The organism is Lyngbya sp. CCY1209, assembly GCF_055795065.1.
On record NZ_JAYFER010000640.1, the window covers coordinates 1 to 46220 of the forward strand.

General features: G+C 55.4%; 35 protein-coding genes and 2 tRNA genes. 21 read left to right on the top strand and 16 right to left on the bottom strand.

Going from position 1 to position 46220, the window contains the following annotated elements; genetic code table 11:
* Positions 1–145: 145 nt before the first annotated feature.
* The 3 genes from AC0QHF_RS25550 to AC0QHF_RS25560 all read right to left on the bottom strand — a co-directional run bounded on the left by AC0QHF_RS25550 (position 146) and on the right by AC0QHF_RS25560 (position 4392).
* A complete protein-coding gene (locus AC0QHF_RS25550; protein WP_324707094.1) occupies positions 146–1399 on the bottom strand; it encodes a cation:proton antiporter domain-containing protein in 1254 nt (417 codons plus the stop codon).
* A gap of 357 nt (positions 1400–1756) precedes the next feature.
* The gene (gene cmoA, locus AC0QHF_RS25555; RefSeq protein WP_324707095.1) at positions 1757–2515 is read right to left on the bottom strand and encodes a carboxy-S-adenosyl-L-methionine synthase CmoA; all 759 of its coding nucleotides are present in this window, start codon (positions 2513–2515) and stop codon (positions 1757–1759) included.
* Entirely contained in the window at positions 2512–4392 is a 1881-nt protein-coding gene (locus AC0QHF_RS25560) for a hybrid sensor histidine kinase/response regulator (protein WP_324707096.1), read from the bottom strand. Before AC0QHF_RS25560 ends, cmoA begins: the two co-directional genes overlap by 4 nt.
* 376 nt (positions 4393–4768) lie before the next feature.
* Here AC0QHF_RS25560 and AC0QHF_RS25565 point away from each other — a divergent pair, with 376 nt between their 5' ends.
* Positions 4769–6064: a CBS domain-containing protein gene (locus AC0QHF_RS25565; protein ID WP_324707097.1), complete on the top strand. Its 1296-nt coding sequence runs from the start codon at positions 4769–4771 to the stop codon at positions 6062–6064.
* 48 nt (positions 6065–6112) lie between these two features.
* On the opposite strand, the gene sbcD is transcribed toward AC0QHF_RS25565, so the two are convergent.
* Complete coding sequence (gene sbcD / locus AC0QHF_RS25570; protein WP_324707098.1) at positions 6113–7342, bottom strand: exonuclease subunit SbcD; 1230 nt, start codon at positions 7340–7342, stop codon at positions 6113–6115.
* A gap of 679 nt (positions 7343–8021) precedes the next feature.
* Positions 8022–9053, bottom strand: coding sequence for a pyruvate dehydrogenase (acetyl-transferring) E1 component subunit alpha (pdhA, locus tag AC0QHF_RS25575; protein ID WP_324707099.1), 1032 nt, complete (start codon positions 9051–9053; stop codon positions 8022–8024).
* 427 nt (positions 9054–9480) lie between these two features.
* Between pdhA and AC0QHF_RS25580 the strand changes: the two genes are divergently transcribed.
* Positions 9481–11805 carry an IMS domain-containing protein gene (locus AC0QHF_RS25580; RefSeq protein WP_324707100.1) on the top strand — a complete coding sequence of 775 codons (2325 nt, stop codon included), beginning with the start codon at positions 9481–9483 and terminating at the stop codon, positions 11803–11805.
* A 433-nt stretch (positions 11806–12238) separates the two neighbouring features.
* Entirely contained in the window at positions 12239–14143 is a 1905-nt protein-coding gene (locus AC0QHF_RS25585) for a DUF4912 domain-containing protein (RefSeq protein WP_324707101.1), read from the top strand.
* Positions 14144–14334: 191 nt separating this feature from the next.
* On the opposite strand, the gene AC0QHF_RS25590 is transcribed toward AC0QHF_RS25585, so the two are convergent.
* Positions 14335–14922 (bottom strand): Uma2 family endonuclease, encoded by a 588-nt coding sequence (locus tag AC0QHF_RS25590; RefSeq protein WP_324707102.1) that lies wholly within the window; start codon positions 14920–14922, stop codon positions 14335–14337.
* A gap of 150 nt (positions 14923–15072) precedes the next feature.
* Between AC0QHF_RS25590 and larE the strand changes: the two genes are divergently transcribed.
* Positions 15073–15900, top strand: a complete 828-nt coding sequence (gene larE, locus AC0QHF_RS25595) for an ATP-dependent sacrificial sulfur transferase LarE (RefSeq protein ID WP_324707103.1) — start codon at positions 15073–15075, stop codon at positions 15898–15900.
* Between the two features lie 261 nt (positions 15901–16161).
* On the opposite strand, the gene AC0QHF_RS25600 is transcribed toward larE, so the two are convergent.
* Together AC0QHF_RS25600 and AC0QHF_RS25605 are read right to left on the bottom strand one after the other, a co-directional pair.
* Positions 16162–16590: a hypothetical protein gene (locus tag AC0QHF_RS25600; protein WP_324707104.1), complete on the bottom strand. Its 429-nt coding sequence runs from the start codon at positions 16588–16590 to the stop codon at positions 16162–16164.
* A 16-nt stretch (positions 16591–16606) separates the two neighbouring features.
* The gene (locus AC0QHF_RS25605; protein WP_324707105.1) at positions 16607–17011 is read right to left on the bottom strand and encodes an NIL domain-containing protein; all 405 of its coding nucleotides are present in this window, start codon (positions 17009–17011) and stop codon (positions 16607–16609) included.
* A 157-nt stretch (positions 17012–17168) separates the two neighbouring features.
* On the opposite strand from AC0QHF_RS25605, the gene AC0QHF_RS25610 reads away from it, so the two are divergent.
* Positions 17169–17759: a thioredoxin family protein gene (locus AC0QHF_RS25610; protein WP_324707106.1), complete on the top strand. Its 591-nt coding sequence runs from the start codon at positions 17169–17171 to the stop codon at positions 17757–17759.
* A 347-nt stretch (positions 17760–18106) separates the two neighbouring features.
* A complete protein-coding gene (locus tag AC0QHF_RS25615) occupies positions 18107–18256 on the top strand; it encodes an isochorismate synthase (protein WP_324707107.1) in 150 nt (49 codons plus the stop codon).
* 245 nt (positions 18257–18501) lie between these two features.
* On the opposite strand, the gene AC0QHF_RS25620 is transcribed toward AC0QHF_RS25615, so the two are convergent.
* Positions 18502–19185, bottom strand: a complete 684-nt coding sequence (locus AC0QHF_RS25620; protein WP_324707108.1) for a diacylglycerol/polyprenol kinase family protein — start codon at positions 19183–19185, stop codon at positions 18502–18504.
* Positions 19186–19314: 129 nt separating this feature from the next.
* Positions 19315–19404, bottom strand: a tRNA-Ser gene (locus AC0QHF_RS25625).
* Positions 19405–19562: 158 nt separating this feature from the next.
* Here AC0QHF_RS25625 and AC0QHF_RS25630 point away from each other — a divergent pair.
* Together AC0QHF_RS25630 and AC0QHF_RS25635 are read left to right on the top strand one after the other, a co-directional pair.
* The gene (locus tag AC0QHF_RS25630; protein ID WP_324707109.1) at positions 19563–21275 is read left to right on the top strand and encodes a pentapeptide repeat-containing protein; all 1713 of its coding nucleotides are present in this window, start codon (positions 19563–19565) and stop codon (positions 21273–21275) included.
* Between the two features lie 89 nt (positions 21276–21364).
* Positions 21365–22669, top strand: a complete 1305-nt coding sequence (locus tag AC0QHF_RS25635) for an AAA-like domain-containing protein (RefSeq protein ID WP_473113744.1) — start codon at positions 21365–21367, stop codon at positions 22667–22669.
* Between the two features lie 4 nt (positions 22670–22673).
* Here the strand turns inward: AC0QHF_RS25635 and AC0QHF_RS25640 are convergent, their stop codons facing one another.
* Positions 22674–23120: a hypothetical protein gene (locus AC0QHF_RS25640; RefSeq protein WP_324707111.1), complete on the bottom strand. Its 447-nt coding sequence runs from the start codon at positions 23118–23120 to the stop codon at positions 22674–22676.
* Between the two features lie 391 nt (positions 23121–23511).
* Between AC0QHF_RS25640 and AC0QHF_RS25645 the strand changes: the two genes are divergently transcribed.
* From AC0QHF_RS25645 to AC0QHF_RS25660, 4 genes are all read left to right on the top strand, one after another.
* Positions 23512–24156 (top strand): DUF938 domain-containing protein, encoded by a 645-nt coding sequence (locus tag AC0QHF_RS25645; protein ID WP_324707112.1) that lies wholly within the window; start codon positions 23512–23514, stop codon positions 24154–24156.
* 51 nt (positions 24157–24207) lie between these two features.
* Complete coding sequence (locus AC0QHF_RS25650; protein WP_324707128.1) at positions 24208–24993, top strand: Uma2 family endonuclease; 786 nt, start codon at positions 24208–24210, stop codon at positions 24991–24993.
* Positions 24994–25217: 224 nt separating this feature from the next.
* Positions 25218–27431 carry a phosphoketolase family protein gene (locus AC0QHF_RS25655; RefSeq protein ID WP_324707113.1) on the top strand — a complete coding sequence of 738 codons (2214 nt, stop codon included), beginning with the start codon at positions 25218–25220 and terminating at the stop codon, positions 27429–27431.
* Between the two features lie 116 nt (positions 27432–27547).
* Positions 27548–27847 carry a DUF433 domain-containing protein gene (locus AC0QHF_RS25660; RefSeq protein WP_324707114.1) on the top strand — a complete coding sequence of 100 codons (300 nt, stop codon included), beginning with the start codon at positions 27548–27550 and terminating at the stop codon, positions 27845–27847.
* Positions 27848–28178: 331 nt separating this feature from the next.
* Here the strand turns inward: AC0QHF_RS25660 and AC0QHF_RS25665 are convergent, their stop codons facing one another.
* From AC0QHF_RS25665 to AC0QHF_RS25675, 3 genes are all read right to left on the bottom strand, one after another.
* The gene (locus tag AC0QHF_RS25665; protein ID WP_324707115.1) at positions 28179–28355 is read right to left on the bottom strand and encodes a hypothetical protein; all 177 of its coding nucleotides are present in this window, start codon (positions 28353–28355) and stop codon (positions 28179–28181) included.
* A 77-nt stretch (positions 28356–28432) separates the two neighbouring features.
* Positions 28433–30028 carry a serine/threonine-protein kinase gene (locus AC0QHF_RS25670; RefSeq protein WP_324707116.1) on the bottom strand — a complete coding sequence of 532 codons (1596 nt, stop codon included), beginning with the start codon at positions 30026–30028 and terminating at the stop codon, positions 28433–28435.
* Between the two features lie 138 nt (positions 30029–30166).
* Entirely contained in the window at positions 30167–30847 is a 681-nt protein-coding gene (locus AC0QHF_RS25675) for a lecithin retinol acyltransferase family protein (protein WP_324707117.1), read from the bottom strand.
* A 370-nt stretch (positions 30848–31217) separates the two neighbouring features.
* On the opposite strand from AC0QHF_RS25675, the gene AC0QHF_RS25680 reads away from it, so the two are divergent.
* The 8 genes from AC0QHF_RS25680 (at position 31218) to petH (ending at position 43760) form a co-directional block, all read left to right on the top strand.
* A complete protein-coding gene (locus tag AC0QHF_RS25680; RefSeq protein WP_324707118.1) occupies positions 31218–31616 on the top strand; it encodes a response regulator in 399 nt (132 codons plus the stop codon).
* A 31-nt stretch (positions 31617–31647) separates the two neighbouring features.
* Positions 31648–32010: a response regulator transcription factor gene (locus tag AC0QHF_RS25685; protein WP_324707119.1), complete on the top strand. Its 363-nt coding sequence runs from the start codon at positions 31648–31650 to the stop codon at positions 32008–32010.
* An 11-nt stretch (positions 32011–32021) separates the two neighbouring features.
* Complete coding sequence (locus tag AC0QHF_RS25690; protein ID WP_324707120.1) at positions 32022–32522, top strand: chemotaxis protein CheW; 501 nt, start codon at positions 32022–32024, stop codon at positions 32520–32522.
* A 126-nt stretch (positions 32523–32648) separates the two neighbouring features.
* Positions 32649–35276: a methyl-accepting chemotaxis protein gene (locus AC0QHF_RS25695; protein WP_324707121.1), complete on the top strand. Its 2628-nt coding sequence runs from the start codon at positions 32649–32651 to the stop codon at positions 35274–35276.
* A gap of 101 nt (positions 35277–35377) precedes the next feature.
* Positions 35378–38077, top strand: coding sequence for a hybrid sensor histidine kinase/response regulator (locus AC0QHF_RS25700; protein ID WP_324707122.1), 2700 nt, complete (start codon positions 35378–35380; stop codon positions 38075–38077).
* Between the two features lie 50 nt (positions 38078–38127).
* A complete protein-coding gene (locus AC0QHF_RS25705) occupies positions 38128–38670 on the top strand; it encodes a chemotaxis protein CheW (protein WP_324707123.1) in 543 nt (180 codons plus the stop codon).
* Between the two features lie 5 nt (positions 38671–38675).
* On the top strand, positions 38676–42218 hold the full coding sequence (locus AC0QHF_RS25710; protein ID WP_324707124.1) for a PAS domain S-box protein: 3543 nt from the start codon (positions 38676–38678) through the stop codon (positions 42216–42218).
* 336 nt (positions 42219–42554) lie between these two features.
* Entirely contained in the window at positions 42555–43760 is a 1206-nt protein-coding gene (gene petH, locus AC0QHF_RS25715; RefSeq protein ID WP_324707125.1) for a ferredoxin--NADP reductase, read from the top strand.
* 142 nt (positions 43761–43902) lie between these two features.
* On the opposite strand, the gene mazG is transcribed toward petH, so the two are convergent.
* Both mazG and AC0QHF_RS25725 read right to left on the bottom strand, forming a co-directional pair.
* Complete coding sequence (gene mazG, locus AC0QHF_RS25720) at positions 43903–44757, bottom strand: nucleoside triphosphate pyrophosphohydrolase (protein WP_324707126.1); 855 nt, start codon at positions 44755–44757, stop codon at positions 43903–43905.
* 81 nt (positions 44758–44838) lie between these two features.
* Entirely contained in the window at positions 44839–45480 is a 642-nt protein-coding gene (locus tag AC0QHF_RS25725) for a metal-binding protein (protein WP_324707127.1), read from the bottom strand.
* Between the two features lie 71 nt (positions 45481–45551).
* On the opposite strand from AC0QHF_RS25725, the gene AC0QHF_RS25730 reads away from it, so the two are divergent.
* A tRNA-Val gene (locus AC0QHF_RS25730) sits at positions 45552–45623 on the top strand.
* Positions 45624–46220: the final 597 nt, after the last annotated feature.

Here is a 46220-nt window from a genome sequence, read left to right on the forward strand (position 1 = left end):
AGGGGATCGGATCTGAATCCACAGGCAAGATGCCCGATGCTCCGTTTTGAATATTGCCTCGTTTGAGCTGAAACGGTTTACTACGAACTCGAATGATTTGATTTTGGGTCAAAAGCTTGGGGGTCAACAGTGTGTCACCAAGTCTTTAATGCCGGTTTTCTGACCTGCCCTTTTCCCGGAGTGACGGATAAAGTTTTGTAAATGGAATTGCCGTAAATCCGTGGACGACGATGGAGGCGCAGATCGCCAAACTCGCCACGTCCCAAGCCACCCCGACCCCCGCTTTTCGGAGCGCCAGCATGGCGTAAAAAATCGCCGCCACGCCGATGGGGCCGAACCACCCCATAAATAATAAATCGGCGCGGCGATCGCACTCGGGAAGCCAACGGCGGAGGGCGAAAATAGCCGGGAGGCGCCGCAGCAGCAAGAGGGCGATCGCGAAAATGACACCCCGCCACCCCAGATCCATCCACCCCCGCCAGGGAATGAATAATCCCAAAATGACGAAGACATAAACGGTGAAGAGGCGATCGACGGCCTCCTGCACTTCTTCTTCTTCGGCGCGATCGCGATTTCTCACCACCATGCTGAAGGTGCAGCCCGCCACAAATACCGCCAAAATACCGTCCCCCCCCATCAATTTCACCCCCGCCAACACCACCAAAGACAGGGCAACGGTGTAGGCGAGGAAGGATTGCTTGTCGATCAACTGCTTTCGTTCCGCCCACTTCAGCAGCCACCCGGCCAGATAACCCGCCGTCAGACCCAAAATCACCGCCCCCACCACTTCCCATAACAGGGTTCGGGACAGCCAGTGCCACACCGCCTCCCCGGGCGATCGCGTCAGGAATAAAATGGGCAACATCACGAAAGGATAGGCCAGACCGTCGTTGATGCCGGACTCCGCCGAGAGGATGTAACGGATGCGATCGGGCAAATTGCGTTCGGCCACCCGCCCCGTGACGATGGACGTCGCCACCACCGGGTCCGTGGGGCTGATGACGGCGCCGAGAAGCATCGACACCCAAAAGGGTAGCCCCAAAATCAGGTAAACTAACAGCGCACTAGCCAGCCACATCAGCGGCATCACCAACCCCAGGAGGACGGTTAGGGGCCGCCACTTTTGGCGGACAAATCCCGGTGGCAGCCTCAAGGCGATCCCCATCAGTTGGATGCCGATCGCGATCCGGGCACTCTGTTCGAGAATCCCCTCGGGTTGCCCCCAGTGGTGGAGGTCGATCGCGCCGAAAACAGCCGGACTCAGCACCACCCCCAACAACAAAGCCACCACGGGATCGGAGAGGAACAGGCGTTCTTTCAGGAAGCCGGACAGCAGCCCGAGGACGAGTACCAACCCCCCCAAAACCAGCAGGGCGAGGTTAACTTCTATGGAATTCAAGTGACGATCCCTCAAATAACCGGGCGATCGATTGTAGACAATATCGTTCCTCAGATAATCTATCTCTAGTCAGATCAGATCCGCTTGTTTGACCGCCCCCCCTCCCATCTCCCCAACCCTCCGTGGGGGCAACCTTATAGGGTTGCCCGGTTGCCGTGGGGGCAACCTTATAGGATTGCCGGGTTGCCGTGGGGGCAACCTTATAGGATTGCCGGGTTGCCGTGGGGGCAACCGTCTCCGGTTGCCGTGGGGGCAACCGTCTCCGGTTGCCGTGGGGGCAACCGTCTCCGGTTGCCGTGGGGGGGGAATTCGATTTCCGAGTATTGAACCGGATTTGATCTCCGACCCGATCGGTCGTCATTTTAAAGCAATAAACGAGACAAAATTGTGAAATTTCAACAAAACATCGATCGCTTCAAATCCGCTCTCCCGCAACATTTGCATTTGTTGATCTTCGGTGAGGGGAATCAACACATTTTCCAGGGCTTCTTTTTTGCGCTCTATCTCCGTTTTGGCGTAGCCATTTTTGGCTTTGAACGCCTCGTAGTGGCGGGTCATCGTCTCCTGAAACTGGGGGTGGGGCGATCGCACCTTTTCGCTCACAAATAACAACCCGCCGGGAACCAACCCTTCATAGACCGAATTTAAAACCTGTTGCCGTTGGGGGACGGGCAGAAATTGCAGGGTGTAATTCATCACCACGATGCCGCTATTTTCAAACCGGCAATTTTCCGCACTTTCGCACATCAATTCCACGGTGTGGAAAACTTCCAAAGGCGATAACTTTTCCCTCGCTTTTAGCAGCATGGCTTTGGAATTGTCGATACCGACCAGGGTGGCGGGTTGTTTTAAAAACCGCCCCAGCAGCTCCAAAAACGTCCCCGTCGAACAGCCGACATCGACGATTTTCGTCCCCGGTTGATAGTAAGATTTTGCCCACTGGACGGCGCAGGCGACCACCTCTTTGTAGAGGGGAACCGATCGCGAAACCATGTCGTCGAACACCCGCACTACATCTTCGTTGAAGGCGAAGGGTTTCGGCCAGGGGCCGCGCTCGAACAGCTCGTCTTTGTCGGAACTCAGATACAGTTCGGTATCCCAAAAATCGGTCATCATCCTTCGGTATTTTGCGCCGGTTTTCCGAACCCCAACTTTTCAATTTGATTGAGGAGTTGATTGGGGAGAATGGGCTTGTTGATGCAACCGTCAGCCCCCGCCGTCAGGGAGCGTTCCCGTTCCGCCTCCGTGGTGGTGAGGGCGATAATTTTCAGGGGGTCGGCCGTCGTCTCTTCCCGCAGATGGCGAATGATATCGTACCCATTTTGTCCGGGGAGATATAAATCGACCAGGATGGCATCGGGTTGCAGGAGTTCGATGGAGCGCAAGGCCGTCACCCCGTCCATCAACCACACCACTTGATAGCCGGCGGCGGTCAACAATTCGCAGATCAGGGTCGCCGTTTCTTCGTCATCTTCGATGACCACCAAGCGACCTTGGGGGCTTTCGGTATAATCCGTTTGCAGGGAGGTTTTGTAGGGATTTTTTTTGACCAGCGGTTGGGCGGGGATGTGGACGGTAAAGGTCGTGCCTTTGTTGACGACAGACGTAAACTCGATCGTGCCGCCGTGGAGCTCGACGAGTTGTTTGGTCAGGGCCAGACCCAAGCCCGTGCCGCCGTATTGGCGACGGTAGGGAGAGTCCAACTGCTGGAACTTTTCAAATAATAGGGGTTGCTGTTCTTCCGGAATGCCGATGCCGGTATCTTCGACTTGAAAAATGGCGGTCTTGTTTTCCACCCAAACGCGCAGGGTGACGCGGCCGTTTTCGGGGGTGAATTTGATGGCGTTGCTCAACAGATTCAGGAGGATTTGGCGGACGCGGCGGTGGTCGGCGATGAAGCGATCGCACTCCGGTCGGATTGGGATGTCGCCGGCGAGGTGGACGTTCCGCTGCTTGGCGCGATCGCGGAACGTGTGCAAGGTTTGATTGATCAATTTCGACAGGGAAAATTCGCTGATTTTGAGGACGGTTTTCCCGGCTTCGACCTGGGACAAATCGAGGATGTCGTTGATCAGGGCCAGCAGGTGTTCGCCGCTGTCGTGGATGGTTTGCAGGTAGTTGACCTGTTTCTCGACCGGGAGCGTCCGGGTGGTCCCGGACTGGCCGTACAACCGCAGCAGGGTGGACGAAATCCCGATCACGTGGGTGAGCGGCGTCCGCAGTTCGTGGCTCATGGTCGCCAAAAATTCGCTCTTGGCCCGGTTCGCGCACTGGGCGGCCAGCAGGGCGTCGTGGAGGGCTTGAGTCCGATCTTTGACCCGCTTTTCTAAGGTGTGTTTTTGTTGCTGCACTTGGGCGTAGAGTTGCGCCTGATAGATGGCGATGGAGAGATGTTCCGTAATTTTTTTGAGAAATTTTTGTTCGCTATTTTTCCACTCCCGAGGTTGGCCGCACTGGTGGGCGATCAGCAGGCCCCAAAGTTCGGCCTGGACGATGATCGGGGCGACCAATTTCGCCCGCACCTGCTTTTGTCGCAGCATCTCCAGCAGGCAGGGACAGGAGCGGTAGTAGGCTTCGACGTCGGCGATGCAGCGGATCGATCCCCGCCGGTAGTATTCTTGATATTCGGAGGTTTCAGAGAAACAGCGATCGATTTCCCGCCATTCCAACAGCGAAAGGATGGTGTCGGAGGATCGGGCTTCGTAAGTGATATTTCCCAGGAGCGGGGGGGGTTTTTCCGGCGACGGGGCGGCGGGGGGGTCGAAGAGTTCGGGGTCTTCTGCCCCGGAGGAGAGGTCTTCCAGGGGATCGGAGATCTTCGGGCGGGGGACTCCCAACTGATAAATCAACAGGCGATCGACCTGCAAAAATCCCCGCAATTGCTCGACTGCCGTCGATAAAATGACAGATAGCTCCAAACTCTGGCGAATTTGGGTCGTCACCTGATTCAAGAGGCGCTCTTGTTCAAGCTGTTCGTGTAGGGCATCATCCACAGGCTAAAGTTATCTCGCGATCGCACCAATTTGACGACAGAGTGTTTTGCGGGCGGGTGAGTCGGGCTATACTGTCAAGATACCACTAAAGTTCCCCATCTTCTACTTTGAGATTTGGGTTTCGGGGTCTGAACAACTGCGGTTTTCGGGGCGTGATCGACGTTCCGAATGTTTTTCAAGTCCGATGGACATCAAATCTTATCTTAAGATTTCGTGAAAAAGCCGGTAACTCATGGTTTTTTGAATCGGTCAGTGCATCTTCTCCATCTCCTGCGTCCGATCCTCCGAGCCGGCCGACCGCGATTCCCCTGCGAAGGGGCTTCGCGAAGGGCGGTGAAGTGGGGTCACACCCTATTTGAAGATTCCCTTTAACTTCATGAGCCAGTCACTTCAGCTTCCCCTCGATTCGACCCTAGAAGATCTGCCGTCTCACGACTACCGGGTTAGTCCGACCATATGGGGGGAGATCGTTGCCAAAAAACTCTATCAAAACCCCGACCTTCCCGGCGTTTTGGTGGTCGATGATTCCCAATTGCTGGGGATGATTTCCCGCGCCCAATTTGGGGAACACATGAATTGGCCCAACCGCGCCCAAATTTACAATCACAAGCCGATTCAAAAGCTCCTCGACGCGATCCGCATCCCCCCCCTGGTACTCTCCAAACAGACTCCCGTCCGGGAAGCCGCGGAATTGGCGACCAACCGCCCCCGCAATTTGACTTACGAACCCATCATTATTTCCGGGGGCGATCAGGAATTTCGTTTGCTCGATTTTCGAGTCCTCTGCCAAGCTCAAAATCAACTGCTCCGGGCTTCCCAAAGCGCGATCATGAAAATGAGTAAATCCCGGCGGAAACAGCTCGAATTTATCGGCAAAGAAAAGCGAAGACTTGACGATTTATCCAAACAACTCAAACTCGAACAAAACATCGCCAAAAAACTCTACCGCGATCGCTACCGACAAAAGGAAAGCGCCGTCGGCCGGCACTATCAAGACCTGTTGCAACTCTATCAGGAACTCGTCCGGGAGTGCCAGCTCGTCTCCGGGGAAACTCACCGGGCCTGCCACTCAATTTTTCTCGGTGCCCATTCGATTTCCGAATATTCGGAACAGTTGGAAGCGGTGATTCGGGGCATCACCCGAGATTGGGAAATCATCACTTCCGCTTCCGCCGTCATCGGCGAAATCGTCCAAAAGGTTCGATATTTGTCGGTTCAGGCTTCCGTTTTGAACTACCAATCCGGCGAAACCAACCCAACCGTCCTCGGTCAAATTAACTTTGAGATGAATCGCCTGGTCAAACAAACGTTGGATGTCAGCCAACAAATTGCGAAAGTGGCGAGCCAGTTCAAACTGCACCTTCAAACCCTCCAAGAGATGGGGCGGCAACAGACCCAAGTCGCCCGCAAAATCACCCTCGACAGCCAGCGGGGCGAAACGGCGATCGCGGAACTCGACCGGCTGCTCGAACGCCAAGATGCCACCCTCGTCGAGCTGCTCAAAAAGCAGTCCACATCCGACGAAGCCGCCGTCAAAGATCTGTTGAATCAGGACATGACCGGGATCGATACCCGATTCCAAACTCCGGAGCGCAGGAGACCCAATTCCGGTTCCGAACACCTGATCGAACTGATCGAAAAATCCCTCAAAAATCTACCCCACAAAAACTAGATCCCTACACCTTATACCCCTGTGCAGCGCCATGATACTTTTGACTTTTTAATCGGCGCGATCGCCCGCCAGTAACCCCGCCGCCGCCTCCATCAGGTCGGCCTGCAACCCCTGCAAATCCTCCCGACTTTCCAAATAGGTTTTCAACGCCTCCAGGGGGTCGATCGCGCTTCCCGCCTCCAACTCCGGCACCCGGGGGCGGGCGAGTTGGCTGACCAATTCGGGTTGGATGGTGTAGGTGTGGGCCTCGCCGAGGGCCCGGTGCAGTTGTGCCGTGTCGATCGCCTCCAACTGTTCCGACCGCAACTGATACAACAGCCGCACCACCGCATCTTTAATGTCTACTTTGGCGATCGCTTTTAAAAGGGCCGCGAGGGGGTCGTCCGCTTTGGAAACGTCGGCCCGGATCGTCCGAAACGGCCGCACTTTCAGGGGGCAAAATTCCCAGGTCGTCTGTTTCCGAACCAGATTCACCAATACGAATCCCTTCTCTTCTTTCTCCTCGGAAAAATCCACCCGCTCGATACTCCCGGGATACACCACCGGCGGATCGTTGCCGGGGTTGAGATTTTGGTGCTTGTGGACATGACCCAACGCCACATAATCGAATTGGGGGCGGATCAGCACCGACAGGGGGACGTTGAACCCTTTGCCCACCGCCAAAAACCGTTCGGCCCCCAAACGGGCGCGATCGAGCATCAGGTGGGCCAGCAGCACCGTCGGAACCTCCAGGTCGAGGCGGCGAATTTCCGCCTCCAGGGCGACCAGCAACCGGTCGATCAGCAGCTCGTTCACCGCTTCCAGGGACAGTCCCTCGGTTTCCGGGCGGGTGAGGAGGGTGGAACGGGTCAGCCAGGGGAGGGTGATGACCTGCACCGGGCCGCCCCGGGTTTCGATGCGGTGGGTTTCGAGGCGGTCGCCCACCACGAACCCGGGGACTCCCAAGGTGCGGTAGATGCCCAGGCTCGCCCCCCCCTGCCCCTGGGAATATTGGTCGTGGTTGCCCACGAGCAGCACCGTGGGGATTTCCGCGTCCACCAGGCGCCGGAACTGTCCGGCGAAGGCCTGTTTGACGAAGGGGGGCGGGGTGGCGTCGGGGAAGGCGTCGCCCCCGAAGAGCACCAAGTCCACGGGTTCGGCGATCGCGCGATCGATGCACCGCCCCAGGGTGGCGACGAAATCTTCGAGGCGGCTGTTGAGGCCGGTTTCAGGGTTGGTCTGGCCGTGGGAGAAGCCGCTCCCCAGATGGATGTCGGACAGGTGGAGAATTTTGATCATGGGGATGGAATTCGCGACGGTTGCAACCCGGTTTCCCTCGGGGTGGATGGAGAAGTTGATACCCGGATGTTCATCGCTAACTTCTCCACCCCCATCGATCATATCAGATTGTCGGTGCGATTCGTTCAGGAGTTCAATCGGGCTGAAATGCCCAAAATGACCTCCTGATGGGGGTTTCTTTGACGGTGAGAGTGTCAAGCCCATGCCGGATTATACTTCGTTTTTTCCTTGGTTTCCAAGGCCTTTCGCAACTCCTGAGCCGCCTGATCAGCCAAATCTCTCGGGTCGGGTTTGTACTCGTCTGGCTCGGGTCGGCGACGCTCTTCTCGAACCGGTGAAACGGCCCGAGCTTGTCGCTTCGTTTTGTACTCCTTTCGCTCGGGTTGGCTGGGACTTTCTCGGGTGTCTCTGACGGCGATGTCTCGCGAATTGAGCGCGGACTCACCCGCCTTGTTTTTGCGACGGCGATCGCTTCCGTAAATTTACCGAGAATTTACAAAACCCCGACTTTTTAATTGGAGGTTTAAAATTGACTCTCTTGTCGTCTCTTCGATCCGTAATTTTCGGGTTGATACGAGTCGGAGCGGCTCCCCACTTCCGGATATCCGACTGATTTCGACAAAATCGACCCGATTTCCGACAAGGAAACCGGGTCGGTCGCCCCCTCGAACGGGTCGAATTAATCGTCGGCGTAGACGTAGCGATACAGTTCGCCCGGGTCGGGTTCGGGGCTGTTTTGGGCGAACTCCACGGCCTCGTCTATGGTGTTTTGAACCCGTTTGTCGATCGCCTTCAACTCCTCAGAATCAGCCAAATTGTGTTCCGTCAAATAGGCGGCGAACTTCTTGATCGGGTCGCGGGCGAACCAGAACTCCTTCTCCTCGCGATCGCGCAATTCGTCTGGGTCGGCCAGGGAGTGGCCCCGGAAGCGGTAGGTGAGGGCCTCGATCAGGGTCGGACCTTCTCCGGCCCGGGCGCGGGCGATCGCCTCTTGCGCCACTTCCCGCACCGCCAGCACGTCCATGCCATCGACCTCGTACCCCGGCATTCCGAAGGCCGGACCCTTCTTGTAAATTTCCGGGTCCGACGTCGCCCGTTCGTGGGCCATCCCGATCGCCCACTTGTTATTTTCGACCACGAACAAGATCGGCAACTTCCACAGCGTCGCCATGTTCAAACATTCGTAGAACTGGCCGTTATTGCAGGCGCCGTCCCCGAAAAAGCAGGCCGTCACCGTGTCGGCGCTCTCGTCCCCCATCACTTCCCGGCGGTACTTGCTCTGAAAGGCCGCCCCCGTCGCCACGGGGATGCCTTCGGCCACGAAGGCGAACCCCCCCAACAGGTTGTGCTCGGCGGAGAACAGGTGCATCGAGCCGCCCCGACCCTTGGAGCAACCCGTCGCCTTGCCGAACAATTCCGCGAGCACCTCCTTGGCCGGCACCCCCGCACTCAGGGCGTGGACGTGATCCCGGTAGGTGCTGCAGACGAAATCGCGATCGCGGCGCATGGAGCGGATCACCCCCGTAGACACCGCCTCCTGTCCGTTGTAGAGGTGGACGAACCCGAACATTTTGCCCCGGTAATACATTTCGGCGCATTTATCTTCAAACAGGCGCCCCAACACCATGTCTTCGTACAGCATCAATCCTTCTTCGCGATCGATAACCGTCGCATCCGCTTGAAAACTGGGTAACGTGCGTTCCTTAACCATTGCCTTACCTCTGTGAAACTGTGCGCCGTGCGTTCTGAATCGCCGACCGCCACATCATCAATAATTAGAGACTATTTTATGCTCTCCGGGCCCCCTCCCAAAGGCGCGGGAATTGCGGGTTCAAACCGCCGCCGTCGAGGGCGGGGGGACATCGCCCGAACCGCGCCATCCCGACCCAAAACGTGGCTGGCCCCGGGGCGGGACTTTGAGATCCCTAATTTTTGGTAAACTGTTCGGAGGGCACCGAACGGCTCCTCACTCCCGACCCCTCTGGCGACTGGCACTAGGGACCGAGTTGAGTTGGGTCCCTCATCCCGGCGACAGGACATCTCGGGGGAGAGAGTGTTAAGTTTAACACCGACTTGGTAACAACCTTCGTTAATATAAGATAGCTACATCAGTCGCTCGCCGTTGGGGAAGGAGCATCGTGCGTATTCCACTCGATTACTACCGAATTTTAGGCTTACCAATTCAAGCGACTGCCGAGCAGTTGAAGCAGGCACATCGCGATCGCACCCAACAACTTCCCCGGCGGGAATATTCCGACGTGGCGATCGATGCCCGCAAGCAGTTGATCGACGAAGCCTACACCATCCTGTCCGACCCGGACCGTCGCGGGGCCTACGACATGGGCTTCCTGGCGAAAACCTACGACCCGGACTCCGAACTGCCAACCCCGGCGGGCGACGGGAACCCGGAAGTGGGCATCTCCCAACCGGAAGCCGATTCCCACAGCCCCAGCATCGAGATCGACGACCGGCAATTTGTCGGCGCCCTGCTGATCTTGCAGGAGTTGGGCGAATACGAACAGGTCCTCACCCTCACCCGTCCCTTCCTGGGAACCGGCAACATCGGCCTCAAAGACGGCCGCTTCGGCGACCCCGACCTGATCTTGCCCGACGTCATCCTCACCGTGGCCCTGGCCCACCTGGAACTCGGCCGGGAGCAGTGGCAGCAGGGGCAGTACGAAAACGCCGCCGCCTCCCTGGAAGCCGGACAGGACGTCCTGCTGCGGGAAAGCCTGTTCGCCCAACTGCGGGGGGAAATGCAAGCCGACCTCTACAAGCTGCGCCCCTACCGGATTCTGGAGCTACTGCAACTCCCCGAAAGCAAGGGGGAGGAACGTCGCCGCGGGCTGCAACTGCTGCGGGAAATGCTCCACGAACGCGGCGGCATCGACGGCCACGGGGACGATCGCTCCGGCCTGAGCGTTGAAGATTTTCTCCGCTTCATCCAGCAACTCCGCAGTTCCCTCACCACCACGGAACAGCAAACCCTGTTTGAAACCGAAGCCCGCCGCCCCTCCGCCGTCGCCACCTATCTGGCGGTTTACGCGCTGCTGGCCCAGGGATTCGCCCGCGCCCAGCCGGCCCTGATCCGCAAGGCCAAGTTGATGCTGATGCAGTTGGGCCGCCGCCAGGACGTCCACCTGGAAAAGGCGGTCTGCTCCCTGCTACTGGGGCAGACGGAAGAGGCGAGTCGGGCGCTGGAGTTGAGCCAGGAGCGGGAACCGATCGCCTTCATCCGTCAGAATTCCCTCGATTCCCCGGATCTGCTGCCCGGTTTGTGTCTTTACTCGGAGCGGTGGTTGCAGGATGAGGTGTTTCCCCACTTCCGCGACTTGCAAAATCAGCCCGTTTCTTTGAAGGATTATTTCGCCAACAAGCACGTCCAATCCTATCTGGAAGCGCTGCCCTCCGAGGTGGGAACCTCCAACGAGTGGGTGGTCGTCCAACCCCGCCGCCGCGGCGCAACTCAGACCGGAACCCCCGCCCTTTCGACACGGCAACCGGCCAACGGCGACACTTCCGCGACAGCTCAGACTGATGTCCGCACCGGCCAACCCCAAGGGGGGGCGACGGCGACCCTGACCGCGACGGGTCGGGGAACGGCTGGGAAATCGAGCCTGGCGGGGACTTCCCCGCCCCCGGTGAAGGTGCCGTCCGTCGAGTCGAATTCTGCGTCCACCACCCTCCAAAAACCGGGAGTTTCCCCGGACAACCACCGCCGTCCCCTCTCGACGCCCCCTTCGGAACCGAATCCGCAAACCGTCGTCGCGTCGAGTCCCCCCCCCGCCCCGACGGTGCCCCCCGCGAATTCCACGGCTTCGGGGGGAGGTCGCAACCATAATTCGAGGCGGACTTCCCAGAACAACGACTCGATTAAAGTCAAACGCTTGCTCCTCGTCGGGCTGATCGGGCTGTTTGGAATTTGGTTACTGTGGACGATTTTGAGCCTCCTGTTCGGTTGGATCGGCAACGCCCTGGACGGGTTGGCCGGTCCCCGACTGCGGGGCGAACAACCCCTGGTGGAGTTGGAGCAGCCGCCCGTCCCCATTCCGGAAGTCGAACCGGAAAATCCCCTGGCCGGGGAGTTGAATGAAGGGCTCGCTCAACAGGTCCTCCGCACGTGGTTCGGCGCGAAGGCGGCGGCCCTCGGTCCGGAGTATCAGATGGAGGCGTTGCGGGAGATTTTGGTCGATCCGGCGTTGAGCCGCTGGGTGACGACCTCGGAAACCCTGCAACTGGAAAATGCTTACCGGCGCTATGAGCACGATGTGAGAATCCAGGCGATCGAAGTGGATCAGGACAATCCCAATCAGGCCATCGTCGATGCCCAAGTGCGGGAAGCCACTCAATTCTATGAGGGGGGGGAAGTGATCAATTCTGGGGACGATACCCTGCAAGTTCAGTATCAATTGGTTCGGGATCAAGGCCCCTGGCGCATCCGCGATTGGCAAGTGATCCGTTAAAACGTTCATCCCCCGTTTGAATTGACGATGCCGGGCGATCATCGCCCGGGATTTTTTGATGGACTGGGGGAAGCGGAGGGAGCTCCCTGGAGCTCCAGGGAGTCCAGAAACGGGTGGAACATCCGCACCGCTTGGGAATCAATTCCCAAGCTAACAATAAAAATCATCGGTCGATGATTGAGGAGTTTGTGCGGATCTGAGTGTAAATTTGCCTCCCCTGCCTCCCCTTTCGATCCCAAAATGTCATAATTTGATGACAAATTGATCCCAAAATCCTTATAAAACGGTATATGTACTCATGAAATCCGGATTTCCCCCTTGACCCATCTGGATATTTTCTGCAATATGTTGAGTAAATCAGCGATCCCCCCGATCCCAAAGAAAATCTACAGGGTCATCACCTGTTATTTGCACGAATGGAGATCACCCACCCATGGCACAAGAACGACCACCCTTGGAAGAAATGACTTTGCGACAGTTACGCAAGGTGGCGAGTGAATACGGTATTTCTCGCTACAGCCGAATGCGTAAAGAGCAGCTTTTAGCTGCAGTTCAAGAGATCGAGCGTAACAGATTTTCATCATTCCCCAATCAAACCCGTACCTTGGAGGGACAAACAGAAGTGCAAGGATCAAAGTTTACAGTAGGTCAAGAGGAGCAGGACGCGGATTCCCTGTCCTCAATTGATGAAAACCTGGTGGAACTTCCCGGCGCCTACAGTGAAAGTCGCATCGTCTTGATGGCCCGAGATCCGGAATGGGCTTACGCTTACTGGGATATCTCCAACCAACAGAAAGAACAATTTCGGCGTCTGGGCGGACAGCAACTGGCGCTGCGGATCTACGACGTCACCGACCTGAACTTGAGCCTTCAGGCTCCCCACAGCGTCCAGGAATATCCCTGCGACGAGTTAGCCCGAGAATGGTATTTGCCAATACCCGTGAGCGATCGCGACTATGCCATCGAAATCGGCTACCGCTGCGCTGACGGACGCTGGTTGGCCCTGGCGCGATCGCAAGCCGTGCGGATTCCCCCCATCTATCCCTCGGAGTGGATTGACGACCAATTCATCACCGTGTCCTGGAGTGAAGATCTCGAGGGCAAAACCTTCGCCGAACTCTCGCCCCCCGGACCGTCTTACCGCGATCGCGTCTACGACGATCTCTTCAACCTCGCCAAAGAAGCGGAAGCCCAGCGCATAGCCGGTTCTCTGTTCGGCTCCATGCATCAGGTTTCCAGCCACCAACACGCCGTCAGTTCCTACCTCTTTCCCTCCGGCGTCGGGAAGTGGGCTTCCGGTGTGGGTTACTCCTTATCCGGCGTCGGGATGTCCGGCATCGGCATGGGTTATTCCATGTCCGGTGTCGGCGTCACCGAATCCGGCGCGGCTCTGGGCTACTCCTTATCCGGCGTCGGGATGTCCGGTGTGGGACTCGGAGTCACCGAATCCGGCGCGGCTCTGGGTTACTCCTTATCCGGCGTCGGGATGTCCGGCATCGGCATGGGTTATTCCATGTCCGGTGTCGGAGTCACCGAATCCGGCGCGGCTCTGGGTTACTCCTTATCCGGCATCGGGATGTCCGGTGTGGGACTCGGAGTCACCGAATCCGGCGCGGCTTTGGGTTACTCCTTATCCGGCGTCGGGATGTCCGGCATCGGCATGAGCGAAACCCTCGGTTATTCCTTATCCGGCGTCGGGATGTCCGGTGTGGGACTCGGAGTCACTGAATCCGGCGCGGCTCTGGGTTACTCCTTATCCGGCGTCGGGATGTCCGGCATCGGACTGGGAGTGACTGAATCCGGCGCGGCTTTGGGTTATTCCATGTCCGGTGTCGGAATGTCTGGTGTCGGGATGGGTTATTCCATGTCCGGTGCCGGCGTGACTGAATCCGGGGCGGCTTTGGGTTATTCCATGTCCGGTGTCGGGATGTCTGGCGTGGGAATGGGTTATTCCATGTCCGGTGCCGGTTTGAGTCTGTCGGGAGCCGCCTTGGGTTACTCGATGTCGGGTATCGGAATGTCGGGTATCGGGATGGCGGCATCGATGCCTCCCATTCGTCCCCGGAAGTTCTGGTTGGTTGCCGATGCCGAGTTGATCATTTACGGTGCAACCGAGCCGGATGCGACCGTTACGATTGGCGGACGCCCCATCAAACTCAATCCGGACGGGACATTCCGATTCCAAATGTACTTCCCCGATGGTCAATTTGACTATCCGATTATGGCAGTGGCTGCAGATGGTGAACAAACTCGTTCCATCCATCTCAAGTTCAATCGCGAAACGCCGGAACGTCACACCAATACCCGCGAGGAAGCTGTTTTAGAGTGGCTGGGTTAACTTTCGGGTTCGGGGGGCAATCAGTGTCGCGATCGCTCAATTCTCAAGTTTAAGACACATCAATAATGGCCGAGTTGGGTTCGATCCCTCCTCGGCTTTTTCTTGATAGGGAGTCGGGAGTCGGATCGATGGTTCTTCAAACTAACGTGGGCTGAGTTCGATTCAATTCAGTTTGTCGTATTATCAATCATCTAACGTCTCGCCGCCAAAATTTGATCCGCCCTCAATTCCAACTTAGGGAAAAGGCGAGAGACCATCATTTCTTCCCCTCGAAACGAGACGGCATCGTAGAACCCTTCAACCAACGTGCAGATGGTGACGAGTTCTTGCAGGGGATCGACGATCCAATATTCTTCGATATCGCGGACGGCGTATTCTGATCGCTTGCCGCGGTAATCGGCGGTTCGAGTCGATTCGCTCACCACTTCCACGACCAAAATGGGGGCGGGTTCGTCGAGTTCGATGACGGCTTCCCGGGCGGCGAGGTTTTCCCACTGTTCGATCGCCAATACGGTGACGTCGGGGATGCGGGAGGTGTCCCAGCGACCCCCCCGAGGCGATCGCACTCCGATTCGCATATCTTTAGAAGTCCAGGGCAAACTTCTGTTCCGGGCTTCCGCTTTAAATTCATCGTTCAAAAATTCGGCGATCGCACCGTGTCGTCCCGTTCCCAGACTCATGGGGATCAATTCTCCTTCCACCAATTCATAGCGGGTGTCGGTGCCGTCCTCATATTTGAGGTATTCCGCAAAGCTCAACTTTCGAGTCGCAACACTCATGACGATCGCGCTCCCAGGATTTGTCCTTAAATTATAGGGCGGAACTCGGGGGCCTTTCGTTCGACTTGAGAGCGATCGCCCCAAATCCTTAAACTATAAAAATAGGGAAAGCATCCACTTTTCCGGTCAGAAGTCATATTTCACGAACCCATGGCGATCCAAAAATTAGAACGACTCAAATCCCTATTTGCCGAAATGGACAGGGCGCTCATCGCCTATTCCGGGGGCGTAGACAGCACCCTGGTAGCCCGCATCGCCCACGACGTCCTCGGCGATCGCGCTTTGGCCGTCACCGCCATTTCCCCTTCCCTCCTGCCGGAGGATTTGGAAGACGCCCGCATCCAGGCGGCGACCATCGGCATTGCCCACGAGGAAATTAACACCCAGGAAATGGCGAATCCCAACTACACCGCCAACCCGGTGAACCGCTGCTATTTCTGTAAGAGCGAACTCCACGATACCCTCAAACCTCTGGCGAAAGAGCGGGGTTATCCCTACGTCGTGGACGGGGTGAACGCCGACGACTTGCGGGATTACCGCCCGGGGGTGAAGGCAGCCCGGGAGCGGGGGGTGCGATCGCCCCTGGCCGAAGTGGGCGTCAGCAAAGCCGAAGTCCGGGAAATCTCCAAACACTTGGGTTTGGTCTGGTGGGACAAACCCGCCCAACCCTGCCTGAGTTCCCGCTTCCCCTACGGCGAAGAAATCACGATCGCCAAATTGCAGCGGGTGGGGAGGGCCGAAGTCTACCTGAGACGGTTGGGGTGGACTAACCTGCGGGTTCGTTCCGAGGCAGATACCGCCCGCATCGAACTGCCCCCCGACCAAATTCAGACTTTCGTGTTAAAAACCGACCTCCCGTCCGTGGTGGCAACCTTTCAGGAGTTGGGATTCGTTTACGTCACGTTGGACTTGGAGGGATATCGCAGCGGCAAATTGAACCAAGTTCTGAAGCCGGAAGTTCTGGCGACTCAAAATTAGGGTGTAGGGTGTAGGGTGTAGGGTGTAGGGGGAGCTTGGAAGAAAATCTTACCGGCGTTGTTCCCGGAGCTTCCCTCCGCTCCCACCCCCCCAAATAAAAGCACCCCACCGAGTTGAGTGCTTCGTGGGGCAAGGACAGTTAAACGCTTGAGTTAAATTCTCAGGGCAAGTGTGACAGTTTTCGGCCGGAGCTGTGACAATCTTTGGACCGTCCACGGTCGATAGAGCGATCGCCCCTTATTAATTGTCAATTGTCAATTCTCAACGATCAATTATCAATAAACCCGCGAGGTGATGGAGGCCCGAGCCCAACGCCAATCCCGACATGGAAACGGTACAGAGCACGAAAAACGCCTTCCAGCTTTTAACGTTTCGGGTTTGGAGTTCCATGCGGGTGAGGGCGGTGGCCGAGAGGGCCATGAGGGTGGTGGTGAAGATTTCCAGCCAGGTTGCCAGGACGACGATCAAAAAGGCGCCGAAAATAATGGAGAGAAAAAAACCGAGATTCGACTTGAACCAGGCGTTGAGCGGCTGTTTCAACCGGTAGAGGGGAATGGTATACAACAGTGCCAGGGAGACGACGCCCAGTTCGAGTGCGCCCCAAATGTGAATCTGCAAGTGAAGCTCGTACAAAGCCCACCCGAAAACCATATAAGTCAACAGCAGCAAGCCGATCGAGAGGGAAAGCATCGTCGTGGGGCGGGTATCAGAGGTTGGTCGAGATGGCCTGGACGGGGCAGGTGGGGATGCACTGTTCGCAGACGATACAGCGCGATCGCGTAAATGTCAGGTAGAAGGTTTCGGGGTTCAGGGTCAGGGCTTCGGTGGGACAGATGCCGGTACACAACCCGCAGTCCACGCAGTTGTCTTCGTCGATGAGGATTTCTCGGCTGGCGAGGGAAACGGTGACGTTTTGGGATTGCATCCATTCGATCGCCGCTTCGAGTTGGTCGATATCTCCCGACAATTCGACCACCAGGGTCCCCATCTGGTTGGGGGCGACTTGGGCCCGGATGATGTTGGCCGCCACGTTGAAGTCTTTCGCCAACCGGTAGGTGATCGGCATCTGAACCGAACGTTTGGGAAATGTCAGGGTGACTCGTTTTTTCATGGTCAATGTGCGAGACTCACTCTCGATCTTAATATCAGATCTGGTTTTTGACCGGACGAACTCTATTGAATCGGTGTGGGGAAAGTGAAAAGTTTTCTCCCGAGAGAATTCGTTAAACTGAATTCACTGATAATTCTTTGCTATTCATTGCGATTCCATGAGTACCAATCCATCGAATTCCCCCTCGACTTCCGCGACGCTCGGAACCCGCCTGAGAAATTTTACGATCGCTCTCGTGGCGGTCGTCCTGGGCGTGTCGGTGTTTTTGGGATTCCGGAGCGAAGCGACATCGACTTCTTTAGCCGAACTGGCGGCGGAGTCCACCCCCATCGAGGTGGCGTTGGACAACGGCAAGCCGACCCTGATGGAATTTTACGCCAACTGGTGTACGACCTGTCAGGCGATGGCGGAGGATATGGGCGAAATGCGGGACACTTACGGCGATCGCGTCAATTTCGTGATGCTGAATGTGGACAACAGCAAGTGGCTCCCGGAAATCCTCCAATATCGCGTGGACGGGATTCCCCATTTCGTGTTTTTGGATGAAAATGCCGAAACGGTCGGGGAGGCGATCGGCGAAGTTCCCAAGGGGATTTTGGCGACCGATTTGGACGCTTTGATCGCGGGGACGCCGCTGCCGAAAGTGGCCCGGGGCGCCGAGGTTTCCCCGTTTAAAGCTCCCGTCGCGCCGTCTTCGGATGCCGGAACCGATCCCCGCGCCCACGGCGCCCAGGTGAAGTCCCAGTGAAATTCCGAGCGATCGCGATCGCCTCAACTCGACTCCGACACCCATCCTCCGGGTCGGGTGTCGGTTTTTTCGTTACGGAACTTATCAAATCTTTAAAAAACGCAATTTTGAAACCAGTCGGTCGGGGACTTTTTTGATGGGCAATTGTGCGGATTGATGCGGTCAAGTTTGCGCTTGGAGGCGGTTTCAGCGTCGCTCCAACACTTTAACAATTATAACATAATTTTAATCCCTGTATCAATAATCGTCGATTGCAAATAAATATTGCAACTTCTCGCCAAACCTTGATATTTCACTTAATATGTAAAGTGTAGAAGAACAGATTACCTGACAGAGGTGGAGCAGTTATGAATATCTTTGAAAGTTTATCAAACATGATGGCTTACCTGACCGAGGGTGTCGCCCGGATTTTTAGCCCCAGCGACGATGCCTATCCGATGGTCGGGATCAACCCCTTTGAAGGCACTCCCTATAAAGGATCGCCCTGGGACGAATAAGGTAAAAGCAGCGTGAATTGTACCGTTAATAATCAAGGATGGACAGACCCTCCAATCAAAGCCGGTTTTGGTTGGAGGGTTTGTTTTTGGGCGATCGCAAAAGGTCGGGAGTCGGGAGTCGGGAGTCGGGAGGAAAGAGAATAAGTGCTTGCTTCTAACTTTTTATTCCTCACTCGTTCCCCATTGGGGAATCTAAAATCTAAAATCCCCCCTCCCGGTGCGCCGTTGCGGAGCGAGATCGGATATCAGATCTGATTGAGAAAAAAGGCCAGGGCGGCGCTGCCGAGGGGGACGGTCAAGTTGTCGATGCCCAGTTTGGAGATGGTTTCCAACAGGGTGGCGGCCACCGCCACGGCGATCGCGATCCCCCAGGTTTGCCAAGTGTTGCCGTTGACGGACAGCAGGATCGAACTGGAGACGACAAAACTGGTCAGGGCCATCGTCAGGGAGCCTTCCCAGCTTTTTTGATTTCCCCACAATTCGTATCGGTGGGAACCCCAACGCTGGCCGACGGTGGCGGCGAGGCCGTCCCCCCAGGTCATCACCAAAATTCCCAAAGCGGCGTATTCGGGGCGGGCGATCGGCCAGAACCAACCGATGAGCAGACCGATGCTGACGGCGTAGAAAAATGTACCCAGGCTCTGGCGGCCGACGCTGTTGATGCTCGGGAGGATGGGAACGGCGAGGGAAATCAGAGCGATCGCGCCGGAAATGACTCCGGCGGCGATGCCGATCCAGGCGGGAATTTGCAGCCACCAGGCCAGCAAAATCACGTTTCCCGTGCCGATGTGGACGACCTTCCGGGAGACTTCGGCATCGACGGCGAACAGGCGGTTGAGTCCCTCCGCCAGGGCCAGAATCGCGCCCAACCACAGGCCAACCAGGGCGATCTGGAGCCAAACCGTGGGATTTTCACTCAAAACAGACATGGGAATCCTTAACGAATGGGACGCCGAACGGGTGCGGGGTTGACCGTTGCGGCTCACAGAATTATAGATCGCCGAATGCCGAGGACACCGCGATCGCTGCGCCGATCGCCCGAAAGCTCGATTTGAGAACGGAGAGGGAGGGATTCGAACCCTCGGAGAGGCTAAACACCCCTCAACAGATTAGCAATCTGCCGCTTTCGACCACTCAGCCACCTCTCCTGGTGACATCAGCTTATTCTAACAGATACAAATCGGGAAGTCTAGATCCGACATCCAAAAATTTTCAACTGCGGTCTGGCCGAGATTTTCGGAGATGCGATCGCCCGTAGAGGTTAAGATGCAGGGTAGATGCTGTTGCCGACCCGGGGAAATGTGCGATGGAAGCCGAGGAGTTACTGGACCGCTATCAGCGAGGGGAGCGTCACTTTCAATCCGTCGATCTCGGGGGGGCGAACTTGAGCGGCGTGAACCTGAAACAGATCGATCTCAGCGGGGCGGACCTCGGGGGGGCGAATCTGAGCTGGGCCGTCCTCACCGAAGCCCAGTTGACGGGAGCCAATTTGACCCGGGCTGACCTGCAAAATGCCCTCCTTACCAGCGCCCACCTCGATCGCGCCAAGCTGAACGGGGCCAATTTTTCCCGAGCCGATTTGCGGTTCGCGTCCGTCCAAAATGCCCGACTCAACTGGGCGATCCTGGAAGGAATCCAGGCCCACCGCATCAATTTAACCGCCAGCCGCCTCGACCGCGCCAAGCTCAAGGGGGCGATTCTCGACAAGGCCGAACTCGGTTTTGCCCAACTCCCGGAAGCGGACTTGAGCAAAACCAATTGGGTGGCGGCGAACCTGCGGGAGGCGAACCTGCGGGAGGCGAATTTGCGGGAGGCGAATTTGCGGGAGGCGAATTTGACGGCGGCGAATCTGACCGAAGCCGATCTCGGCGGTGCGATGTTGCGGTCGGCGGTGCTGGTGGAGGCGGACCTGCATCGGAGCCGGTTGGGGGGGGCAGATCTGACCCGGGCTACCTTGGACCGCGCCGACCTGAGCCGCGCCGACCTCGCCGATGCCTATTTGCTTAAGGCCAGTTTCCGGCAGACCGACTTGTTGCGGGCGAATTTGCAGGGGGTGTATTTGCTGTGGGGAAATTTCGTCGGGGCGAATTTGCAGGGGGCCGATTTGCGGCGGGCCGACCTGAGCGGCGCCTATTTGCAAGAGAGTTCCCTGGCGGCGGCGGACCTGCGGGAGGCGCTGTTGGTGGACGCCCACCTGATTCGGACGACGTTGGAGGGGGCGAATTTGACGGGGTGCTGCATTTGCAATTGGCGTCCCCGGGAGGTGGATTTGTCGGGGGTGGTTTGCGAGTACCTGTTCGCGGGGTTTGATTTCGCGACCAAGCAACCGAGCGATCGCACCTCGGCGGTGGAAGCGTTGGGGTTGGAGGCGACGTCCGACGGCCGCACTTTATTGACGGTGGAATTTTTTGAGGCGATCGACTGGGAGGCCCTGGTGTACGCGGTGGCGGCGGTGGAGGGGGAAAGCCGCGATTTGACTTTGACCATCTGGGGATTTGAAACTTTGCCCGACCGCGGCCGCCTGCAACTGCAGGCGAATCACTGGGTGAATGCCGAATGGGTGGGCGATCAAATTTTGGGGCGATATCCGGAAATGGTGGCGCGGGTGGGCGAGAACCGGGCGGCGATCGCACAATTGCTCGGCTTGCATGATCTTTCGGACTCGGCCGGCGATCCGTCGCGATCGCCCCATTTGGAATTGTCGCAACTCTCGGAGCGGCAAAAAAATCTCTACTGGGAGATCTCCCGCCAGATTCAATCTATCCTCAATTCCCAGTCGCCGAGCGAATTTGTTGACCCCGTGCAGCGCCTGTTGAGTTATTTAGAAAAACAGGGGATTTCGACCCGGGAAATTCGCCACCGGGCGATCGTGGAACAAATTGTCGGGCGCGCCAAGCGGGAGCCGAAATTTCGGGAACAGCTCCGGGATTGGGAAAAACAAACCGGAATTGCAGGAAACCGGTCGCCGATGCAACAACTTTTGCGGTTCGCGATCGCGCTTTTATCTACAGAATCCTAGGGGAGTTGTGTGTCGGACGGCAATTGGTTATCATCGATCCAGTTGCCCGCATTTTTACGCCTTCAACAGAGATTACATCTCCCAGTTTGATGACTCAAAATATCGAAACAATAATTCATCACTTAATCGATCAGGTTCGAGCTCGAACCGGTCAAAATTTGACGGACATTCAAATCAAACTCCTGACAGAAATTCTCGGCGACCCTAACAAAACCTACGAACAAATTGCCCAGGATGCTTTCTATTCAGCCAGCTACATCAAGCGCTTTGTCGCCCCCCAACTGTGGAAACTGCTCTCCGAAGCCTGGGGGGAAAAAATTACCAAAGCCAATTTTATCGGCAAGTTAGACCGAGAAATTGAGAGTTCGATGCCACCCCGGAGCATCCTGGAACTGCCCTACGATGCCGTCCCCCTCAATTCGCCCTATTATATCGATCGCCCTCCCATCGAAACGGACTGTTATCGGGAAATCCTGAGCGACCACGCTTTGATTCGGATTACCGCCCCCAGGCATATGGGAAAAACGTCATTAATTTCCCGCATTGTCGCCCACGGAAAAGCCCACAATTATTATGGCGTTTGGCTGACTTTAAATCTCGCCGAGAGCGAATTATTTTTGAACCCGCCCCGTTTTTTTCGCTGGTTCTGCGCCAACCTCACCCGGCAGTTGCCGATTCCGTCCCAGTTGGATGACTATTGGGATGAGGATATCGGATATTTGATGAGTTGTACGTTCTATATGCGATCGCACGTCCTCGAAACTATCGATGCCCCTATCATTCTCGTCCTCGACGAAGTGAACGTGCTGTTCGATTACCTGAATTTGGCCCGCGATTTTTTTTCGATGTTGCGAGCTTGGCACGAAGAAAGCAAGGATGCGGAAATTTGGCAAAAATTGCGCTTGGTGATCAGCAACTCGACGGAAGTTTATGTCAACTTGGATGCCAACTGCTCCCCCTTCAATGTCGGAATGTCCGTCGTCCTCCCCCCTTTCAACGTCTCCCAAATTGACGACTTATCCCGGCGACACGGACTGAATTTGTCGGCGAATGAAATTGACGCGATCGCCCTCAAGTTGGGGGGGTTTCCCGCCCTGATTCGCCAGCTCTTTTACGAAATGGTTCGCCGGGAACTCTCCCGGTCAGCCGCCTTTAAAGATGCGGCGACGGAGAACGGAATTTTTAGCCGGGACTTGCAAGAAAAACTGGATAATTTGCAGCAGAATCCGGAGTTGGCGGAAACGTACCGAAATATCCTGCGCGATCGCGTTCCCCCCCTGTTGGAACAAAAGCAAATTTTTCAGCTCAAAAGTTTGGGGTTGATTCACTGGGACGGCCGGGCCGCGCGGGTCAGTTGCGACCTCTACCGACAATATTTTGGCGATCGCCTCTGAGGCTTCACGCGACGCGGAACACCGGCGTCTGGTAACATTTGACGCGATCGCCGGCGGTCCAATCTGGACTCAGACTGACGGTGGCATCCAATTTGATCCGGTTGAAATGGCACAGTCTCTCGACTTCTTCCGGTTCCAGATAAAAGACCTTGGATAAAGATACGACGGGAATTGTGAAGTTAAACTCCCGCTCAATTTTTGTCGATCCACGGGCGGCAATTTCGTCAAATTTATATTCTAAAAAGTTCAGTTTTTTGTAAATTGGGATCGGCGAAAACTGGTCGAAAATTATATCCCATGCCGAGGGGGCAATATTCAGTCTGAGTCGGGGAGTAACCCGCAGCCAATTTTTGGTTTCTGTTTCGGAAAAAATCACGGTATAAGAACCGGAAATTCGCATCCGATCTCGGATGGCTTCAGCCCGAAACAGGTTCAAGGTAATTTGAGCCATAGCGATAGACCCTCTAATACAGAAATGAGCGAACTGACTTCATTATTAAAAGAATCCCAAATTTTAGCAATGAGATAAAGTAGATAATCTCATCGTTGAAGTCGGCCGAAAATGTTTAGATTTCCTTTACAATGCCGGATCGACGGGGCAAAAATCCGACGGAGGCGAACCAATGCACATTTTTCTGCTTTTGTCAAGATGATAAGCAGGATAAGTTTGACTTCCGGGATAGATATAAAATAATTGCCGAGGCGATCGCGACGGTCCGCACCGATTCCCAGGTCCTTCCCGTCTCCCAACCAGCATACCCGAGAGATGCCACCCATTGGCGGCCGATCACCGAGTCCCGAAATCTGCGATCGACAACGAAAATTGAAGCGAAATTCGACTTATGACATTTGCCCGAGATTCCCGACAACACGCCCCCGCCACCGAACGCAACCGCCAACCCATTTTGGAAGTGCTCGATCGCGTCCTCCCGAGTACCGGAACCGTCCTGGAAGTCGCCAGCGGAACGGGACAACACGCCGTCTTTTTTGCCCCCCGCCTCAAACCCCGCCGCTGGCTGCCCTCGGACCCCCAACCGCTATTGCGAGACAGCATTCACGCATGGCAAAATCACGCCCCTGCGGACAACCTCTGTCCCCCCCTGGCGTTGGACGTGCAAGCCGATTCTTGGCCGGTGGAAGGGAGCGCGAGCCCCCCGGAACTCGCCCAATTTCCCATCACCGCCGTCGTCGCCATCAACCTGATTCACATTTCCCCCTGGTCCGCCTGCGAGGGGTTGATGGCCGGGTGCGATCGCATTCTCCCCCCCGGCGGCATTCTCTACCTTTACGGCCCCTACAAAATGGGCGGACAAAACACGGCGCCGAGCAACGAATCTTTCGATCGATACTTGCAAAGTTCCGATCCCCGTTGGGGCGTCCGGGATCTCGATGATGTTGTCAAATTGGCGAATTCCCACCATCTCAAATTGTTGGAAACCGTGGCGATGCCCGCCAATAATTTTTCCGTCGTTTTCGAGCGCTTCTGAATGAAGCATATTGGAATCGATTATAATAAAAATACTGCGCCGGAGGCCGCCATGACCCTTTCCCGAGACTTGGAAACCCCGCCACCTCAACCCGAACTCACCGAACCGGAGTGGGAAGCGATCGCATTTCCGCCGGGAGACTTGGAAAGCGAGGAACCGCCCTTGGAAAGTTATCTGCACTTACAACAATTATTGCTGCTGCTCAAATGCCTGGACTGGCTGTGGCAAGATCGCGACGATTATTTTGTCGCCGGGAATCTGACGATTTACTACAGTCCCGAACAGGTGAAAACGAAAGATTTTCGCGGGCCGGATTTCTTCCTGGTGCTGGATACGGAGCGGAAGCCCCGCAAAAGTTGGGTGGTGTGGGAAGAAGGGGGAATCTATCCCCACGTCATTATCGAACTGTTGTCGGACTCGACGGCGAGCCGCGATCGCAACGAAAAAAAGACAATTTACCAGAATATTTTTCGCACCCCGGAATATTTTTGGTTTTCCCCGGACAGTTTGGAATTGAAAGGGTTTTGTTTGTTGAACGGAAACTACGAACCGCTGCAACCGAACGATCGCGGACACCTGTGGAGCCATCAATTACAATTATTTCTGGGAATTCACGACAAGAAACTGAGATATTTTACCCCCGAAGGGGAATTGGTTCCGACGCCGGAAGAGGCGGCACGGGCCGAAAAATTGCAGCGAGAAACAGCCGAACGTCGGATATTGGAAAATGAAGAAGTGATTCGGACGACGCAGGCACAACTGGAAACTGAGCGGCAGCAAAAAGAACGGTTGGCGGCGAGGTTGCGGGAACTGGGAATCGATCCGGACGCCATGTAAATGCGGGTTTTCCGGAGATCCGGCAGGATGGCGAAATCGTCGCTTTCCGCGAAATTGACATTGACAAAAGTGACGGGATGTGATAGCCAAAAAACAGGCAACTGTTCAGGCAAACGGCAGGGGTGCGATCGCGATCTTTAATAGGGGCCCGGCAGTTCAGACCCCATTTTTCGGTAAAATAAATCCTTAACCATCAAAACCGGAAAAATAACCAGGTATAAAGCATGACTGCAACCACGCCGAAACCCGTCTCGTCGATTCCCGAATTCTGTCAGGGCATCCAGTATTTTGGCGAAACATTCCCCAGGTTGGAAACCTACGGTCAAACTCCGGCGATCGCGGAAGGAAAAACCGCCATTTCCGACCCCCGCGACCCCGCCGGCGTCTACCAGACCTTGCTCTACGCCGACGCCCTGCGCTACCTGATCCTGCAAGTCACCGGCAGCAAAGCCTCCGGACACCCCGGCGGTTTTGCCAGCCAAGCCGAAGCCTACGCCGCCCTGGTGATGCTGGGCTACAAAAACATCATCACCGAAGTCGGGCACCACGCCCCCGGTTTTTACAGCGCCGTCTTCCTCGATCGCTCCCTGGAGGACATGGAAATCTACACCGTCCAACAATTGCGCGATCGCTTCCGGGAAATGCACGGGCTCCTCGGCCACCTCTCCGGCTACATCCCCGGACTGCTCAACCCCGCCGGCCCCCTCGGCCAGGGCCAGCACTTCGCGATGTCCGCCGCCCTCCTGCACCGGGACAAACTCTTCCCCTTCACCCTCGGCGACGGCGGCATGGGCGAACCCTACCCCATGAGCAGCATGGCCCACTTCAACACCGCCTACCCCGACGTCACCAACTTCCTCCCCGTCCTGGTGTGGAACGGCTACAGCCAGGAACACCACAGCATGGTTTCCACCAAAACCAACGAGGAAATGATCGCCTATTGGAAAGGCAACGGCTTCGCCGAAGTCATCCTGGTGGACGCCAAAGACTTCGACGACCAAAACCAACCGGGCGATTACGTCGATAGCACGGCTTTCTCCCTGGACCGGCGGATGGCTTTCACCCAGGCCGTTTTGGAAGCCGCGGACAAAGCCGCCAAATCCGCCCTCGGCGGCACCCTGACGGTGTTCATCATCAAACAACTCAAGGGCGCCGGAGTCCACGCCCGGGGCGCCAAATCCCACAACCTCTATGCCGGAGATACCCTGGATAATCCCAACATTATCAAAACCCTCCAAGAACGGGCTCTCCCCATCCAAGCCTGGGAATTGGTCCGCAAAAACCTGGAACGGGCCGGCGGCGGGCCGGCTTCCAAAACCGTCGTCACCGAATTTGAGTATGCGATCGCCGATCTGGGGACTTTGCCTTTAGAAGAGTATACCGTCGGCGGCGATCCGAAAGTGGCGACCACCGCAATGGGTGAACTGGTCGCCCACGTCGGCCAGAAGGACCCCCACTTCGTCGTCACCAACGCCGACGGCAACGCCGCCTCCGGCATCAACAACATCAACCAAGCCCTGAAAATCATCCACCCCACCCCCGACGACCTCTACTTCCAGGGACCCCACGGGCAGGTTTACGAACCCCTCAGCGAGGATGCCTGCGCGGGACTGGCGGCAGGGTTGGCATTGATGGGCGCACGGACGCTGTGGTGTTCCTACGAATCCTTCGCCATCAACGGCCTGCCGATTTGGCAAACCGTCACCCAGGCGATGGCCGAACTGCGCCGCCCCACCCCCTCGACGATTACCCTGTTCACCGCCGGAGCCCTGGAACAGGGCCGCAACGGCTGGACCCACCAGCGACCGGAAATCGAGGCCTATTTCGCGGCGATGATGCGGAACGGCAACGTTTTCCCGGTGTTCCCCCCCGACGCCAACAGCATCCAAGTTTGTTACGAGTGGGCGCTGACGACCAAAAATAAGGGGATTACAATTACTGCCAGTAAGTCCCCCCTGCCCATCCGCACCACCTTTGAACAGACGCGCCAAGGGTTGCGGGACGGTGCCGTTATTTTGGAAGAGGTTTCCGGCGATAAAACGGTGGTGTTTGCCGTGCTTGGAGACATGACATTGATCCCGGTTTTTGAAGCGGCGGCTTACCTGGAAACTGAGGGCATCGGCACTCGGATTGTGTCCGTTATTAACCCCCGCCGCCTGTATCGTCCGAGCGATGTTGCTTGGAATACCTGCTCGGAAGCGGACGGCGATTTTATGAGTGATGAAGCCTTCGATAAATTGTTCGGCGGCGACGCCCTGATCGGGGTGACGGGCGGCGCCAGTTTAATGCTCGAACCGATCATGTTGCGGAGTTCTGTCAAGCGGGATACCTTCGCCTGGAAGCGGGGCGAAACGGCCTCCAGCGCGGGTCAGGTGATGGCGTTCAACGGTTTGACTGCCGAGGCTTTGACTAAGCGTGCGATCGAATTGGTTCACTAGGGTTTAAACCGGGCTGGTGGCGCCAAAGCGCAACAACGGGCGATCGTCTTGTTGTTGGGCTTTAGCCCCGGCCGGGTGCTAGAATTGGGAGGATGCGATCGCACTCAATCAAACCCATGTCGCAAACTTTAGTTGATATTGGCAGTTTGATCACCAGCAATCCGGACATCCAAGGGGGGCGTCCGATTATCTCGGGAACCGGAACTTCCGTTCAGCGAATCGTCGCCCTCTACAAGCAAGGTTACGGGGCTGATGAAATTGTCGCCGACAAGGATTATTTAACATTGGCGCAGGTTGATGCGGCGTTGGCTTACTACTACGCCAATCAGCGAGTTATTGACGGAGTCCGGGGGGGATTCTCCGCCCATTGCCCAGGTAAAATCCCCCTAAATCCCCCTTTGAAAGGGGGACTTTGAGAGCCATTCTCCCCCCTTCTGCAAGAACTTTGAGAGCCATTCTCCCCCCTTCTGCAAGAACTTTCAAACCCATTCTCCCCCCTTTCAAAGGGGGGCTGGGGGGGATGGAGTCCGGGGGGGATTTTCCGCCCATTGCCCAGGTAAAATCCCCCTAAATCCCCCTTTGAAAGGGGGACTTTGAGAGCCCTTCTCGCCCCTTTCAAAGGGAGACTTTGAGAGCCCTTCTCCCCCCTTCTGCAAGAACTTTGAAACCCATTCTCCCCCCTTTCAAAGGGGGGCTGGGGGGGATGGGGCTGGGGGGGATTCTTCTATCCTTATCCCGGCGGGTTGTTTAACTCAAACCCAGCCAAGCGAGCAGTCCCTGTCCGGTGAAATATTCGATCGCCAATGTGATGACAAATCCCACCATCGCCGCCCGACCGTTCAGGCGTTCGGCATAATAATTAAATCCGAATTTCGGTTCTTCCAAATTGGGAGTCGTCGTCGGTTGAGGGACTTCTGTGGTCATGGGATAGTGATTCCTTACTCTACGGTGCTCAGTCTCAATTTTAACGGTTTTCGTCCGCGATCGCGACCCGTTACCCCCTACAACAGGCCGCACTCTCGCAACCGTTCCGTCATCATCTCCAAATGCTGCCACCACTTGCCACCCCCCATCACCCAACTGCGGGTGGGGAGGTGGCCGGCGGGGGCTCGGAGGCGGTAGTCGAAACCCGTCGTCGGGTTGTGGGGAATGTAGGTCAGCCAACCGACGCGATCGCAAAATTTTCCGTAATCTTCCCCGACTTCCCCAAAAATCTCGGCTTGGACGCTGAATCCGAACCGACCTCGACTGTATTTCACCCACAGGCCATCGATCGTCTCTAAATCCGGCCCGGGTAATTGTTTCAGGTCGGTGGGGTGCAGGTAGGGCCGTCCCCCCCTTCCCAGGGCCCGACACAGCACCACCCAGGTTTCCCGGTCCGCCTCCCGCCACCTATGACTCGCCAAAAGTTGCCGCAGATCCCGATAATCGACCCCCCGTTCCGATGCCAGGATGTCATTTTTGGGAAGTTGGCCACCACCCGGAATCAGTTTCCCCAATATCCCCGACAAACTGTTATTTTGCCTAGGGGTAGACATTTTCGATTTGGGTTTGGGTTTGGGTTTGGGTGCGATCGCTTCTAAAACTGCTTGTGCCGAGGGATAGCGGCCGCGGATCTGATTGTTGACCAACCCGTCGAGAATCGTTCCCAAGTGGGGGCTGACGGCGCGATCGGCGGTTAAAAAATCCCGCCAAACCCATTTTTCCCGCACCGGATCGTACAATTGCCAGGGGGAAATTCCGGTGAGTAAATACAGGCAAGTTGCCCCCAAACTGTAGAGGTCACTGGCTGGAAAAACTCGCCCCCGCGTTTGTTCCGGCGCCATAAATTCCGGACTGCCGACGACGGTTCCGGTGTTGCTGAGGGCGGTGGCCGTCAGCAGTTTTGCCACCCCAAAATCGATCAAAACGATCGCGCCAGATTGGGTAGATTTTGACTTCGATTTGGAAACGCTTTTCGGCTGCGGCGGGGGCGGTGAGGGAATCCGGGGGCGATCGCGAATTCCGGCGCTGGTGCGGGTTTCCCCGGCTGTGTCCGGACTGTTAAAACGGGCGGGGGGAGGCGGGATCGGGGGGGCGAGAGAGTGGCGGATCAGGTTGGCGGGTTTGATATCCCGGTGGATGATATTGCGATCGTGGATAAACTGGAGCACCGGCAGTAATTCTCGCAATAATTGCCAAATTTGTTCTTCATCAAATACCCCGTCCCGTTGGAATTCCTGCCATAGGGTTTTTCCGGGGATATATTCCTGGACTAAAAATAACAGTTGATGTTCATCGAAGTGGGCGAGGAGTTTGGGGATTTGCGGGTGTTCCCCCAAACAGTCCAGACGCACCGCCTCTTGGTGAAATAATTTGACGGCGCGATCGTAGCTTTCATCCCGTTCGGGGAAATCGAACTCTTTGATCACGCAATTCGGACGGGACGGAATTTGTTCGTCGATCGCCAAAAATGTCCGACCGAACCCCCCCTGACCGATGGGTTGTACCGGGCGATAGCGATTTTGCAGTCGCAACGAAAAACCGCAACTCTGGCAGTATTTGGCAGTGTCAGAATTGTGAGGTTGCAGGCATCGGGGGTTGATACAGTAACTCATCTGCCAAGCGCCGGTCAAACCGTCATCATCAGTTTATCATGAAAATCATTCAATATTCAAGACATAAAAGCATTGATTTCCGCTCAAATTTCATCGGTGGGGGCTACCTTACAGGGTTGCCTCCCAAACCGATCGCGTCTAAATTTCCAAATCGCTGCGGTTGCGAACTAAATCTTCTGTCAAAGTCGCCAACTTTTTCAAATCCCCTTCCAGTTCCCGCGCCCGCTGCTTGTAGATCAGTTTCCGGTTCAGGGCTGACCGCGCCAAATCTTCTCGGTTTCGCCTCATCGCCTCCGCCGCCACCCGATGCCAATCTTTCATCTCATTTAAGGCGTCTTGATACTGGGGTTGGATGTCATCCCAGGCGGTTTTGATATCGGCTAAAGCGCCGTTCAAAAGACCCGATAAATTTTGCGATCGCGCCTCTCCCAACGCCTGGGCGATCGGTTCATTTAACGTATCGACATTGATTTGGCTGAGGACGGGGATAAAATTGCGAATTTGGCGGCTGTCGCTGACCCCCGTGATGCACCAAGTTGCGAAGTGTTCGCAGTTGTTAAATAATAGGTTATATTTGCGTTCTCCCAGCCGACTTTCAGCCCGCCGGATCGTCGTATCGGCAATGTAGCGGAATGGATAGGATCGGATGTAAATTCTTTGGCCCCGGCCGAAGGTTTCCAGGCTAGTCCGTTCGATCGTCTCGCTGGGCTTGCGGTAGTGGATGGCTGTACCGTCGCCGCAGTCGATGCCGTGGTGCTCGTACACCCCATCCATATTCCAGAATTCCCGATATGCATAAATTTGATCGCCTCGCGCCATACTCCTCTCCTGGCAGGTCGGGTTCCTTTAGTTTAACCCCAAGTGTCCGGGATGGCATTAAAAAAATGGGGTGTGCATCGATCGCCAACTTGGAAGACTGTACAGTTTCGGGCAATTGTCATATAATTGAATTGGGACTTTCGTATCAAAAATTTAAAAAGTTGACGTCACGTTTATTTTTTTGAACTTCATGGCCACCGAATCTCAATTCCCAATCGCTGGCGATGCCCGTTTGAGCTGACCGAAGAGCCGGACAAGCCGAGATAGACCCGACAGACCATCGGTTGATCATCAAAAATGTCGAGGCGAGAGATCGGGGTGCCGATCGCCCGTTTTTCACTGTATTACCGAAAAATGGAGGAGAACCATCATGCCCTCTGATACACCACCCAGGCGGACGATTCTGGCAGTGGATGATAGTGTTTCCATGCAAGAGATCGTCAAACAGACCCTCAGAAGCACCTACAAGGTCATGGTCGCCAACAATACGGTCGAAGCGTTGGCGTTCTTACACCACGAGTCCATCGACTTGCTGTTGTTGGACGTATCGATGCCGGGGGTCAATGGTTTAGAATTGTGTCGAATTATCCGGCGATCGCCCCACTTGCGCGATTTGCCGATTATCATGTTGACAGCACGAGATTCGATGTACGACAAAATCGAAGGACGTTTAGCGGGTGCAACGGAATATTTGACCAAGCCTTTCGATGCCACACACCTGAAAGAAGTGGTTCAAAAAATACTCGCCGTGACGGCAGAAGTCCGGTGAATTTCACCCTAAAATTAGGAGAACGGAAACCATGAGTACGGTCTTAGTTGTTGATGATGTAGAAACCGAATTGGCACTAATCAGCGGTATTTTAAAAGAGTCGGGATTCCAAGTCCGCCAAGCCAGCGACGGGGACGAAGCGATCGCCCAAATTCAAGACCAGCCGCCGGATCTGGTCGTTTTGGACGTGATCATGCCCCGCATGAACGGATTTGAAGTGATCCGGGAGTTGAGAAGCAATCCCAAAACCGAACATTTACCCGTGGTTTTTTGCACCCAAAAAGATACCGCAATTGACCGCACCTGGGGAACGGAATTGGGGGCCGATGCCTACCTAGGAAAACCCTTTGAATCCCAACAGTTGATCGAAATGATTCGGCGTCTGTTGGTGTGACCCATTCGGAAATGATTTCCCCAACGCCCAACCCGCGATCGGTTCCTTCAGAAGCCAGACGGAAATATCTCAGTTTCCGCCAAGATCGCAGCCGATTTGCGATCGCCCTGACCTCCGTCCGGGAAGTCCTATTTTTGAGCAAACAGCAAATTACACCCGTCCCCAATACTCAACCCTTTTTGCTGGGATTGACGAACCTGCGGGGGGAGATTTTATCCGTGGCAGATTTCGGCATTTTCCTGGGCTTAAAACCCGTAGATTCCACCCAGGAAGAGAGTCGAATTTTGGTGGTGGAAGCCCCCGATCCCCGAGATTTGACCCTCCCCATGATGCGGGTAGGTTTGGCGATATCCCGCGTCGAAGGAGTGGTTTCTCTCAACCCCGATAAAATCAGTTCAGCCGCAGATGCCAGCGCCGAAATCGTCCCCTTTTTACAGGGTTTGTACAATCACCAGGGTGATCTATTAACCATCGTCGATATCGAGGCGATCGCCCACTGTCCCCGCTGGTAAAAATGAAGGTTCCGAATGGGAGGGTAACTGACAATCGAACGTCGATCATCAATTGCCTTTCCCCGACTCCCGACTCCCGACTCCCGACTCCCGCTTCTTCTTGGCTGTCAACGAGAAAAATTGGATATGGAAGAAAACTTAACTCAGTGGTTGTCCGGACCATTCATCCCCCACGGCCACTGCTACCTGTGGAAAACGCCCCTCGTCGCGTTGCACGTCATATCGGACGGTTTGATCGCCCTCGCCTACTTTTCCATTCCCCTGTTATTGATTTATTTCGTTTGGAAACGGAAAGACCTGTCCTTCGGCGGAATTCTACTGCTATTCGGGGCATTTATTATCTCCTGCGGCCTGACGCACCTGATGTCAATTTGGACGCTGTGGCATCCCGATTACTGGGTTTCCGGTACGATAAAAGCCAGTTGTGCCCTCATTTCCGTCTATACCGCCTTCGAGATGGTGCCATTTATACCCCGGGCGATCGCCTTCACCAGCCCCGAAGAACTCGAAGCCGTCAATCAAACCTTACAACAGCAAATTCAAGAGCGAAAAAACGCCGAAGAAAAAATCGAAGCCGAACGCCAACGGCTGTTTTCATTACTCGACGCCCTCCCCGCTTTTATCTCCCTGCAAGCCCCCGATTATTCGGTTCGATTTTTAAACAAAACCGCCCGGGAAGAATTCGGAGAAAGCGCCGATACGCCTGACGGCACGCTGCGCGATCGCAAATGCCACGAAGTCCTCGCCGCCAGTCCCCAACCCTGCCCCGAATGCCAGACCTTCGAGGTATTCAAAACCCAACAACCGGCGGTGTGGCAGTGGGAAAACCCCAAAAATCGGCGCACCTATGACATTTACGCCTATCCCTTCACCGACATCGACGGACAGCAGTTGGTGATCGAAATGGGGATCGACGTGAGCGATCGCATCGCCGCAGAAACCCAACGGCGGGAAGCCCTGTTGGAAGTGGAGCGATCGCAACGCCTCCTCCGCACCGTCATCGACACCACCCCCGATTTAATCTTCGTCAAAGACCGCAACTTCCGCTATCTTTTAGCCAACCAAAGTTTTGCCACCGCCCTCAATACCACCCCCGAAGAAATGGTCGGGAAAGACGATCTCGAAGTCGGTTTTCCCAAACCGCTGATTTTCGGAGATCCCGAACAGGAAATTGTCGGATTTCGCCCAGATGATGAAACCGTCTTGCGGCAGGGGCAATCCCTCCGCAACTCCGACGATTATGCCACCTTCGCCGACGGTTCGGAACATATTTTCGACACCCAAAAACTGCCCCTGCGGGACGAAAACGGGGACATCTTTGCCGTCTTGGGATTTTCCCGGGACGTGACCGCCGCCAAAGCCGCCGAAAAAAACCTCAAAGAAGAGCGACAACGACTCTTCAGCATCCTCGACGGTATCCCCGCCTTTCTGTACCTACAGGCGCCGGACTATTCCGTGCGATTTGCCAACCGCCAATTTCGGGAACAGTTCGGCGAGGCCGGCGATCGCCCCTGCTACGAAGTCGTAGCCGATCGCGACCAACCCTGTGAAACCTGCCCCACCTTCCGGGTATTTGAAACCCAACAATCCCAAAATTGGGAATGGCACGACGAAAGGAGCGGCAAAACCCATCAAATTTACGACTACCCCTTCACCGACACCGACGGAACTTTACTCGTCGTCGAAATGGGGATCGATATCAGCGATCGCAAACAGGCCGAAGAAAACCTCGAAAAAATCGCCGCCGAACGGAAGGCCGAAGCCGAATCCCTCACCGAACAAGTCCTCAAACTCCTCGGCGAAATCAAAGGTGCCGCCCAAGGCGATCTCACCGTCAAAGCCGAAGTCACCAACGACGTCCTCGGCGCCGTCGCCGACTCCTTCAACTACCTCGTCAGCGAACTGCGGAAAGTCGTCAACGGCATCCAGCAACTCGCCCAACAAGTCACCCAAACCGCCGGAGAATCCATCGCCAGCACCGACGAACTGGCCCGCCGCGCCCGCACCCAAGCCCAACAACTCGAAGAGGCCCTGCGGAAAGTCGAGCGGATGGTCAACTCCATCAAAGATGTCTCCGACGCAGCCCAACGGGCCGAACAGGTCGCCCGGGAATCCGCCCAAACCGCCGAAGCCGGGGGGGTGGCCGTCGATCGCGCCGTGGAAGGCATCGACGAACTGCGCCGCACCATCGCCGACACCGCCAAAATGATGAAACGCCTGGGGGAATCCTCCCAGCAAATCGGCAAAATCGTCACCTCCATCTCCCAAATCGCCGCCCAAACCAACCTCCTGGCCCTCAACGCCACCATCGAAGCGGCCCGGGCGGGGGAACAGGGGCTCGGCTTCGCCGTCGTCGCCGAGGAAGTCCGCAAACTGGCCGAACGTTCCAGCGGTGCCACGGAGGAAATTTCCGAAATTGTCGGCACCATCCAAACCGAAATCGGCCGGGTGATGCAGGCGATGGAAACCGGCACCCAGGAAGTCGTCGAAGGCACCGAACTCGCCGCCCAGGCCAAAACCCACCTGGTGGACATCATCCGCGTCAGCCGCGAGATGAATGCCCTGATTGAAAATATCACCCGGGCCAGCAATAAACAGGTCGCCTTCGCCGAGGAAATTTCGAGTACCATGACGGAGGTGAACCAAATCGCCGACACCACCGCCCACAACGCCGAAGACGTGACCACCACCCTCAACGGGCTCTCCGTTGCGGTCGGCAAATTGCAGAAATCTGTCGCCAAGTTTCAAAGTTAATTAGAATGGGGAAATAAATTGATAATTATCAATTATCAATTATCAATTATCAATTATTTCCCCCCGACTCCCGACTCCCGACTCCCGACTCCCCATAAAAAATGGATGACTTCAGCCACCTAATCGGAACCTTTATTGCCGAAAGCCGAGATTTTCTCCAGTCGATGGAGGAAAATTTGTTGGCGATGGAGGAAGATGAGACACTCGAAGATCGAGAAAAGCGGGTGCAGCAGTTGTTTCGGGCGGCACACTCGATTAAGGGGGCGGCTTTGATGTTCGGGTTGGAAACCGTTGCCGATGTCGCCCATACTTTGGAGGATTGTTTTGGGATTTTGCGCGATCGCGCCGACCTCACTTCCCTGAATCCGGATACGATCACCGACTTGTTGAACGGGGTCGATCGCCTCAAAGAGTTGGTGGAAAAAACGAGCCGCAATGAACCCATCGCGGCCGCTGAAATCGCCAGTATTTCACCGATAAAAACTCGCCTGCAAGAGCGATATGGGAGCAACCAACCGCCCGAACGAAGCCAAAGCGATTCACCCATTTCCGCCGATATTATTCGCACCATTTTCGATACGGAACTGCCCCCCCTCCTCGATCGCCTGGAAGCGGAACTGTCTCAAGTCACGGCCGAAACCCAGGCGAAAACCCTCGCCCAACTCAACGAAATTTACTATCAACTTTCGGGGATGGGGGCGATGTTGGAATTGCCGGAATTTTCCCGACTAGCCGAACCCCTGCGGGAACTGATCGACTCCCCGGAACTTTCCCCGGAATCCTTGCAAAAACGGGGGTGGGCGATCGCCGAGTCCCTGGGAACCGCCCGGGACCGGGTGTTGGAGGGCAAACCCATCACCGGGGCAATTGCACCCGCAGAAACACCGCCCGAACCGGTGCTGGAAAAAACGGCCCCGCCCCCGACCCAAAATTGGCAGCGTCCCACCATCCGCGTGGATTTGGAACACCTGACGGAATTGGTGAATTTGGTGGGGGAATTGGTCATCCACCGCACCCATTTGGAAGTGCAACAGGCCCAAGTGCGATCGGAAGCCAAACGCATCCGCCGCAACCTGTTCGAGTTGAATCAATTCGGGGGAGAATTGCGGGATGAGTACGATCGCCTCAGTATTCATCCCCAGGTCAAATCGCGATCGCGCAGCCACCTATCGCGCCCCACCTTCGACCCCCTCGAACTCGACCGCTACACCGAATTCCACAGCACCGCCCAATCGGTAATCGAAACCACGGATGCGATCGCCCGATCCAGCGCCCGCATCGACGAACTCTCCATCGGACTCGATGCCAACACCGAACAGATCCGCCGCATCACCGACCAACTGCGATCGCGGGTTTACAATTTGCGGGTGGTTCCCTTCAGCCGCTGCGTCGATCACCTGCCCCGGGCGCTGCGGGATCTCTGCCGCGCCCACGATAAAGATGTCAACCTCCTGCTGTTGGGACGGGAAACCAAAATCGACGAAAGCCTCGTCGATGCCCTCCGCGATCCCCTCGTGCAACTCCTCCGCAACGCCTTCGACCACGGCATCGAACCCCCCGAGGAACGTCGCAAAACCGGCAAACCCGCCAGCGGCCAGATCGAAATTGCCGCCGGCCACCAGGGGGGGCAAACCGTCGTCAGCGTCGCCGATGACGGCCGGGGCATCGACCCGGAGGCGATCCGCAAAAAAGCGATCGCCAACGGCATGGTTGCCGCCGAACAGGCGACGGACCTGTCCCTGGCTGACCTTTACGAATTCCTGTTCGCCCCCGGTTTCAGCACCGCATCCACGGCCACCCAGCTATCCGGTCGCGGGGTGGGACTCGATGTCGTCCGCACCAATTTGCGGAAGGTGCGGGGGTCGATTAAAGTCGATTCTCGGCCCGGAAAGGGGACCCGTTTTATTCTCAAACTGCCCTTGATGCTGTCCATCGCCAGCGCCCTGTTGGTGCGGGTGGACCACAACACCGTTGCCCTGCCCCTGGATGCTGTCGAGGAAATTTTGCATCTCGAAGCCCACCAGATTCAGATGGCGGGAAATCAGCCGATGTTGCCTTGGCGGGGGGAATTTATCCGCCTCGTCCGTTTGCAGGAGTTGCTGCACTATAGCCTCCCGAACCCCGACGGGCCGTCCCCCGACCCCCTCAACCAAGATTACATCCCGGTTTTGGTCGTCGCGTCGGCCGAGGGCATTTTGGCGATCGCGATCGAGCGGCTGGTGGGCCAGCAGGAGATCGTCGTCAAACCCCTGCCCTCGCCCCTGTCCAAACCTCCGGGGATCGTCGGCAGTACAATTTTAGGAGACGGCAACGTGGTGATGATTCTGGACGTTGACGACCTGATCGCCCAGGTCAACCCCGCCACCGCCGGGACGACCGTGGCGGTGCAGGAACGGGCCGCCCCGACTGCCACCAGCGCCAACGGACGGGCCGCCCCCACCATTTTGGTCGTGGACGATTCCTATACGATCCGGCAATTGCTCTCGGTTCTGCTTAAACGCGCCCATTATCGCGTGTTCATGGCAAAAGACGGGCAGGAAGCCCTGGATCAATTGCAGGGGGGGATCGAGTGCGATTTGGTGATCGCGGATATCGAAATGCCCAAAATCGACGGGTTTGAACTGTTGCGAACCCTGAAATCTCAGCCGGTTTTCCGAGATCTTCCCGTCGCCATGCTTACCTCTCGCAGCGGCATGAAACACCGACAACTGGCGATTAGTTTGGGTGCATCCGAGTATTTTACCAAGCCGTACAACGAAAACCAATTATTGGAGGCGATCGCGACCCTGGTCAATCATTGATAATTGATAATTGTCAATTTTCCCCACACCCTACACCCTACACCCTAAACATGACTCACCTGCACCGCTTCGGTGTCCCGAAGGCTCGGCAGCGCACCCCCACCCAAAAATTGATCGCCTTCGAGTTGGAGGGAGAATGTTACGCCCTCCCCATCGCCCGGGTGGTGCGGGTTCTGCACGAATTTAAAGTTTACGGTACCTTCAATCGTGGCCGGGGTTTGATTAAGTACCAGGGCGAGACGATTCCCCTCATCGATCTGGGCGTTCTCCTCCTCGATCGCGATCGGCCCCAAGTATACCATTACTCGATCATTTGTACGCCGGAAGAAACTCAATGTTCTGTTACAAATTTTTCCGAGTCTATCCGTCATAATAAAAAAGAAGATGCCTCGGAGCGATTTCAATATATTGCCATTCCGATACCGGAGTTGCCGAGGGTGTTAGACGTTCCCGAATCCCAATTTTCAGACGTTCCCGATTCCTATCGCCAGGGAAATCTGGGGTCGGTCATTGAAAAACTCATTCATCCTTCCGAAGATGACCTATTCTTTTATCTCAACTTAGAACAGCTTTTAAAACGAATTGAGGTTTAGTGAGAATGCCCCCCAAACGAAACCCGAAAGCAAACCCGGCAATTCTCGACCGCGACATGATGGATGATTGCCGACACATTCGCTCCGTCGTTGCCGACATTCCGGGGGTTATTTTTCAATATGTCATCTCGGCGGACGGTGACGGTGAATTTACCTACATCAGCCCCGGATTCTCGGAGATTTACGAGATCGAAGCGATCGATAAAAAACGTCTGTTCGAGTTGATTTGGGGGGTTGATGACGGGGAAAATTCTGCCGATATTATTTCTCCAAGTCGATCCTATCAGCGACAGTGGCAATACGTCAATCCCGGCGGTCAAATCAAATTGTTATTAACCCGAGCTCGACCCAAAAAAGGAGAAAAAAATGAAATTGTTTGGAATGGGACGGTTGTGGAATTGGCGGGCGATCGCACCCTGGAATTGAACGATCAATATAATGCTGATTTCCTTCATAACGGTCAATATTTATTTGATAAAACACTCGGTTATAATCCGGACGAATTCTTGAAACCGAGCCGGCGAAAACTCCTGATTGCGGTCCAAAAGCGAATCAGCGAATGGCTGAAAAATCGCCGGGAAATTGCCCGACTGTTCGATCACATTATCGATCTGGTCGCCATCCTCAACCCGGAGGGAAAAATTAAGTTTCTCAACCCGGCTTGGGAAAGGGCGATCGGACGGGATTTGAATGAGTTGATAGACGGTCAATTTTCCGAACTCGTCCCTGATGAAGATCGAGATCGAGTATTGGCAGAGTTTGAAAATTTAAAACGGGGAAATATCGCCACATTTGACACCCAATTTTTGAGTCAAAACGGGGCAAAAAAGTGGATGTCTTGGACGTTCGTTCCGGTTCTGGATTTCGATGCCATCTATGGTGTCGGTCGGGATATTACGGAAAATAAAGCGATCGAGCAAAAGTTGCGGGAAAACGAGGAACGGTTCCGCACCGTGGCGGATTTTACCTATGATTGGGAATACTGGATCGATCCCGACGGAAAAATGCGGTACGTCTCCCCGTCATGCGATCGCATCACCGGATATCCGGCCGCAGCATTTTTAGCCAATCCGACGCTTTTGGAACAGATTATTTTTGCGGACGATCGCGATCGGGTACTTGCCCATTTGAATGGAGAATCGACTGAGGATGAAGGGGTAGAATTTGATTTCCGAATTGTCACCCGCGACGACAAAATTCGCTGGATTGGTCATATTTGCCGGCCGATTTACGACGTGGCGGGACGGTATCGGGGGCGGCGGGCCAGCAACCGAGATATCACCGAACGGAAGGAAACCGAAAAGGCGACGATGCGGCTGACCCGGGACTTGGAAATGGCCCAGCATATCGCCCACGTCGGCAACTGGGAATATAACGTCGCCACCCAAGAAATTAACTGGTCCGAGGAACTGTTCCATATTTTCGGTTTGGCGGAAACAAAAACAAGTCCGACCTTTAAAAAATTGATCGAACTCATTCATCCCGAAGATCGAGAGATGTGGCTGCAGAAAGTCGAACGAGCGTTGTCAGAAGGAGTCTCCTACGAAATCGACCATCGAATTATTCGGCCCGACGGGGAAATCCGCTACATTCACGGCCGGGGCGAAGTGGTTCGGAACGAAGCCGGACAGGTTTTGCGGCTGTTTGAAACGGCGATGGATATCACCGATCGCAAAACGGCGGAAATCGATTTACGCGATCGCGAACAGTTCCTCAGCAGCATCTACGACGGCATCGAACAGGCGATTTTTGTGATTGATTTAACTCCCGACAATGATTTTCGTTATGTGAGTTGGAACCCGGCAAGCGAACGAATTACCGGGATCAAATCCGAGCAGATCCGAGGCAAAACCCCCGCAGATATTTTCGACCCTGAATATGCCGAAATTTTTCGATACCACTACCAAGATTGTATTGATCGAGGGACATCTGTCTGTTATGAAGAAACGGTCAATTGGAATAACAAGGAAATTTTTGTCCTCACCACCCTCAATCCAATTTTTGATGAATCCGGGCGGATGTATCGGATCGTCGGTACTTCCTTCGATATCAACGATCGCAAAAAAATGGAAAATAATTTGAGGCGATCGGAGACTCAACTGCGGGAGCTTGCCGAACGGGAAACCCTGCAAAATTTCATCACCGATTTAATTCGCAATTCCCTCGACCCCGACACGGTATTGCTGACCACAGTTTTGGAAATTCGCCGTATTTTGGATATCGATCGCACCTACTTTGTCTGGTATCGAACCGACTCAGAACCCCCGGAATGGGAAGTCCGCAAAGAAGCCAAAATCGATAGCTTGCCCAGCATCACCGAACTCTATCCCGGCGACGCCCTGCACCCGGTCAGCCCATATGTTTTGGCTGGAGAACCCATCCAAATTGATGATATCATCACCTGTACGACCCCGGCGATCCGCAATTTTTTCCTCGTCCTGGAATTTAATTCGGTGTTGATTTTACCCATCCAAACCCAGCAGCAAAAAAAAGGTGCGTTGGTGTTGGCACACTGCCAGGACATCCGCCCTTGGACGAAAAGCGAAGTGGAATTGTTGGAGGCGATCGCCAATCAGTTGGTTATCGCTTTGAACCAAGCCGAATTGTATACGGAAACCCAAGAAGCCGCCCGGATTGCCCGGGCGCAAACGGAAGCCCTCGAAAAAACCCTGCACCAACTCCAACAGGCTCAGGTGCAGTTGGTTCAATCCGAAAAAATGTCGAGTCTCGGACAGATGGTGGCGGGGTTAGCCCACGAAATTAACAACCCCGTCAGTTTCATCTACGGCAACATCACCCACGCCCAAGAATATACCCAAGATTTGGTCGGGTTGATCGAACTGTATCAAAAACACTATTCCGAACCCGACCCGGACATAGAAGACGAAATTGAGGCGATCGACCTGGAGTTTTTAATCGAAGATTATCCCCGGATTTACAAATCCATGAAAACCGGAGCCGATCGCATCCGAGATATCGTCAAATCCCTGCGGACCTTCGCCCGACTCGACGAATCGGAGGTCAAAGATATCGACCTGCACGACAACATCGACAGCACCCTGACGATCCTGGAAACCCGTTTGAAAGAAAAACCCAAACACCCGGCGATTCAAATTCAAAAGCAGTACGGAGAATTACCCCGCATCGAATGTTACGCCGGACAATTGAATCAGGTTTTGCTGAATTTGTTCAATAACGCCATCGACGCCATCCACGACCGCGATCGCGATCGGTCCCTCGAAGCGATCGTTTCCGACCCGAGCTGTATTTGGATCAGCACCATACTCACGGAAGCCAAAACCGTCCAAATTCGGATCGCCGACAACGGCGTCGGCATGAGTCCCAAGACGGTGGCCAAAATCTTCGATCCCTTTTATACGACCAAGCCCGTCGGTGCGGGGACGGGTCTGGGCCTGTCCACCAGCTACCAGATTATCGTGGAAAAGCACGGGGGTACCCTGCGCTGCGTCTCCCAGGAGGGGGTCGGAACCGAGTTCGCGATCGAAATTCCCCTCACCCTCCCCCGTCCGCCCGCAGAATCGCGCTGACATTTCCCGGCGGCGACCCCCCACCCAAACGCCTCAAACCCTCACGATATCAAGCTTTTTCGCCCTTTCCGCTCCCCCACATGGGGGCCGGTGGCGGGGGACTCGCGACGGAAAACTGATGGGAAACCGGGGTCTGACAGGAAGACAGGGAACAGGAAGCGGTAGAATAGTTCAGAGTGTGACAGATTCGGGAAATTGACCGACCCCTCCCCACCGGAGGGGAAGAGGATTTGTCCGAACTATTTAAGTCAATTGCACCTTAAAAAGAGCTGAAACTGATCGATCTGTCACAGTTTGTGGGTGAATAGCTCGGTATTGTTAAGGGAGAAATCGCGAATGTACAGTCCAATTGGAACTGGTGTTGCCATGAAGACGGGGGCCGCCGGCCGTGTCTTCGTATTTGAAGTGGAGGGAATGCGTCAGGGGCAAAACACTGACAACTTCAACTATCCCATTCGTCGCAGCGGCACGGTCTATCTGACCGTTCCCTACGAACGCATGAATCAGGAGATGCGCCGGATTTCCCGGATGGGAGCTAGGATTGTCAATATCTTCCCGGCGGGGGAAGCGCCTCCGAGTGCGAGTCAGGCAGCACCAGAGAACGGACAGAAGAGCCAATCATCTGGAACTAAAAGCAAACCCATGACTCATGCGAAATCTGCAACGGATATTCCCGTTAATATTTACAAACCCAAAAACCCATATATTGGCAAATGCTTGTCCAACGAAGAGTTGGTGAAGGAAGGGGGAAGCGGGACTGTTCGTCACTTGATTTTTGATATCGGGGGCGGCGACCTGCGCTACCTCGAAGGTCAGAGTATTGGGATCATTCCTCCGGGTACCGACGACAAAGGCAAACCCCATAAATTGAGACTGTATTCGATCGCCTCGACCCGCCACGGCGACAATGAAGACGACAAGACGGTTTCTTTGTGCGTCCGCCAGTTGGAGTACCAACACCCCGAAACCGGGGAGACGGTCTACGGCGTTTGTTCGACTTACCTATGCAACCTGGAACCCGGGGCGGATGTCGCCATCACCGGACCGGTGGGTAAGGAAATGCTGCTTCCCGATGACGAGAATGCCACCATCATCATGATGGCAACGGGAACCGGGATCGCGCCCTTCCGCGCCTTCCTGTGGCGGATGTTCAAGGAAAAGCACGAAGATTACCAGTTCAAAGGCTTGGCTTGGCTGTTCTTCGGTGTCCCCTACACCCCCAACATCCTTTATCAAGAGGAACTCGAAGCCTTGCAGCGTGAGTTCCCCGAGAACTTCCGCCTCACCTACGCCATCAGTCGGGAACAGCAGAATTCCGAAGGCGGCAAGATGTACATCCAACATCGGATTCAAGAAAATGCCGATGAATTGTGGCAGTTGATCCAGAAACCCAACACCCACAGTTATATTTGTGGTTTGAAGGGAATGGAAGGCGGCATCGACGAAGGGATGTCCAACGCGGCTGGCAAGTTCGATGTCGATTGGTCCGAGTATCGGCGCCAACTGAAGAAAGAAAAGCGCTGGCACGTCGAAACCTACTAAGGTTTGAACTCGGCACATTTTTCGGGCGCGGCGAAAGGGCCGCGCCTTTATTTTTTGTGGAAGACAAGAGGGCGCAAGCCCGGGGCCCCTACCTAGCTCAAATCATCTGCTGAAGATGATTGGGGAGTTGGGCGGATAATTGTCAATCCTTCCCGACTCCTGAGTCCCTAATACCGACTTCTGCAGCCGCGATCGCGGCTTTGGCCCGATCCCACAACGCATCAAGTTCGGCTAAAGTGTAGTCAGATAGGGGGCGATCGCAGGCCGCTTCTACCATGGCAAATCGGCGGATGAATTTGTGGTTGGTTTCCCGCAACGCTTCGTGGGGATCGATATCATACCACCGGGCTAAATTGACTAAAACAAATAGGATATCGCCCAATTCCCCTTGTTGGCTGGCTTTATCTTCGTGACGGAGGGCCTGTTCAAATTCGCCGACTTCCTCATGGAATTTATCCCAAACCCCCTCGGCATTATCCCACTCGAAACCCACCGCCGCCGTCTTTTTGGAGAGCTTCATCGCCGCCATCAGGGGGGGGAGTTGGCGGGCATAACGGCTCAGTTTTCCACTCAAGGACTGCACTTCCGGGGTATCGCCGTTTTCGGTATCTTTAATTTGCTCCCAGTTTTGGCGGACTTCCTCGACGCTATCGACGGTGACATCTCCGAAGACGTGGGGGTGGCGGCGGATCAGCTTTTCGGTGATGCGGGAGGCGACGTCGGCGAGGGAGAATTGATGGGATTCGCTGGCAATTTGGGCCTGTAAAACCACTTGTAGCAGCAAATCGCCCAGTTCGTCCGCGATCGCATCCGGGTTCCCGGTGGCGATCGCATCCACGACTTCATAGGCTTCTTCGATGACGTAGGGGGTGAGGCTTTGGGGGGTTTGGGCGAGATCCCACGGACAGCCCCCATCGGGCGATCGCAGTTGGGCGACCACATCGATCAATTCCTGCAGGGCTTTCAGGGTGTCGGGTGAGTTGGTAGACTCGGACATGGTGTTGAGTGTGAGTAATTGCTTTTTTAGGATAAGATAATCGAAAATTTTTCCGATTCCCCACTCCCGACTCCCGACTCCCTACTCCCGACTCTTCTTCGAGGAGCGTCGGGTCGTTTTTTTGGCCGAACCCGACGGGGAGGCGGAACGGGAACGGCGGGAGGTGGAGGTTTTGCGCTTTTTTGGGGGGGCGGGTCGGGGGAAAAATTGAGATACCCCCTTGGTTTGCAGGCGTTTGTAGGCGGACGACCCCCAGTCACTCAAATAGTGGCTCATCGCCCCGAGTTCCAAACCGGAGAAAATGGCGATCGCTTCGATGTGGTGTTCGGCCAGCGATCGCACCCCGTCTTTTGCCCAACTCGAAACGTCCCATTCCACCTGTAGCAGAAAATTGGCTGCGATCGCCACCAGAATCGCAAAAATCGCCAGCCAAGTCCCGAGGTAGAGCACCCGCAAAGCCGTGCCGATAAACGGGCCGTGGGAGAGAAATGATCGGTGTCGCAGGCTGTTTTGGTAGGGTTGCCACATCCACCGCAACCACCCCCACCGCTGGAATTGGCGGGAGTCGATGTCGAGATCCGGACCGAACATCAGGCCCCCGAACAGAAAGCTGGCAGACACCAGTAAGGTCAAATGGCTGCTGCGGGTCTGTCCGAACGTCAACCCCGCCACCAGTGGCAAGCTCCAGAGAGTAATGCGATCGTGGGTTTTGCCGGAGGGCATTGGCTGGGGGTGCGAAAAATTGTTTCCTTATTTTACAGGTTGCTGGTACAATGGAGAACAGCGCAAAACTGGGGCGATTAGCTCAGTGGTAGAGCGCCTGCCTTACAAGCAGGATGTCACTGGTTCAAATCCAGTATCGCCCATTTGTGGGAAAATACCCACTCTGACTCGATTCTACACAGTGACATACTGCTGGTAAGGCAGGCGCTACACTCTTTTTGCACTCAATACATACCTAGCACACTGGCCAACGAGTGTAAACCCAGTGATTTTTTAGTCAACTAGCACATACCCTGTATTCTGTCAAATCAAGTATTCACTCTCTCTCCCCAAGTCGGGCGATCGCATATTCTGCAAAACCACATTGGTAAAACCAATGTGGTAACAGGAAACCTGTATCACCCTGTACCTGTTGCCTATGTTTTGTACAGCGCGCTGTACAAAATGTTCGTCGCGTCTAACAGTTTTTTTTGACCGATGTCAGGAGTTACTTACGGAATGGGACGATAGCTTGAAAGCCCTGCGGCTTTAGCCCAGGGATGAAAAGCAACGGCGGCTTGAGCCGCATTCTTACGCCAGATATGCTAGTATAAGGAAATGATTGTACTTGAGTTCAAAGCACGGGTAAAGCCTGCCCAGGCTACCGCTATAAACGAGGCGATAGTGCGATTCGTTTGGGAATGAAATAAGGCTGAAATGCCTGAAATAACCTCCCAGTAAGGCTTCCATCCCCTTGGATG

Coding starts and splice junctions, on each gene's coding strand:
- cmoA (WP_324707095.1), bottom strand. CDS start 2,515: ATGATGACCGATTTTTGGGATACCGAACTGTATCTGAGTTCCGACAAA.
- AC0QHF_RS25565 (WP_324707097.1), top strand. CDS start 4,769: ATGAGCCAGTCACTTCAGCTTCCCCTCGATTCGACCCTAGAAGATCTG.
- sbcD (WP_324707098.1), bottom strand. CDS start 7,342: ATGATCAAAATTCTCCACCTGTCCGACATCCATCTGGGGAGCGGCTTC.
- pdhA (WP_324707099.1), bottom strand. CDS start 9,053: ATGGTTAAGGAACGCACGTTACCCAGTTTTCAAGCGGATGCGACGGTT.
- AC0QHF_RS25585 (WP_324707101.1), top strand. CDS start 12,239: ATGGCACAAGAACGACCACCCTTGGAAGAAATGACTTTGCGACAGTTA.
- AC0QHF_RS25590 (WP_324707102.1), bottom strand. CDS start 14,922: ATGAGTGTTGCGACTCGAAAGTTGAGCTTTGCGGAATACCTCAAATAT.
- larE (WP_324707103.1), top strand. CDS start 15,073: ATGGCGATCCAAAAATTAGAACGACTCAAATCCCTATTTGCCGAAATG.
- AC0QHF_RS25600 (WP_324707104.1), bottom strand. CDS start 16,590: ATGCTTTCCCTCTCGATCGGCTTGCTGCTGTTGACTTATATGGTTTTC.
- AC0QHF_RS25605 (WP_324707105.1), bottom strand. CDS start 17,011: ATGAAAAAACGAGTCACCCTGACATTTCCCAAACGTTCGGTTCAGATG.
- AC0QHF_RS25610 (WP_324707106.1), top strand. CDS start 17,169: ATGAGTACCAATCCATCGAATTCCCCCTCGACTTCCGCGACGCTCGGA.
- AC0QHF_RS25615 (WP_324707107.1), top strand. CDS start 18,107: ATGAATATCTTTGAAAGTTTATCAAACATGATGGCTTACCTGACCGAG.
- AC0QHF_RS25620 (WP_324707108.1), bottom strand. CDS start 19,185: ATGTCTGTTTTGAGTGAAAATCCCACGGTTTGGCTCCAGATCGCCCTG.
- AC0QHF_RS25630 (WP_324707109.1), top strand. CDS start 19,563: ATGGAAGCCGAGGAGTTACTGGACCGCTATCAGCGAGGGGAGCGTCAC.
- AC0QHF_RS25635 (WP_473113744.1), top strand. CDS start 21,365: ATGACTCAAAATATCGAAACAATAATTCATCACTTAATCGATCAGGTT.
- AC0QHF_RS25640 (WP_324707111.1), bottom strand. CDS start 23,120: ATGGCTCAAATTACCTTGAACCTGTTTCGGGCTGAAGCCATCCGAGAT.
- AC0QHF_RS25645 (WP_324707112.1), top strand. CDS start 23,512: ATGACATTTGCCCGAGATTCCCGACAACACGCCCCCGCCACCGAACGC.
- AC0QHF_RS25650 (WP_324707128.1), top strand. CDS start 24,208: ATGACCCTTTCCCGAGACTTGGAAACCCCGCCACCTCAACCCGAACTC.
- AC0QHF_RS25655 (WP_324707113.1), top strand. CDS start 25,218: ATGACTGCAACCACGCCGAAACCCGTCTCGTCGATTCCCGAATTCTGT.
- AC0QHF_RS25660 (WP_324707114.1), top strand. CDS start 27,548: ATGTCGCAAACTTTAGTTGATATTGGCAGTTTGATCACCAGCAATCCG.
- AC0QHF_RS25665 (WP_324707115.1), bottom strand. CDS start 28,355: ATGACCACAGAAGTCCCTCAACCGACGACGACTCCCAATTTGGAAGAA.
- AC0QHF_RS25670 (WP_324707116.1), bottom strand. CDS start 30,028: ATGAGTTACTGTATCAACCCCCGATGCCTGCAACCTCACAATTCTGAC.
- AC0QHF_RS25675 (WP_324707117.1), bottom strand. CDS start 30,847: ATGGCGCGAGGCGATCAAATTTATGCATATCGGGAATTCTGGAATATG.
- AC0QHF_RS25680 (WP_324707118.1), top strand. CDS start 31,218: ATGCCCTCTGATACACCACCCAGGCGGACGATTCTGGCAGTGGATGAT.
- AC0QHF_RS25685 (WP_324707119.1), top strand. CDS start 31,648: ATGAGTACGGTCTTAGTTGTTGATGATGTAGAAACCGAATTGGCACTA.
- AC0QHF_RS25690 (WP_324707120.1), top strand. CDS start 32,022: ATGATTTCCCCAACGCCCAACCCGCGATCGGTTCCTTCAGAAGCCAGA.
- AC0QHF_RS25695 (WP_324707121.1), top strand. CDS start 32,649: ATGGAAGAAAACTTAACTCAGTGGTTGTCCGGACCATTCATCCCCCAC.
- AC0QHF_RS25700 (WP_324707122.1), top strand. CDS start 35,378: ATGGATGACTTCAGCCACCTAATCGGAACCTTTATTGCCGAAAGCCGA.
- AC0QHF_RS25705 (WP_324707123.1), top strand. CDS start 38,128: ATGACTCACCTGCACCGCTTCGGTGTCCCGAAGGCTCGGCAGCGCACC.
- AC0QHF_RS25710 (WP_324707124.1), top strand. CDS start 38,676: ATGCCCCCCAAACGAAACCCGAAAGCAAACCCGGCAATTCTCGACCGC.
- petH (WP_324707125.1), top strand. CDS start 42,555: ATGTACAGTCCAATTGGAACTGGTGTTGCCATGAAGACGGGGGCCGCC.
- mazG (WP_324707126.1), bottom strand. CDS start 44,757: ATGTCCGAGTCTACCAACTCACCCGACACCCTGAAAGCCCTGCAGGAA.
- AC0QHF_RS25725 (WP_324707127.1), bottom strand. CDS start 45,480: ATGCCCTCCGGCAAAACCCACGATCGCATTACTCTCTGGAGCTTGCCA.